This is a genomic window from Granulicoccus phenolivorans DSM 17626 = NBRC 107789 = JCM 15570, from assembly GCF_000423085.1.
Classification (GTDB): domain Bacteria; phylum Actinomycetota; class Actinomycetes; order Propionibacteriales; family Propionibacteriaceae; genus Granulicoccus; species Granulicoccus phenolivorans.
Window position 1 is genome coordinate 158,400 of sequence record NZ_KE383974.1, and the last position, 50,163, is coordinate 208,562.

A 50,163-nucleotide genomic window follows, 5' to 3' on the forward strand; every position below is an offset into this window, starting at 1 on the left:
CTGCAGGGCCCGCGGGGCGTACGCCGGCCCGCGCACTGCATGTCGGCCCGCGGACCGCAGCTCAACCCCGCGAACAGCACTTCGGCCCGCGAACAGCACTTCGGCCCGCGAACACGCACGAGGGCCCGGGGAGACGAACTCCCCGGGCCCCCGTTTGTGCTTCAGCAGATCAGACCGGCCCTCTCAGACCGGCCCTCTCGGACCGGCCCTCTCGGACCGGCCCTCTCAGACCGGGCCTCTCAGACCGGGCCTTGTCAGACCAGGCCCTCGAACAGGACGGTCGACAGGTAACGCTCGCCGAAGTCCGGCACGATGACCACGATGTTCTTGCCGGCATTCTCCGGACGGGCAGCCACCCGCGCGGCAGCCGAGATGGCGGCGCCACCGGACAGGCCGGCCAGGATGCCTTCCTCGACCGCGGCGCGCCGGGCGTACTCCTTGGCGGTGGCCAGGTCGGAGGTCACGATCTCGTTGATCCGATCGCGCTCCAGGATCGCCGGAACGAAGTTGGCGCCGATGCCCTGGATCTTGTGCGGGCCGGCGGTGCCCTGGCTCAGCACCGGGGACTCGGTCGGCTCGACCGCGATGATCTGGGCCTCGGGCTTGCGCTCGTTGAGGACCTGGGCGACCCCGGTGAGGGTGCCACCGGTACCGATCCCGGCGACGAAGATGTCGATGTTGCCGTCGAGGTCGTTCCAGATCTCCTCGGCGGTGGTGTCGTGGTGGATCTTCACATTGGCCGGGTTCTCGAACTGCCGGGCCAGGATCGCGCCCTCGGCCTGGGCCAGTTCCTCGGCCTTGGCGACCGCGCCCTTCATGCCGTCGGCACCGGGGGTGAGCACCAGTTCGGCACCGAAGGCCCGCAGCAGCGCCTTGCGCTCGTTGGACATGGTCTCCGGCATCGCCAGGACGACCTTGTAGCCGCGGGCGGCGCCGACCATGGCCAGCGCGATGCCGGTGTTGCCCGAGGTGCCCTCGACGATGGTGCCGCCCGGCTTCAGGTCGCCGGAGGCCTCGGCGGCGTCGATGATCGCCACGCCGATGCGGTCCTTGACCGAGTTGGCCGGGTTGTAGAACTCGAGCTTGGCGTACACATTCGCGTTGTCGCCGGCGATGCGGTTCAGCTTGACCAGCGGGGTGTTGCCCACTGCCTTGGTGATGTCCGAGAAGATCGTCATGTTATTCACCCTACCAATACATCCATAAGATTTACTACGGGACCGGGGTTGTGGGACGGCTGATGATGGTCCGGTTGGCCGGATTCAATACGCTGGGCACATGGCTTCGGTATTCACCCGCATCATCAACGGCGAGCTCCCCGGCCGATTCGTGTTCCGCAACGAACGCGTCGTGGCCTTCCTGTCGATCGGACCGATGAGCTACGGGCACACCCTAGTTGTGCCGATCGAGGAGGTGGACACCTGGGTCGACGCCGACCCGGAGCTGTGGCTCGAGCTCAGCCGGGTGGCGCAGCTGGTCGGTCGCGCCGTGTCCCGGGTCACCGGCGCCCCGCGGGTGGCCAACCTGATCGCCGGCTTCGAGGTGCCGCACCTGCACATCCACCTGTTCGGCGCCCAGGACATGACCGGCTTCCGGCTCAGCCCCGATGCGGTGATCGAGTTGAGCGACGACGAGATGGACCGTGCCTGCCGCGAACTCCGCGCCGCGCTGCGGGAGCTCGGCGAGACCGACACCGTTCCCGCCTGAGTGTCCGGCGACACCCCCCGACAGCGCCGCACCACCGGCGACGGCGACGACTTCAGCGAGGTTGCCCGGCAGGCCGGCCTCGGCCGCTGGATCGCCGCGCTTCCCCTGGAACTGAGCCGCACCCGCAGTACCGGACTGACCAACATCTTCCTGGGTCTGGGCTGCGGGGTGATCGTCGCGGTCCTGATCCTGATGCTGCTGATGACCGGCTCGGACTGGATCACCGGCCTGGTGGTGAGCCTGCTGCTGGTCATCTTCGCCGTCCTCACCGTCGGCCTGCTGATGGTCGGGATCACCCGACGCCGCCGCGCCGCCCGGATGCAGAACCAGGTCATCTACGAGTACGCCGACGGGTTGGTCCTGCCGCTCGGCGCCGGTTGGGTCGCGATGCCGTACGCCACCGCGCAGATCACCTTCGACCAGACCCCGGACTCCTCGGGCTTCTTCACCGACCCGATCCGGCCGCGCCCGAGCCACCTGCCCAATGAGGGCCGGGTCCGCCTGCCGGGAGGATCCGGCGAACAGGTCTGGGGCGCCCTGCTCGAGTTCAGCCCCGAGGTCGACGAACTGTTCCGCACTGCCGTCGTACGGGCGTACCGGGCCCAGCGTGATTCCGTGCTCGGCCGGATCATGCGGGATGAGGAGGTGACCTTCGGGTCGTTGACGGTCTCCACCGCCGGAGTCGGCCGCACGCTGGCCGCACCGATCGCCTGGAATCGGATCGCCGCGGTCTGGCTGGACCCCGATCGTTGCGCGCTCAAGCTGCTGCGCGCCGACGCCCCCCAGGAGATCGAGTTCGCCTACACCAGCGCGATCGCCAACCTCCCGTTGGCCCTCGAAGCGCTCAAACTCGCCGAAGACCTGGCCCGGAACCGTCCGGGCCCCAGCCCCCGGGAGATCCGATGACCGTCCCCGATCCCGCCGTCCGTGCCCTCGGCGAGCGCGCCGGCCTCGGCTACTGGCTGGCCGGCCATCCGCTGAGCGAGCCGGTCTCCGGACTGCGCAAACTCTTCGCCCCGCGCCGCCCCGAGCGGGTCGGCGACCAGGTGCACGTGTTCGGCGAGGGCCTGCTGCTGCCCGGCCGGACGCAGTGGCTGCCGGCCCCGTACGCCGTCGCCCAGTTCTGCCTCGACACCGAGCCCGATGTCCACGGCTTCTTCCCCGACCGCACCGCCGGCTCCGACCGCCACCCCGTCACAGTGGTGATCGGCGAGGACGACTGGGGTGAGGGCCGGGTGCTCCCCGCCCCGGCCGCGCGGGTCTTCCGGGAGGCCGTCCGCCGGGCGTACCAGGCACAGCGGGAGCCGACCCTGGACCGCCTGCGCGCCGGGCAGACGCTGGACTTCGAAGGCCTGGCGGTCTCCACCGCCGGGCTGACCAGTTACTGGGAGGACGAGTCGGTCGCCTGGTCCCGGATCGCCGGGTGGCGGCTGCAGCCCCAGCAGGGCAGCATCGAAGTCGCCGCGGATGGCAAGGACTACGAGTTCTGGGCCGGCGTCGCCGACGTGGCGAACCTCCCGCTGGCCCTTGAGGCGATGGCCGTCGCCCAGCAGATCGCCCGGAAGACCGACTCCACCGACCCCCGCTGACCCGCCGTCCGGGGAGGCGGGCAACAATGGCCCCTATGAGCGACCAGACACAGCGTGAACGGACACAGCGGATCGGTTTCGTCGGCGCCTCCGGGCTGATGGGCCACGGCATGGCCAAGAACCTGCGCGCGGCGGGATACCCGCTGGCGTACACGGTCAATCGACGCGAACCCGAGGGCCTGGCCGACGCCGGCGCGACCCTGGCGAACGATCACGCCGAACTGGGCCGCACCTGCGACGTCGTCTTCATCTGCGTGACCTCCGCCACCGACGTCGAGGAAGTCGTCACCGGTCCCCGCGGGCTGCTCAGTGAAGCCCGGGAGGGGCTGATCATCATCGACTCCTCGACCAGCGAACCGGGCCTGACCCAGCGGCTGGCCGCGGCCTGCGTCGAACGGGGTGCCCGCTTCGTCGACGCCCCGCTGACCCGGGGACCGGCCGAGGCCGAGGCCGGCACCCTGAACATCCTGGTCGGTGCCGATGACGACCTGTTCGCCGAACTGCAGCCGATGCTGCAGGTCTGTGCCGAACATGTCATCCACACCGGCCCGACCGGCTCGGGGCACACGATCAAACTGTTGAACAACTTCGTCATCCAGGCCCAGGCCACCGCCCTGGCCGAGGCCTTCGCGGTCGCCACCAAGGCCGATTCCGACCCGAAGACCCTGGTCGACGTGCTGTCGCTCGGGATGGCCAACAACGCCCTGCTCGCCATCATGGCCAAGACCCTCGACGGGGACTACGGCGGCATGGTGTTCGAGCTGGACAACGCTCGCAAGGACGTGCGCTACTACACCCGGCTGGCCGGCGACCTGGCACATCCGGTCACCGTCGGGGACGGGGTCCACGAATCCCTGGTGCTGGCCAGCGCGCTGGGGTACGGCAAGGAGTACGTTCCGTCGCTGGTCAAGGCGCAGGCACAGCTGGGAGGCAGCCGATAGGATCGCCGCATGTCTGAGCCAGTAGCTGCCACACACCGCGGGGTGGTGGTCATCGATTTCGGTGCCCAGTACGCCCAGTTGATCGCGCGGCGGGTCCGGGAAGCGAAGGTCTTCTCCGAGATCCTGCCGTCGACGGCGACCGTGGACCAGATCCTGGCGAAGCAGCCACTGGCGATCATCCTGTCCGGCGGTCCCGCCTCGGTGTACGCCGAGGGTGCCCCGCAGGTCGACCCGGCGCTGTTCGGCGCCGAGGTGCCCATGTTCGGGATCTGCTACGGCTTCCAGGCGATGGCGCAGGGCCTGGGCGGCCGGGTCGCCGCCACCGGACAGCGCGAGTACGGGCGTACGGTGGCCACCGTCAGTGAACCCGGCACCCTGCTGGAGTCCCTGCCCCACCAGCTGCGGGTCTGGATGAGTCATGGGGACGCCGTCACCGAACCGCCGACCGGCGCGCGTACCCTCGCCGCGACCGCCGGGGCCCCGGTGGCCGCCTTCGAGGACACTGGACGCCGGATCGCCGGCGTCCAGTGGCATCCGGAGGTGCTGCACTCCGAGCACGGCCAGCGGGTGCTGGAGAACTTCCTGTACCACATCGCCGGCATCGAACCCGACTGGACCCCGGCCTCCATCGTGGAGGAATCGGTGGCCGCGATCCGGGCGACCGTCGGCGACAAGCGGGTGCTGTGCGGGCTGTCCGGGGGCGTCGACTCCGCCGTCGCGGCCGCCCTGGTGCAGCGGGCGGTCGGCAGCCAGCTGACCTGTGTCTTCGTCGATCACGGGCTGCTCCGCAAGGGCGAGGCCGAGCAGGTCGAGCGCGACTTCGTCGCGGCCACCGGGGTCGACCTGCACGTGTCGAGCGTGGCCGACTACTTCCTGGACCATCTGGCCGGGGTGACCGATCCGGAGACCAAGCGCAAGACGATCGGCCGCGACTTCATCCGCACCTTCGAGGCGGCCGCCCGCGAGATCGCCGATGAGCAGGGCATCGACTTCCTGGTGCAGGGCACGCTGTACCCCGACGTGGTGGAGTCCGGCGGCGGCGAGGGCGCGGCCAACATCAAGTCACACCACAATGTCGGCGGCCTGCCCGATGACCTGCAGTTCACCCTGATCGAGCCGCTGCGCACCCTGTTCAAGGACGAGGTACGCGCGGTCGGGACGGAACTGGGCCTGCCGGAGGAGATGGTGTGGCGCCAGCCGTTCCCCGGCCCCGGGCTGGCGATCCGGATCATCGGCGAGGTCACCCGCGACCGGCTGGACCTGCTGCGGGAGGCCGACGCGATCGCCCGGGAGGAACTGACCCGCTCCGGGCTGGACCGCGACGTGTGGCAGTTTCCGGTGGTGCTGCTGGCCGATGTCCGCTCGGTCGGGGTGCAGGGCGACGGGCGTACCTATGGGCACCCGGTGGTGCTGCGCCCGGTCTCCAGCGAGGACGCGATGACCGCCGACTGGAGCCGGCTGCCGTACGAGCTGCTGGAAACGATTTCCACCCGGATCACCAACGAGGTACCGGAGGTGAACCGGGTGGTGCTCGATGTCACGTCGAAGCCGCCGGGCACCATCGAGTGGGAGTGACCCCACCCGACGGGGTCCCGGCGGTCGGCCGGTTCACCGCAGGTCGTCGCCGCGGTAGATGTCGTTCGGTCCGGAGTTCTGCTGGCCCTGCTCGCGCTTGGCCTTCTGGTCGTCGTACCAGGCCTTGCCCTGCTCGGCGGCCTGCTGGGCGATCACCTTGCCGGAATCGCTGGGCAGGAGCAGCCAGGCCAGGACGTACAGCACCGGGCCGACGCCGGTGCCGAGCACGATCACGGCGGTGACGATCCGGGTGATGGTCAGGTCCCAGCCATAGGTCTTGGCCAGGCCGGAGCAGACACCGCCGAGGATCTTGTCGGATTCACTGCGCTTGAGTTCGGTGGCGGGCATGTTGGGTTTCTCCTTCAATATGGATGGACGAGCTGGGATCAGGTCTTCTTGCGGGACAGCAGCAGACCGAGGATGCCGATCAGCACGAGGCTGAACGGCGCGGCCAGCTTGAGGACGATCGGGTCCAGGGGGCCACCGAACGCCATCCAGAGCACGCCGGAGGCCAACAACAGCATGAGAATGCCGGCGATCAGCGCGACCGGGTCGGTGCGGGTGGGACGCGGCGTGCCAGACATCACTGCACCTCCACCGAGCCGAACCCGACCCGGATGTCCAGGGTGAGCGTCGGCTTGCTCGGATCGAGGATCCGTTGGGTCGAGCCGGGGCCACTGACCTGGTCGCTGGTCTTCCCGAGGACGTCCACCCCGGCCAGATCGGTCTGCCAGGTCACCCGGACGTTGGCGTCGGCGGGCACCCGGATCACGGCCTTGCCGGTGTCCAGCTCGACCCGGTAAGTCCGATCCTCGGTGACCTGCAGTTCCCGCAGGTCGATGTCGTACTCACCCATCGAGGCCTGGGTCCGGTCGGGGAGTTCGGCGAGGGTGGAGTAGGTGAGCACGGTCGGTGCCGGGGGTGGGCCCGGGGGCGGGGCGGTGGCGCCGAAGACCGCCACGATCGCCAGGACCGCCGCGGTGGCGACCATCAGCGGCGGCCGGCCGAACCGGTACGCCACCACCAGCACCACCCCGAGCACTGCCAGCGCCGCCGCGGGGTAGGCGTACCAGGCCACCGGTATCGGCAGCAGCACCAACGTGGCGATGGCCAGCCCGATCCCGATCAGTGCGATCAGCCACAGCCGGCCGCTGCGGCGGCGTTTGCGCGGGGGCGGACCGGCCGCCGGCGGGTCGTAGATCCCGGCCGGGTCGGGCTGGGACAGATACGCCTGCATCGAGTACCCGGGGGCGGTGGCGTACTCGTCGGCGGCCCGCGGGGTGGCCGCCGGGTCGGCAGCCGCGGCGGCGGACCGGACCGGTCCGCCCTGCTGGTACTCCGCGATCCGCTGCTGCCAGGCCCGCGCCGCCTCGGTGAACGGTGTCGGCGGGCCGGCCAGCGGGTTGATCTCGGCGACCCGTGCGGTGTGCTGGGCGCGCTCCCGGGCCTTCTGCGGCCGGCGGATCCCGAAGTACCAGACTCCGAGGATCACCAGCGCCGGGACCAGGCCGAACGGCACCCACTGGCTCAGAATGCCACTGACGATCAGGCAACTGATCACCGCGATCGCGATCCAGGTCTGCCGGGACAGATCCTTCAACTGGGGCACGTAGCGTTCCACGGGTACGCCGTTGGGCCCCGGCGAGAGCAGCCAGCCCAGCGCGTACAGGACCAGGCCCACGCCGTTGCTGAGCGCGAGCACGACGAAGATGACGCGGACCACGGTGGGATCGAGCCGATAGCGGCGGGCGATGCCGGCACACAGACCGGAGACCACGCCGTGCTCGGCGGGCCGCTCGATCTGCTGCATCAACTCCATGTCTCCATCCTGCCCGCGGGCGCGGCCGGTTTCATCGGGGAGTACCCGGAATCTGCGCGCCGAAACCCCCCGGGGGATGCGCTCAGGGCACGTTCAGGGATCACCCGCTGGTCGCCGGCACGGGCGGGGGGAAGAATGGAAGGCACTATGGCAGATTCCACGACCACCAGCCCGCCCGCGGCCGACCCGGCGGGTGGACAGCCCGACTGGCCGCCGGCGAAGGCGTACCGGGTTGCCGAGGGCTCCTGGATCGGTGGCGTGTGCACCGGGCTGGCCAAACATCTGCACTGCTCGGTGCTGGTGCTGCGGATCGCGTTCGTGGTGCTGCTGCTGGCGTCCTTCCTGGGTGCGCTGGTGTACGCCGCGCTGTGGCTGCTGCTGCCGCCGGACACCTCGGCCACTGCGGAGAAGGCTCCCGGTCTGGAGTCGGCCTCGCGCAACAACATGCGGACCGAGGGCAGCGAACAGGCCCAGGGGCGCAAGCGGCACAAGATCGAATGGGGCCCGCTGCTGGCGGTGCTGCTGCTGGCCGCGGGCGTGGTCTGGCTGGTGCAGGCCTCCGGACGGGGTCTGGCCGGCCAGCTGTTCTGGCCGATCGCGTTCGCCGCGGTCGGGGTCGCGCTGGTCTGGCGTACCGCCGACAACCAGCACGGCGACACCAGTTGGAAGAAGGAGACCGGCGGTCGGGCCTGGCTGGCGCCGCTGGTGGCCCGGGGCCGGCTGCTGACGATCGCGCGAACCGCGCTCGGGCTGGGCCTGGTCGGCGCCTCGATCGGGCTGGTGATGGCGACCCAGTCCGGGCTGCGGGCGTTGCCGGAGATGCTGGTGATGAGTGCGCTGGCGATCGCCGGGGTGGGCCTGGTGATGGCGCCGTGGCTGTACCGCACCCAGCGCGACCTGCAGGTGACCCGGGAGCAGAAAGTACGCGCCGACGCCCGGGCCGATATGGCCGCCCACCTGCACGATTCGGTGCTGCAGACCCTGGCGATGATCCAGAAGCAGGCCGACGACCCCAAGGCGGTGGCCACCCTGGCCCGCAAGCAGGAGCGCGAGCTGCGGCTCTACCTGTACGGCGACCAGATCCGGGAGGCGACGGTGAAGGCGGCCCTGACCGCGGCCGCCGCCGAGGTGGAGGACGAGCGCGGCCTCCCGGTCGACGTGGTCTGCGTCGGCGACGCCGATCTGGATGAGTCCCTGGAGGCGATGATCCGCGCGGCCCGGGAGGCGATGACCAATGCGGCCAAGCATTCCGGGGCGCCCCGGATCGATGTGTACGCCGAGGTGACCGACGACCTGGTGGAGATCTTCGTACGGGATCGGGGCAAGGGCTTCGACATCGACGAGATCGGGGATGATCGAATGGGAGTCAAGGGCAGCATCATCGGCCGGATGGAACGGCACGGGGGCACCGCCCGGATCCGCTCGACCCCCGAGGACGGTACCGAAGTGAAACTGGAGATGACGCGATGACCGAGACCACATCCCACCCCGCGAGCCCGAACAAGCTGTTGCGGGTGGTCGTGGTCGACGACCACGAGATGTTCCGCACCGGGGTCAAGGCCGAGATCGGCCGCCACGTCCAGGTCGTCGGCGAGGGCGAGGACGTGGCCACCGCCGTCAAGGCCGTGCTCGCGCAGAACCCGGACGTCGTCCTGCTCGACGTCCACCTGCCCGGCGGGGGCGGCACCGAGGTGATCAAGCAGGTGCACGCCAAGAATCCCGAGCAGCGCTTCCTCGCCCTGTCGGTCTCCGACGCCGCGGAGGACGTGATCGGGGTGATCCGCGCCGGCGCCCGGGGGTATGTGACCAAGTCCATCTCCGGGGAGGAACTGGTCGCCGCGATCCGGCGGGTCGCCGACGGGGATGCGGTCTTCTCGCCGCGGCTGGCCGGATTCGTGCTGGACGCCTTTTCCGGCTCGATCGACATCTCCTCGGTCGATGAGGAACTGGACCGGCTGTCGAATCGGGAGCGCGAGGTGCTGCGGCTGATCGCCCGGGGGTACTCCTACAAGGAGATCGCCCGCGAGCTGTTCATCTCGATCAAGACCGTCGAGACGCATGTGTCCAGTGTGCTGCGCAAGCTCCAACTGTCGAACCGGCACCAGCTGACCCGGTGGGCGACCGATCGGCGTCTCATCTGACCCGTGCTTCGCTGTGGTCACAGCCGTGACGGGCGGTGATGAGTTTCTGATCACTTGCCCACAATTTACTCAGCATCAGTTTGGCGGGTCCGTTGCAAATCCGTTAGGTTCCTTGCGAGCGGGTGACCGCGATTCAGCGAACTGAGTGAGGTTGTGCAGGTGTCAGGGAACCCGTTCCGTCGGTCGCAGGCCCGCCGTGCCGCCGTCGCCACCCGCGTACCCACCGATCCCGAGCTGAGCATCAAGCGGCTGTGCGGGCAGAGTCTGGCCGCGGTCGCGATCTCCGCGCTGGGGATGGCCGTGGCCGTGTCGGTCGGGATGACCGCCGCCGCGGAGTCCGAGCGGCTCGCCGGCGATGCGCCGGCCACCTCCCAGGGCAATCCGGACATCACCCGGGCGAACCCGGCGCCGATGGCCCAGCAGGCCGAACGCAACCTGGCCGCGATCCAGCAGGCCGAGGTGCACCAGGGCGATCAGGCCGGTTCCCTGGACGTGTTCACCCGGCTGAGCCGGGACGACACCAGCCGCAATGTGCTGCGCGGCGAACTGGACAAGGCCGTCGCCGACCAGCAGGCGAAGCGCCGCACCGAGCAACTCACCCAGAGCAGCGACAAGGCCGCGCTGGAGTCTGGGACCGCGGTCCGCGACTCCCGCAACAAGGATCTGATGAACCGGACCGAGGCCACCCGGCGGGAGAACGAGCGCCTGGCGGAGGAGAAGCGCAAGACCGGCGAGGCCCAGAACCAGGGCGGCTCGAACATGCCGGCCGCCCAGCCCGGGGATGGGGCCGGGCTGCCGTCGGGTGGGGGAGCCGGCGGGGCCTCGGTTCCGATGCCGCAGGGGCGCTACTCCCTGGGCGCCCGCTGGGGTGCGGTCGGTTCGTGGTCGCGGTACCACACCGGGCAGGATCTGCCGGCGCCGGTGGGTACGCCGCTGCGGGCCGCGGCCGACGGCGTCGTGGTCACCTCCAACGGGGGCAGCTGGGCCGGCACCCACGTGGTGATCCGGCACGCCGACGGGTCGGCCACCCTGTACGCGCACATGTCCGGCGCGAGCGTACGCCCGGGGCAGACCGTCCGCGGCGGTGACATGATCGGGGCGGTCGGGATGACCGGGCGTACCTTCGGCCCGCACCTGCACTTCGAGCACTACCCCAACGCCGCGACCGTCGGGAACCCCTACACCACCGACGATCCGGCCGCCTGGCTGGCTCGCCAGGGCGTACGCCTCTGAGCGCTCGGCTCAGAGCTTTTCGACCGGGGCGAACTTCAGCATCAGCCGCTTGACCCCGGGGGAGCCGAAGTCGATATCGGCGGTCGCCTTGTCCCCGGCTCCCGCGGTGGCGATCACCGTGCCGAGTCCGAAGGTGCTGTGCACCACCCGATCCCCGGTGGTCAGCGACGGCGCGTTCTTGTTCACCTTCGGGGCGTTGAAGGTCCGTTTGCTGAGGCCGGAGAAGGTCTCCGAGCGGCCCGCGCTGCGTTCCCGGTCGGCCCACCGGCTGCTGGCCGAGGAGTTGCGCCACTGGGTCACCGCGCCGGCGGTGCGGCGCCAGTCCATCAGATGCTGCGGGATCTCCTCGAGGAAGCGGCTGGCCGGGTTGTACTGCGGCGCGCCCCACGCGGTCCGGACCACCGCCCGGGACAGGTAGAGCCGCTTGCGCGCCCGGGTGATCCCGACGTACGCCAGCCGGCGCTCTTCCTCGAGTTCGGTCTTGTTGCCCAGGGCCCGCAGGTGCGGGAAGACGCCGTCCTCCAGGCCGGTCAGGAAGACCGTGTCGAACTCCAGCCCCTTCGCGGTGTGCAGCGTCATCAGGGTGACCGTGCCTGCGGCCGGCTTGGCGTCGGCGTCCCCGTCGGCCTGGTCGGGGACCTGGTCGGAGTCGGCGACCAGCGCGATCCGTTCCAGGAACGCGGTCAGCGACGGATCCGGCTCCGGCGACCCGGCCACCAGCAGCGACTCCCCGCCCGGGATCTCGGCATCCTCCGGCGCCACCGCGGTCAGGTCGATCGCGGCCGCGGCCGCGACGAACTCCTCGGCCACCGAGACGAACTCGGCCAGGTTCTCCAGCCGGGTCTGGTCCTGCGGGTCGGTGGAGTTCTTCAGCTCGGCGACCAGCCCGGAGGCATCCAGGATGCTCGCGACGATCTCATCGGCCGGCTTGCCGTCGGCCACCATCTGGCGGTGCTCGTCCATCATCTGCACGAACGCCGCGATCTGCTTGGCCGAACGGGTGGCCAGCGGGGTCTCCTCGGCCCGGGCCAGGGCGGCGGAGAACGGGATCCGGTCGCGCTGGGCGAGCGCCTCGATGGTGGCCTCGGCCCGGTCCCCGATGCCGCGCTTGGGGGTGTTCAGGATCCGGCGTACCGACACGTCGTCGGCGGGGTTGGCGATCGCGCGCAGGTAGGCGATCGCGTCGCGGACCTCCTTGCGCTCGTAGAACCGGACGCCACCGACCACCCGATAGGGGAGCCCGACCCGGATGAAGACCTCTTCCAGGGCCCGGGACTGGGCGTTGGTGCGATAGAACACCGCGGTGTCGCCGAAGCCGGAGGTGCCGGCGTCGTTGAGCCGGTCGATCTCGCCGGCGATGAACTGGGCCTCGTCGTGCTCGGTGTCGGCGACGTAGCCGACGATCTTGTCGCCGTCCCCGGCATCGGACCACAGGTTCTTCTCCGGCCGGCCGGCGTTGTGTCCGATCACGGCGTTGGCCGCCGACAGCACGGTCTGGGTGGAGCGGTAGTTCTGTTCCAGTTTGATCGTGGTCGCGCCGGGGAAGTCCTGCTCGAAGTCGAGGATGTTGCGGATCGTGGCGCCGCGGAAGGCGTAGATGGACTGGTCGGAGTCGCCGACCACCATCAGTTCCGGCGGTTCCACCTCGTTCAGGTCGGTCTGCTCGGACTCGCCGCACAGCTCGCGGATCAGCACGTACTGGGCGTGGTTGGTGTCCTGGTACTCATCGACCAGCACGTGCCGGAACCGGCGCCGATACTGCTCGCGCACCTCGGGGAAGGCCTGCAGCAGATGCACCGTCAGCATGATCAGGTCGTCGAAGTCGACCGCGTTCGCCGCCTTGAGCCGCCGCTGATATTCCCCGTACGCCCGGGCGTACGCCTCATCGCCGTCCTCGGCGACCCGGGTGTGGGCGGACTCGTGGTCGACCAGATCGTTCTTGGCGTTGGAGACCCAGTTCATCACCCCGCGCACCGGGTACCGTTTCGGATCCAGCGACAGGTCGTTCAGCACCAGCTGCATCAGGCGTTTGGAGTCGGTGTCGTCGTAGATCGAGAACTGCCGGGCGTACCCGAACCGGTCGATCTCGGCCCGTAGGATCCGCACGCAGGCGGAGTGGAAGGTGGAGACCCACATCAGCCGCGCCCGGTTCCCGACGATGTCGGCGACCCGGCTGCGCATCTCGGCGGCCGCCTTGTTGGTGAAGGTGATCGCCAGGATCGAGCCGGGGTGCACCTTGCGTTCGGTGACCAGGTACGCGATCCGCCGGGTCAGCACCCGGGTCTTGCCCGAACCGGCGCCGGCCACCACCAGGACGGGCGACCCGGCGTGCACGACGGCCTCCCGCTGCGGCGGGTTCAGCCCGGCCAGCAGGTCGACCTTGGGTTGGCGGCGGGCGGGTTTGGCATTGGGGGCGGGTTCACTGGCATCCTGAGCCTGAGCGGCCCGGCCGAACTCGGGAAACAAGGGAGTGGCAGACATATCTGCTCCAGCCTAGATCCCCGCTCGGACATTTTCGGCGTCGACCGCGGCGCCGGAGAAACTCGCCCGCAGGAGGACCATGACCGGCACATCCGCTGAGGAACCCGAGCGCGCGTCCGCCGAGTCCGGCCCGGTCAGCCCGGCCGAGACCAACTACGAGCAACCCACCGTCTCGGCCAGCGACGTCGACATCCCGTTGGATGCCCTGATCCCGCTGGACCGCTACTCCAAGTGGCATCCGCAGCGGCCCCGGGTGGGCCCCGGCCGGGCGCTGAAGCTGTGGCTGCAGAACTCGATGAACTTCAACGGTCGTGCCTCGCGGACCGAGTACTGGTGGGTGATGGCGCTGCTGGCGGTGCTCTATCTGGTGATCCCGCTGGTGGTCGGCAACCTGGCCAACGCGGAGGCGATCCCGCAAATGGTCGGGGTGGCCGTGGTGATCGCCTGCTGGGGGATCCTGCCGCTGCTGCTGTCGGTGCCGACCCTGGCGCTGAGCTCACGGCGGCTGCACGACACCAACCGCTCGGCGTTCTGGAACTTCTTCTACCTGATCCCGGTCACCGGGGCGGTTGTCGTGGCGTACTGCTGCATCAAACCGTCCAACCCGTACGGGGTCCGCTTCGACCCCGTCCTGGGCAACCCGCCGGTCGAGTGATGGCGGTTTCGGTTCGGATCGATCCGTTGCCGGTCGCCCGGGTCCCCGAGCCCGAGGAGTGGGCACGCGGACCGATCGGCGCGTACGCGGCGTGCTATGTGATCACCGGGTTGTGGGGAATGGTCGGCGCGCCCTGGTTCGTCGCCATGGGCGATTTCGCGACCTTCGCGCTCCTGCTGCACGAAGCCTTCCTGCTGCTGTGGATCCCGCTGATCGCGATGCCGCTGCTGGCGCTGTGCGTCTACCCGCAGCGGCGGTGGTGGCGGATGCTGGCGTTCCAGGCGGTCGCGGGGCTGGTATTCGGGTTGGTGATGATTCTGTCGGTGTTCGGCAGGGCACCGGTGGTGGCGCTGTACGCCTGGTTGCTCTCGAGCGTCCCGGCGGCGGTGACGGCGATCCTGTTCGGGGGAATCGCGTACCTGCTGATCCGACCGGAGCGACCGCGCTCACCCTGGCTCACCGGCGGTCTGCTGGTCGGTTCGCTGCTGGTCACCGTCGTCATCCCCATCGCGGCCGATGTGCAGGCCTCGGGTTGGAACTGGGCCCCGAAGCTGGCCCTGCGTCCCTGACCCGGCGTCTCCCGGGCCATCGAGCGTCACCGTTGGCAATCCAGCTTCTGGGCGCCCCGAAGCTCAGTGACCAAGGTTGACGCTGGATGACCTCGGTGGCGCTGGGTGGCAGCGTGTCAGCGCTGACTGGCAGCGTGTTGTCGCTGGCCGGTAGTTCGGTCGTCCGGACGCCCGCTGGTCTGCGGGTGGGGCGGGGGTTTCGCGGGCCTTGTTCGGGTGTGCGGTGCTGCTTGGTGTGTGCGGGGCCTGCAGGGGCAGCCGGGCGTACGGGGGACCGCGGACTGCTCCGGGGGTCGCTGGTTGGTGCCCATGCCTCGCTGGGCCCTTGTCCGAGCAGCGCCAAGGCCCGGCACCTGCACGGTGCCGGGCCTCACCCGGTGACGTAGCGGGGTCAGCCTTCGCGGGCGTACGCCGGGGCGGGCTGCTCGGCCGCCTCCGACGCGGCCACCGCCCAATCCCGACCACCCGACTGCGTGCGCTCCCGCATCGCCGCCTCGTTCTCCAGCCAGCTGTGATCGTTGCCCTTCAGGAAGAAGATGTAGACCACCAGGGAGACCGCGATGACCGCGGTGACGTACCAGATGAACGCGGGCACCTGACCGGCTTCCCCGGCGGCCTGGTACAGCAGCGGCGCGGTGCCACCGAAGACCGAGTTGGACACCGCGTACCCCAGCCCCAGACCCAGCGCGCGGATGTGGGTCGGGAAGAGGTCGGCCTTGACCACCGCGTTGACCGAGGTGTAGCCGGTGAGGATGATGAAGCCGCCGACCAGGATCGCGAAGGCGAAGATCGGGTTGGTCTGCTGGGGGAGTGCGGTGAGCAGGAAGCCGGTGTACAGGACTCCGCCGACGCCGAAGAAGATGAGCAGGGTCCGCCGCCCGACAATGTCGGACAACCATCCGCCCAGCGGCTGCAGCAGCATCAGGACGATCAGCGCTGCCAGGTTGAGCAGGGTCCCGGTGATCACATCGCCGCCGGAGAATGCCTTCTTGACGATTCCCGGGCCGGTGACGGAGTAGGTGTAGAAGGCCAGGGTTCCGCCGGCGGTCACCAGGAAGCACAGCAGCAGCGGCTTCCACTGGTTCACCAGCAACTCGCGCATGGAACCCGTTCGGGTCGCGGTGCCGTTCTTGGCTGCCGCGATCGTCGAGGCGTCCAGGGTTTCGTCCATCGTGCGGCGCATCACCAGCACGGCCAGCGCGCCGAGGGCGCCGATGCCGAAGGCAACCCGCCAGCCCCACTGGGAGATGGCCTCGTGCGGCAGGGCGACCACCATGATCAACAGCGTCAGCTGGGCCAGGACATGACCGCCGACCAGGGTGACGTAGTGGAAGGAGGACAGGAAGCCCCGGCGTCCGGGGACGGCTGCCTCGGACATGTACGTCGCGCTGGTGCCGTACTCGCCACCGGTGGCGAAGCCCTGGACCAGGCGGGCGATGACCAGCAGGACGACTGCCCCGGTGCCGATCGTCCCGGCCGTCGGGGCCACCGCGATCAGCAGGGAGCAGGCCGCCATCACCGACACCGACACCGTCAGCGCCAACCGCCGTCCGTGCCGGTCCGCGAAGCGCCCGAAGAACCAGGAGCCCAGCGGGCGCATCAGGAAGGTCAGTGCAAAGATCGCCCAGACGTACACCGTGGAGTTGGCATCGTTCTTGTCGAAGAACTGGGACTCGAAGTACGTGGCGAACACGGAGTAGACGTAGACGTCGTACCACTCCACAAGGTTGCCCGCGGAGCCTTTCAGGGTGTTCGACACCGACCGTCGCAGGTTCGGTGCCGTCGCAGTCGTCGTTGACATTGACACAGTCCATTCGTTTCGGGTGAGCCGGCTCTTCGTTCGGTGAGCCGTTCAGGGACAGGACCATCCTCACGGCCGCGACGGTGCCCGAACCGGTTCCCTAACAGTCCCTTTACAAACACTTTCCCCACCGCCTGCCCGCTCGGCCGGGGGACGGCGCGGGGCATACTGGGCGCCATGCGAGTGCTGGTGGTCGAGGACGACCGTTCGGTCTCGGCTGCGTTGACCGCGGTCCTGACCCGGGTGGGCAACACCTGTACGGCGATCTCCCGGGGCGGGGAACTGGTGGCTCGGCACCGCGAGGCCGATGTGGTGCTGCTCGACCTCGGGCTGGAGGACATGGACGGGCTGGATGCCCTGCAACAGCTGCGCGAAGTCTCCGACATGCCGGTGCTGGTGGTCACGGCTCGCGGCGACGAGCGCTCCACGGTCGCGGCACTGCGCCTGGGGGCCGACGACTACCTGGTCAAACCGGTACGCCTGCACGAACTGCTCGCCCGGCTGACCGCGGTGACCCGGCGGTATCCCGGTTTCGCGTCCCCGGAGCGGCTCCAGCTGGGCGACCTGGTGATCGAGGTCGCCGCGCACCGGGTCACCTACGGCGAGACCGAGGTGAGCCTGACCCCCACCGAGTTCTCCCTGCTCCTCGGGTTCGCCAAGCACGTCGGCAGTGCGGTGAGTCGGCAGACCGTCGTCGAACACGTCTGGGGTCCGGGGTACGCGGCCAAGTCGCGGTCGTTCGATGTGCATCTGGCCCAACTGCGCCAGAAGCTGCCGATGCTCACCATCACCACGATCCGCGGCTTCGGCTTCCGTCTCGAGGAGCCCGGGTGAGGACCCGGGTCCTGCTGCCCCTGCTGATCTTCGGGCTGCTCACGATCTGCGCCATCCTGGTCCCGGCCGGCGGGTCGATCGCAGCCGGGCGTACCCAACAACTCGCCCTGCAACGGGCAAACTCGATGGACCAGATCGGGCAGCGCGCCCAGGCCGCGATCGCCGCCGGGGAACCGGCGGTGCTGCAGCGCTACCTGCAGCGGTTCTTCGACACCTACGGTGAGCGGGTGCTCGTGGTCGACAACCAGGGTGCGGTCCTTGCCTCGGTCGGCGGCCTCGCCCCCACCGACCACATCGCCGACCTGGTGCTGGGGGCAACGCGCGCGGTGCCCCAATGGTCGGTTCCGGCGGTCTACCCGTGGAGTGCCGACACCGTCCTGGTCGCCGAGCCCCTGCTGTCGGAGGGGAGCACGGTGCTCGGGGCGGTGGTGCTCGAGATCAACCAGACCGCGGCCAAGCGCGACATCATCGGTGGCTGGATCCTGGTGGGGCTCACCGGTGCCGGTCTGTTGGCGGTGCTGCTGCTCGCCTCGATCAGCTGGACCCGCTGGGTGCTGCGTCCGGTGCGCGCCCTGGACCGGGCCACCCAGGCCGTCGCCGAGCGCCGGGTCCCGGATCTGCAGGGCACGCCCGGGCCACCGGAACTGCGGCGGCTCGCCGATTCGTTCGTACGCATGGCCCGGGGGGTGGAGGACGCCCTCGAACAGCAGCGCGGGCTGGTCGCCGATGCCTCGCATCAGTTGCGCAACCCGCTGGCCGCGCTGCGCTATCGGGTGGACGGGCTCCGGGTGGGCCTCGACACCGGCCACGACCCGACCGGGACCGATCTGGATGCGATGGACCACGACCTCGATCGCCTGGAGCGGACCGTGGAGCGGCTGCTGGTGCTGGCCGATGCCGAACATCGCGCGACCGAGATCGCCGCGGAGGCAGCGGGACCGGGAGCCGACGCCGACGTCGGCTGCGTGGTGTCCGCGGACGCGCTGGCGGCCCCGCACCGCCGCGCGCTGCACGAGGCCGGGATCGAGCTGGTGACCTCCGGGGCGGAGATCCGCGTCGCCGGTTCCTGCGGCGACATCGAGGAGATCGTCGAGATCCTGCTGGACAACGCCCGCAAGTACGCCGGGTCCGGGGCGACGGTCTGGGTCGGCCTCGACCGGGCGGGCGACGTGGCGACGCTCGAGATCGCCGACTCCGGAACCGGGCTCACCGACGAGGAACTCGCCCGGGTCGGCACCCGGTTCTGGCGCGCGTCGCGGCACACCACGCTGCCCGGGACCGGCCTCGGGTATGCCATCATCACCCAACTGGCCCGCGCGAATCACGCCGAGGTCGAGGTCGGCCGGGCCGACCAGGGTGGACTGCGCACCCGGATCCGGCTGGGGGCGCGATGAGCATCTCCCGGCGCGGCATCCTGCTCGGCCTGGCCGCGCTTCCGCTGATCGGCTGTACGCAGTCGGCCCAACCGGAGCCGCTGCGGCTGGCGGCCGGGGAGGCCGGTGGTCCCTACCTGGAGTTCGGGACGCTACTGAGCGCGGCGCTGCGGGCGCACGGCGGCGCCCAGCTGCAGGCCCTGCCCAGTGACGGCAGCATCCACAATCTGCGGCTGCTCGAGGCCGGATCGGTCGAGCTCGCCCTGGCGCAGGCCGACGCCGCCAGCGACCTCGGGCGCGGCGCGGTGGCGATCGGGCGGGTGTACCAGAACTATCTGCAGTGCGTCGTCCGCGCCGACAGCGGGCTGCGCCGGCTCGCGGAGCTGGCCGGGCGTCGGGTGTCGGTCGGGGCACCCGAGTCCGGTGGCGCGCTCACCACCCGCCGCATCCTCGAGGCCGCCGGGCTCACGACCGGTCCGCAGGCACCGACGCTCAGCGAGCGGGGACTGGCCGGCGGCGCGGCGGCGCTGGCCGCCGGCGACGTCGACGCCTTCTTCTGGGCCGGGGGTGTGCCGACCGCGCGGATCGCCGACCTGGCGGCCACCGGTACGCCGGTCGCGCTGCTCGACCTGGGCACCACCTTCGCTGCCCTCAACGCCGCCCATCCTGACCGCTATCTGGCCACCGAGGTACCCGCCGGGGCGTACGGCTCCCGCGCGCCGGTGCCGACCATCGGCGTACCGAACCTGTTGCTGGCCCGACCCGATCTGCCCGACCCGGTCGCCCGGACGCTGGTCGACGTACTCATCGACGATGCCGAAGCGCTGGTCCCCGCCGGATCGGCAGGCCTGCAATACCTCTCCCGGGCCGGGCTGATCGACACCGCGCCGGTCCCGCTGCATCCGGCCGCGCTGCAGCGCTACCGCGAGCGGTACGGGTGATCCGTCGCCCAGCGTTTGCAAAATCGTTGAAATTCCGTTGTTACGCACGGGTCACCACTTGTCTACGATGGTCCCATGGGTTTTTGGGAATGGATTATGTTCATCATCCTCGGAATCGTCGCCGGGGCTATCGCACAGCTCGTCATGAAGGGGAAGCAGGGCACCAGCAGCTGGATCCTCAATATCGTCCTCGGCGTGATCGGAGCCCTGCTCGGCACCGTCCTGGGCAACATCATCTTCCACGGCGGGAAGGTCTCCCTGCAGGGGGCCAACCTGTTCAACATCGGAACCTGGGTGATGGCGATCATCGGTTGCATCATCGTCTTCCTGATCAAGGGACTGATCACCCGCAACCGCACCTGACCCCCGACCGCCCCGAAACGAACAACCACGAAACGAAACGACCGAGGCCGCAGCACCGTGGGTGCTGCGGCCTCGATCGTTCACCGGAAGCTGTGTGAGATCTGCTCAGAGGCGTACGCCCTGTCGCGCCATCCACGAGACCGGATCGTCGGTGGTGTAGGGGTTGCCGACGTCCGAGGCGTTGGGGTAGTGCTCGAAGTGCAGGTGCGGGCCGAAGGTACGCCCGGTCATCCCGACCGCGCCGATCGACTCGCCACCCTTGACGACCTGTCCGGGCCGCACGGTCATCGCGGACATGTGCGCGTACAGCGTGGCCGACCCGTCGGCGTGCCGAATCACCACGTGGGTGCCGGCCCAGCTGCCACCGTTGGAGGTGACCACGACGCCGTCGGCAGCCGCCACCAGCGGCGTACCCACCGGAGCGGGGAGGTCCTGGCCGGTGTGGTAGCGCGACCACGAGCCGACCGCACCCCAGCGAGCGCCCAGGGTGTAGGCGCCGCGGGCGATCGGGGAGGTGGCGCCACCGGAGCCACTGGCGGCCGGGGCCGGCGCAGCCTGACCGCCGGCGGCCTGATCGGCACCCGCCTGGGTGCTGCCGGTCTGCGCGGCCTGGTTGCCACCGCTCTGCTGGGCGGCGTTGACGTTGGTCTGGGAGGTGTCGGTGCTCCCGGCCGGCTGCTGCTGCTTGGCCGCCTGCTGCGGCATGTTGGAGCCGCCCTGGTTCTGCTGGGCCTGCTGCGCGGCGCGCTGGGCCTCTTCGGCCTTGCGCTTCTCCTCCTCCAGGCGCAGCTGCTCGCGCTTGGCGCCCTCGGACTTGATCACCAGGTCGCGGGAACGGGTGTCCCGGACGGCGGTGCCGGACTCCAGGGCAGCCTTGTCGCTGGTCTGGGTCAGCTGCTCGGTGCGCTCCTTGGCCTGCTGGTTCGCCACGGCCTTGTCCAGCTCGCCGCGGACGGCGTTGCGGCTGGTGTCATTGCCCTGGCGGTTGAACACGTCGAGGGAGCCGCCCTCGTCGGTGCCGTTGGCCTTCTTGGTGGCCTGCTCGACCGCGGCCTGCTCCCGGGCGGCCGCAGCCGCTGCCGGGGCCGGGTTCGCCCGGCTGATGTCGGGGTTCCCCTGTCCGGCGACCGGAGCATCGGTGGAGATCTGTGCCGACTGCGCGGAGGCGGTCATCCCGACCGACACTGCAACGCCCATGCCGAGGGCAGACACGGCCACCGCGGCCAGCCCCTGCCCGATCATCCGCTTGATGCTCAGGTCTCCATCCTGATGCGCGCGGGGCGCCTTCGCCGCGCGGCGGGCCTGAGACCTCTTGAAAGGATTCCCTGACACCTGCTCTACCTCTTCCAGTTCCGGTTGTGCGGGGATCACCGCACTTCAGGAAACATAACGGATTGATAACCGCCAGCCAAACTGAATCGTGAAGTAATTTTTCTCAGGTTCACTCAGGGCGCCGTCAACACTGGGGGCAGCCCACTGCGGTAGTGACGATTGTCACAAACAGCGGTCCGCAGGGAGGAACGGCGCAAAACGGCACAGTGGGTACCCCCGGATTGCGGCTAGGCTCCCATCCGTACACCACGTCGACCTTAAAAGGGAAGACGTGGCTGACAAGCGTGTCCGGGCTCGAAGTCCCGGGGGCGAGAGCCAAAGGGGCGCAGACGCCCCGCACAGAACAAGGATGGAGCCGTCGTGGATCTCTACGAATACCAGGCGCGCGACCTTTTCGAGTCGCACGGTGTGCCGGTCCTGCGGGGCATCACTGCCACCACCGCCGCCGAAGCCCGCCAGGCCGCCGAAGACCTCGGTACCCCGGTCGTCGTCGTGAAGGCCCAGGTGAAGACCGGTGGCCGGGGCAAGGCGGGTGGCGTCAAGGTCGCCAAGAGCGCCGAGGAAGCCGAAGCCCGGGCCAACGACATTCTCGGGATGGACATCAAGGGCCACACCGTGCGCACCGTGATGATCGCCGAGGGTGCCGACATCGCCGAGGAGTACTACTTCTCGCTGCTGCTGGACCGCGCCAACCGCTCCTACCTGGCGATGTGCTCGAAGGAGGGCGGGGTCGAGATCGAGACCCTGGCCGAGGAGCGTCCCGAGGCGCTGGCCCGCGTCGAGGTGGACCCGCTGGTCGGGATCGATCAGGCCAAGGCCGACGAGATCGTGGCCGCCGCCGGCTTCGACGCCGAGGACCAGCCGAAGATCGCCGCCGTGCTGATCAAGCTGTGGGACGTGTACGCCGGCGAGGACGCCACCCTGGTCGAGGTGAACCCGCTGATCAAGACCGGCGCCGGTGACATCGTCGCCCTCGACGGCAAGGTCACCCTGGACGACAACGCCGAGTTCCGCCACCCCGACCACGTCGCCCTGCACGACGACCAGTCCACCGACCCGCTGGAGGTCAAGGCCAAGTCGCTGGGTCTGCAGTACGTCAAGCTGGACGGCAACGTCGGCATCATCGGTAACGGCGCCGGCCTGGTCATGTCCACCCTCGACGTCGTCGCGTACGCCGGCGAGGAGTTCCCGGGCTCGCCGAAGCCGGCCAACTTCCTCGACATCGGTGGCGGCGCCTCGGCCGAGGTGATGTCCAACGGGCTGTCGATCATCTTCTCCGACCCCGCCGTGCAGAGCGTGTTCGTCAACGTCTTCGGTGGCATCACCGCCTGTGACGCGGTCGCCAACGGGATCATCCAGGCGTTCGAACTGCTCGGCGCCCAGGGTGCCACGCACAAGCCGGTCGTGGTCCGCCTCGACGGCAACAACGCCGAACTCGGGCGCAAGATGCTCGATGAGGCCGCTCTGCCCAACCTGGAGCGGGTCGACACCATGGACGATGCGGCCCGCCGGGTTGCCGAGCTGGCCAGCCGGGCCAACTGAGAGGACGAGAACAATGGCTATTTTCCTGAATTCTGATTCCAAGGTCATCGTCCAGGGCATGACCGGCTCCGAGGGCATGAAGCACACCCAGCGCATGCTCACCTCGGGCACCAACATCGTCGGTGGCGTGAACCCGCGCAAGGCCGGCACCGAGGTCGAGTTCGCCGGCGGGGTCAAGGTTCCCGTCTTCGGCACCGTCAAGGAGGCCATCGCGGCCGCCGACGCGGACGTGTCGGTCATCTTCGTTCCGGCGAAGTTCACCAAGGACGCCGTCGTCGAGGCCGTCGAGGCCGAGATCCCGCTGGCGATCTGCATCACCGAGGGCGTCGCGGTCAAGGACACCGCGGAGTTCTACACCCTGGCCAAGGGATCCAAGACCCGGCTGATCGGCCCGAACTGCCCCGGCGTCATCTCCCCGGAGCAGTCCAACGCCGGGATCATCCCCGCCGACATCGCCCCGAAGAAGGGCCGGATCGGGCTGGTGTCCAAGTCGGGCACCCTGACCTACCAGATGATGTACGAGCTGCGCGACTTCGGTTTCTCCACCGCGGTCGGCATCGGCGGTGACCCGGTCATCGGGACCACTCACATCGACTGCCTGCAGGCATTCCAGGACGACCCCGAGACCGACGCCATCGTGATGATCGGTGAGATCGGCGGCGACGCCGAGGAGCGGGCCGCGGACTACATCAAGGCCAATGTCACCAAGCCGGTCGTCGGCTATGTGGCCGGCTTTACCGCCCCGGAGGGCAAGACCATGGGTCACGCCGGGGCGATCGTCTCCGGTTCGGCCGGGACCGCCGCCGCCAAGCAGAAGGCGCTGGAGGCCGCCGGGGTCAAGGTCGGCAAGACCCCGTCCGGTGCCGCGGCCCTGGTGCGCGAGATCATGGAGGGCCTCACGGCCTGAGCGGGTACGCCCCGGCGTACCCCCGCAACACAGAACCCCGGGTCCGGCATCATGCCGGGCCCGGGGTTCGTTGTGTCCGGTCCGCGATCGCGGTCAGCGCGACTGGGTGGCGCGCTGCCCGGCCCGGGTCGCGGTGGCGTTCCAGGCCTGATCGGTGAAGTCCAGCTTGTCGGCGTTGTTCAGCAGGTAGACCAGCTTCTTGTCCGCCACGACCACCGCGACGCGGTAGCGGGCCTGCTGACCGCCCTCCAGCTTCTGGGTGACCGTGGAGGTGAAGCCCTTCACGGTGACGCCGCTGACCTGGGTCTCGAAGGGCGCCGGGGTGGTCGCCTGACCGGTCAGGGTGCTCTGCTGGCACCGGCTCAGCCCCTGGGAGATCCGGTCGGACAGACCAGTGGCATCGCCATTGGAGCCGAAGGTCAGCAGCACTTCATCGGCCCCGAACCCGGTCGGCGCGGCGGGATCGTCGCGCAGCAGGTAGGTCCGCTGGCCCTTGTCGGTGGTGCCCGACACGGTCCCCAGGTCGACCCCCTCACAGCCGGTGCCGGAACGGATGTTCAGGTCCTTGGTGACCGGGGTCGCGTTCCACGAACCCACCCCGTCGCTGAGCCGCGGCAGGTCGTTGGGAACCATGAAGCCGGGCGCATCGCCGGCCGGCGGCGGCACGGTCTCGGCGCTGGCCAGGGCCGAACCGGCGCACAGGCCGCCGACCGAACCGCACTGGCTGTTCACGACCTCGCCGATGGCATTGGTCAGCTGGGGCCGGTTCATCGGCTCCTTGAGCCGGTGGGCGTCGAAGATGTTCACCGTCCGGCCGGTCCGCACGATGATGATCGTGTGGTACTGCGGGGTCTGCTCCCGCAGCATCAGCCGTACGCCGACCGCCTGATCACCCAGGTCGTGGAAGCCCAGGCCCGACTCGATGTAGTACGGGGTGCCGGTGCAGGCACCGATCTCGGCGCTGCGGAAGTTGAACACCTTCTGGGCGTCCTCGACGGTGGCGAAGGTATCGGCGCGATGCAGCAACGCGGACTTGTCGTCGCCGGAGGCAGTCAGCGTCCGCAGGTAGGTGATCTGCGGGCCGGGCTGGCCCGAGGGCTGCGGCGCCACACAGGGGGCGCTGGCCGACTTGTCGGTGATCCCGGTATCGGTCCCGGTCACCGACCAGTCCCGGGTGGAATCGACCGTCTTCGCCTGGGCCTGGCTGAGCAGCATCTCCTGGGTCAGCGGCGGCCCGGGCTCGGAGTTGGTGGCGCTGCTGGGCGACTGGTTCGCGGTCTGCGCGGACTTGCCCAGGGTCCACACGCCGAAGCTGGCGACCAGGGCCACGATGATGATTCCGGCGGCGATCGAGACCCCGACCGCGACCATGTTGCGCTTGGAGCGCTTCTTCTTCGGCTTCTCCGCGGTGGTGGGGTCGGCGTCCGCGCTGGCGCCCCGGGCGGCGGCACCGGCCGGCAGAACCTTGGTGCTCTCGGTATCCTCGTTCTCGACGTCGACCGGCGTCTGCGGCCCCTGCGACGACCGGGACTCCTCGCGCTTGGCCCGCAGCCGCTTGAACGGATTGCGTTCCTTCTGCTCCGGCTCGGCGACCCGACGGCCCTGCGGCTCCTCGGGGGCCTGCTGTTCCGGCTCCGGCTTCGGCGCGAACGGATTGACCGGACGCTCTGCCTCGTTCTCCTCGCGGCGCGGCGGCACCGGGGCATCCACCACCGGCTCGGCGCGTACGCTCAGCGCGCGCGGCGCGGTCGGGCGACCGGATTCGGGAGTCGGGGTCTGCGGCGGGGTCTGTTGCGGAGCCTGCGGCGGGGTTTGTTGTGGAGCCTGCGGCTGGGTCTGTTGTGGAGCCTGCGGCTGGGTCTGTTGCGCAGCCTGCGGCGGGGGAGGGGCCATCGCGGGCCCCGGGCCGGCATCGGTGACCACGGGATTGATCGAGGTCTCATCCATCGACCCGTCCGAGGCGAATCCGCGACCACGCCGCGGCGCACCGGAGTCGGTGGCACCGGCGTCCGTGTCGGAATCGTTAGCCGCGAAACCGGCGGCGCGACGCCCTGGTGGCGTAGGCTCCACTCCGCGCTCCTGCTCCGGTCCTGCCGGTTCGTCGACCGGGCCGGCGGCGCGGCGCGGCCGGTAGGCGGACGCGTCCTCGTCGTTGCTCATATGTCACTCCTTCCCGAAGTGGGCACCCATCCCACTGGTGTCCCACTGGTCACGGGCGCTTCGACTTTACCCGAGAACCGAGTGTCCCTGCGAGTCTGCACGGTTCGCTTCCGGCACAATCGAGCGCAATGGCGAGCTTGAATCCCTCTTCTCGGCGTGATTCCCGGGTCCGACTCGAGATCCACGGCACCGATGACCCTGACGCCCTCGACACCACTGTCGAGGACGAGCCCACGCTACCGTGGTGGGCCTCCTCCGCGCTGGCCGGTGTCGGCGCCGCACTGTTCGGCTGGGTCCTGCTGACCGGCCTGGCCCTGATCGGGTGGGGTGCCGCAGCCGGGTCCCTCGGCGGCGCGGTGCGCGGCGGCACCCAGATCTGGCTGCTCGCCCAGGGCGGGGGCCTGTTCCTGGACCAGACCAGTTGGACGCTGCCCCCACTCGCCCTGACCCTGCTGCTCGGGGTCGGCCTGGCGCTGCTGACCGCCTGGGTCGCCCGCGCCGAGGCCGCGGCTGCCCGGGCGGAGGACCCGGATGCCGATATCGGCCGGCTGGTCCGCAACGTGGCCGGGCTCACCTGGTTGTCGTATGTGACCGTCGTCACGGTGGTCGCCACGATCGTCGGGCCGCCCAGCCAGGGGGCCCGGACGCTGGTCGGGTCAGCCCTGCTGGGGGCGGTCGCGACCTACCTCGGGGCGCTGCGCGGGGCCCGGCACGACCCACGCGGCTCGTGGCCGGACTGGCTGCGACCGGTCCCGCGGGCCGCGGCGTACGCCTCGGCGGTGCTGCTCGCCGGTGGGGCGGCGCTCTGGGTCTTCTGGCTGATCCGCGGTTTCGGGCAGGTCTCCGCCCTCAACGGGGATCTGGAACTGGGGATCTGGCCGGCGATCCTGGTGCTCGGGGCCGAACTTGCCTACCTGCCCAATCTGCTGCTGTGGGGGGTGGCGTACGTGTCCGGGGCCGGGTTCCGGATCGGCACCGACACGGTTGTCGCGGTGACCGGCAGCAATCTCGGGGCGCTCCCGGCGATCCCGGTCCTCGGCGCCCTGCCGAACGGGACGGCCGGTTGGCCGAACCTGGGCTGGTTCGCGATCCCGGTGCTGGCCGGGGTGGTGGCCGCGGTCTGGTTGATGCGCAGCCAGCCGTGGCTGCGGGCCGAGACCGCCGCACTCAGCTGCGGGGCGGCCGGACTGCTCGCCGGGCTGGTCGTGCTCCTCGCCTGCGCCCTGGCCACCGGGGACCTGGGCACCGGCCGGCTGGCCGGGGTGGGCGCCCGGATTCCTCAGGTCGCGATGATCCTGCCGCCCCTGCTCGGCCTGACCGCGGCCCTGGTCGGACTGGTCTGGGGCGTGCTGCGTGCCCGCCGCGCGGCGGACGGCCTGCCCGTGCTGGAGTCGGGCCGCTAGAGTCAACGCGTGGCCTTTCGACTGGTGGTGCTGATCTCGGGATCGGGCACGTTGCTGCAAGCCCTGCTCGACGCCACCGCCGACGGGACCGTGCCCGCGCAGGTGGTCGCGGTCGGCAGCGACCGTGCCGACGCGTACGGCCTGCAACGCGCGCAGCGCTGCGAAGTGCCCACCTTCGTCCATCCCTTCGTCAAGGGCGGCGACCGGGCCGCCTGGGACGCCGAACTGACCGCCCTGGTGGCTGCCCATGAGCCGGATCTGGTGGTCAGTGCCGGCTTCATGAAACTGGTCGGACCCACCTTCCTGGACCGCTTCGGCGGCCGGATGATCAATACCCATCCCGCGCTGCTGCCGAGTTTTCCCGGGATGCACGGCGCCCGGGACGCCCTGGCGTACGGGGTGAAGGTGACCGGGGCAACGGTCTTCCAGGTGGACGCCGGGGTCGACACCGGCAAGATCCTCGCCCAGGCGCCGGTCGAGGTCCACGAGGGCGACACCGTGGAGACCCTGCACGAGCGCATCAAAGTTGTGGAACGGGCCCTGCTGCTGCAGACCGTCACCGAGTTGGCCCGCAACCGGACCCCCGAACCGAAAGAGGAGCGTCATGAGTGAAACCCCCGAGCAGACCCGCAAGCCGATCCGGCGGGCGCTGGTCTCGGTGTACGACAAGGCCCGGCTGGCCGAACTCGGCACCGCGTTGGGAGCGGCCGGGGTCCAGATCGTCTCCACCGGCTCCACCGCCCGCAACCTGGCCGAGGCCGGCGTGGCGGTGACCCCGGTCGAGGAGCTCACCGGCTTCCCCGAATGCCTCGACGGGCGGGTGAAGACGCTGCATCCCAAGGTGCATGCCGGGATCCTGGCCGACCTGCGGCTGGAGACCCACCGGGCCCAGCTCGCCGACCTCGGGATCGAACCGTTCGACCTGGTCGTGGTCAACCTGTACCCCTTCGCCGAGACCGTGGCCTCCGGCGCCACCGAGGACGAGTGCGTCGAGCAGATCGACATCGGCGGCCCCACGATGGTGCGCGCCGCGGCGAAGAACCATCCCTCGGTGGCGATCGTGACCTCCCCGGACCAGTACGACGCTCTGCTGGAGGCGGTCGGCGCCGGCGGCACCACGCTCGAGCAGCGCAAGCAGTTGGCGGCCGCCGCGTTCAGGCACACCGCTGACTACGACATCGCGGTGGCCTCCTGGATGGGCAGCGTGCTCACCGATTCCTCCGCCGGGGACGGCTTCCCGTCCTGGATCGCCGGCTCCTGGAACAAGGTCGGGACGCTGCGCTACGGCGAGAACTCCCACCAGCCCGCCGCCCTGTACGCCGACCCGGCCGGCCCCGAGGGGATCACCCAGGCCGTGCAGCACCACGGTAAGGCGATGAGCTACAACAACTACACCGATGGCGACGCCGCCTACCGGGCCGCCTACGACTTCATCCAGCCGTGCGTGGCGATCATCAAGCATGCCAACCCCTGCGGGATCGCGACCGGGATCGACATCGCCGACGCCCATCGCAAGGCGCACGCCTGTGACCCGGTCAGCGCGTTCGGTGGGGTGATCGCGACCAATCGCCCGGTCACCGTCGAAATGGCCGAGCAGGTCAAGGACATTTTCACCGAGGTGCTGATCGCGCCCGGCTACGCGGACGGCGCGCTGGAGGTGCTGCAGGCCAAGAAGAACATCCGGCTGCTCACCGCCCCGGCGTACGTCCATCGCGCGCGCAACCTGCACCCGATCTCCGGGGGCGCGCTGCTCCAGGCCCCGGACCGGATCGACGCCGCCGGCGACGACCCGGCGAGCTGGACCCTGGCCTCCGGGACCGCGGCCGATCCGCAGACGATGGCCGACCTGCTGTTCGCCTGGCGGGCGGTTCGTGCGGTCAAGTCGAACGCGATCCTGCTGGCCAGTGACGGCGCCTCGGTCGGGGTCGGCATGGGACAGGTGAACCGGGTCGACTCCTGCCGGCTCGCCGTCGAGCGTTCCGACGGCCGGGCCGACGGTGCGGTGGCCGCCTCGGATGCGTTCTTCCCGTTCTCCGACGGCCCGCAGATCCTGATCGACGCCGGGGTGAAGGCGATCGTTCAGCCGGGCGGCTCGATCCGGGACGAGGAGACCATCAAGGCCTGCCAGGACGCCGGGGTCACCATGTACTTCACCGGTACCCGGCACTTCTTCCACTGATTCCCGCGAGGACCGAGGAGACACTGTGACGGCACAGAAACTGGACGGCAAGGCCTGCGCGGCGACCATCAAGGACGAACTGCGCGCCCGGGTGGCCGACCTGCGGGAGCAGGGCATCGTGCCCGGACTGGGCACCATCCTGGTCGGGGACGACCCGGGCAGTCAGATCTACGTCAACGGCAAGCACCGCGACTGCGCCCAGGTCGGGATCGAATCGATCCGGATCGATCTGCCCGCCGACGCCACCGAGGAGCAACTGGCCGAGGCGATCGACGGGCTCAACCAGAACCCGGCATGCACCGGCTACATCGTCCAGTTGCCGCTGCCCAAGCATCTGGACGAACAGCGGGCGCTCACCATGATCGACCCGGACAAGGACGCCGACGGGCTGCATCCGACCAGCCTGGGCAAGTTGGTGCTGGGCATCCCCGGCCCGCTGCCGTGCACCCCGCGCGGGATCGTGGAACTGCTGCGGCGCAGCGGCATCACCATCGCCGGCGCGGAGGTCTGTGTCGTCGGGCGCGGCATCACCGTGGGTCGCCCGCTCGGGCTGCTGCTGACCCGACGCAGTGAGAACGCCACGGTCACCCTGTGCCACACCGGCACCCGGAACCTGGCCGAGCACACCCGGGGCGCCGACATCGTCGTGGCGGCGGCCGGGGTGCCGGGGATGATCACCGCGGACATGATCAAGCCGGGCGCGGCCCTGGTCGACGTGGGGATCACCCGCAACGCCGAGGGCAAGCAGGTCGGCGACTTCGACGAAGGGGTCTGGGAGGTTGCCGACTGGGTGACCCCGAATCCCGGCGGGGTGGGCCCGATGACCCGGGCCATGTTGCTGCAGAACGTCGTGGATCGCGCGGCCGTCCTGGCGGGTTGATGGCCGAGCCGACCGAACCGGCCGAGCCGACCGAACCGACCGAACCGCCGGGACGCCGATCCGAGAGTCCCTGGGCCCTGCTCGGGGTCCTGGCGGTGGTCGTCTTCGGGCTGGTGCTGGTTCAGGTGAATCACTGGCGCTGGGGCAGCGGCCTGGTCGGGGCGGCCCTGGTGCTCGGTGGGATGCTGCGGCTGGTGCTGCCGGCGCGCTGGGCCGGGCTGTTGAAGGTACGCAGCCGGGCGGTCGACGTGTCGATCATGATCGCGCTGGGCATCGGGATCGGCCTGCTGGCGATCTCGGTCCCGGCGCTGCGCCCGCGCTGACCGGGCGCGGGCTCAGCGGATGATGGCCATCAGCAGGAACAACGCCCACAGTGCGGTCAGCGCACCGCCCACGGCCATCCCGGCGATCGCCATGCCCCGGCCGGTGTACCGGTCGGGATGCTCGTTGACCTGGCGGTAGCCGGCGATGCCGAAGCCGAGCGCGAACGGGGCGGTGATGCCACAGAACACGGTTGCGATCGACATCACCACCGCGGTGATCGCCAACGGCGAGTTGGCCCGGGTCGGCGCCGGCTGGTAGACCACCGGCTGATAGCTCATCGGCGGCGGCGCGGACTGCTCGGAGTAGTAACCCGCGGAGTAGTTCGCATTGGCGTCGTAGCTGGGGAAGTAGCTGGCCGTCGGGGTCGGATCGGCCGGCTCGGTCGGGGCGGGGTTCGGTGCGGCGGGCTCGGCCGGCGGCGTACCCCAGGGATCGCCGGCGGGGCTCGGCCAGGCGTCGGCCCCGGCGGGAGTGACACCGTCGGCGTTGGTCGAGAACCGGTTCGGACCGTCGCTCGGGTAGTTCTGACTCATCTGAGATCCTTCCTCGGCTCGCGAGCGGAGTGCGCACCCCTGGGGCGTGCCGACCAGCTTATCGGTTCGGCCAAATGCGCCCGCCCGGCCGACCCCGGCGCCGACCGGTTCGGACCCGGGTGGCAGAGTCGGTTGCGTCATCCCGACACGCACCACCAGACCCCCGCAAGGAGACGACCATGGCCCGTCCTGTCCACTTCGAAATCCAGGCCGACGATGTCGAGCGCGCCAAGAACTTCTACGCCGAAGTGTTCGGCTGGGCCTTCGAGGACTACTCCGGCACCACCGGATCCCCGTACTTCGGCGTCCTCACCGGCAACGACAACGAGCCCGGCATCAACGGCGGTCTGCTGCAGCGCCCGGCCGCCGCGCCCGGTCGCGAGCAGGGCACCAACGCCGCGGTGCTGACGATGCAGGTGGCGGACTACGACGCCACCCTCGAAGCGATCCTGGCCCACGGCGGCGAGGTCGCGATGCCGAAGTTCGCGCTGAAGGGGATGGCCTGGCAGGGCTACTTCATCGACACCGAGGGCAACACCTTCGGGATCCACCAGCCCGACGAGAACGCGGCCTGAACCCGGTCGGGGTGGGCCCCCGCGCATCGCGAGGGTCCACCCACCGCCGGGCAGGCCGGCGACCTAGGACTGCAGGACCGGTGCCGGCAGGGGCCGCCGTGCCTTCCCCCGGCGCTCGGCCGGGGCCCGCCGCACCGCCAGAAAGACGCCGGCAACCAGACACCACAGCAGGAAGAAAAAGAAGGTGAAGTAGAGCGGGGCCAAAATCCCGCACACCCCGGCCACGGTGGCAAACAGTTTGAACCACAGCGGCAGGCCGGTCCGCCAGCACAACACGGCGATGATGCCGATGAACAGGCCGGGAGCGCAGCCGCCGAGCAGGCCGGCAATCTCGCCGATGGTATGGCCGATCGGCAGGGGGATGCCCGCAGTGATCTCGGGCCCGCCCTCGGCCGTGGCGACCGCCACCCCCGCGCCGAGGAACCAACCGGTGGTCCCGGTGGCCAGCGCGGCCAGGGCCAGCCCCCAGACCACGTCGCCCAGGTCGGCGAACTCGTCGCGGATGCCGCGTCCGAACAGCATCAGTCCCAGCAGACCGGCGATGCCGAGGTACGCTGCGAGGAACAGGCGCCATTGGTTTCCCTGGGCCAGATAGTCGGTCACGACATCGGGACGGTAGGAACCGCCCGGCACCGGAGCCAGGATCGCGGTGAGGACAGTGAGGACGGCGAAGGCGGCCAGGCCGATGCCCGCCGTTCGTGATCGAGTCATGCTTGATTGAGTCATGCTGGTGATCCCTTCGGGTGTGGACCGGCCGGGGTGGCCGATAGGTCCACGCTAGGAATCCGGGCGCCCGGGATCGTCCGCCCTGCGGGCCCCGCCGGTCGTCGCCGGGACGAGGACGGTGTCCTCCCGAAGGAGGAAGTCGCCGGCGGGCGGAGGGGCTAGCGTGGGAACATGTCACGGCGAAGCTGGGCATTCGACATCGCGGTCGCACTGCTGGCCCTCATCGCGGGGCAGGCCGAGGTGTGGGCGGGGATCGGGGTCACCCATCGGCAGGGACCGGCCTGGGTACAGGCGCTCACCTACGGCCTGGCTGCCCTGGCGCTGGTGTTCCGCCGCCGGGCACCGCTGGAAGTACTGACCTTCATCGTGGTGGTCTACGGGGTCTCCTGGGCGCTGGTCGGTTCGCCGGAGGGCAACGGGGTCGGCATGATGCCCGGGATCGCCGGGTACAGCGTTGCCCGATGGGAGAAGCGGCGGCCGGCCTGGTACGGGCTGGTGCTGTTGGCGGTGTTCGTGGCCTGCTGGATCGGCTTCGACCCGCTGATGACCACCTGGACCCTGCGGGCGGAATCGCTGTTCTGGGGATTGCAGCCGATGGTGGCCTGGTTGCTGGGGGCGCTGGTCCGGTCCCGGCTGCAGGTCGTCGAACAGCGCAAGCTGTCGCGGGCCGAGGCTGCGGCGCGCGCGGTCTCGCAGGAGCGGAACCGGGTCGCGCGGGAACTCCACGATGTGATCGGTCACCATGTCAGCCTGATGACCCTGCAGGCCACCGCGGTACGCCGGCGCCTGCACGACGACCAACAGGTCGAGATCGAGGCGCTGCTGATCGTCGAGCAGGCCGGCCGCGAGGCACTCGGCGAGATGCGGCGGATGGTGGCCGTCCTGCGCGATGAGGACCACGTCGCCGAATTCGCCCCCGCACCCGGCCTGACGGACCTGCCGGACCTGGTGGCCCGCTTCGAGGCAGCCGGCCTGCCGGTGCGGCTCACCGTCCGCGGCACCCCCACCCAGCTGGGGCAGACCTTCGACATGACCGCCTACCGGATCATTCAGGAGGGGCTCACCAACGTGCTGCGCCATGCGCAGGCCCCCAGCTGTGCCGAGGTGTTGATCGACTACCACGACCACGACCTCGAACTCGTCGTCCGCGACGACGGACAGGGCACCACCGAGGGTGCCGCCCCCGGCCACGGACTGATCGGCATGCGCGAGCGGGTTGCGGTCTACGGTGGGCACCTGACCGCCGGGGCCGTCGCCGGAGGCGGCTTCGAACTGCGGGCGACGCTGCCGCTGGTGACGCCATGACCATCTCGGTGCTGGTGGTCGACGACCAGATGCTGGTCCGCCGCGGGTTCCGGCTGTTGCTGGAGATCGAACCCGATCTCGAGATCGTGGGGGAGGCCGGCGATGGCATCGAGGCGGTGGCCCGGGTCAAGGAATTGCGCCCCGACGTGGTGCTGATGGACGTCCGAATGCCGCGGATGGACGGCGTCGAGGCCACCCGTCGCATCACTGCCCTGCCGCACTGCACCACCCGGGTGATCATGCTGACCACCTTCGACCTCGACGACTACGTCCACGACGCCCTGCGGGCCGGCGCGAGCGGGTTCCTGCTCAAGGACGTGGACCCGTCGATCCTGGTCACCGGCATCCGGTCGGTGTACGCCGGGGACGCTCTGCTGGCCCCCCGCATCACCTCGCGGCTGATCACCGCCTATCTGGCGCAGCGCCCGAGCGTGGACCGGGCCGCCCGGGAACAGGTGGCCCGATTGACCGGGCGCGAGCGGGAGACCCTCGACCTGATCGTCCGAGGGCTGTCGAACGCGGAGATCGCCGCCACGCTGTTCGTGGCCGAGACCACGGTCAAGACGCACGTGGCCCGCTTGCTGGCCAAGCTCGGCCTGCGGGACCGGGTCCATGCGGTGATCTACGCCTACGACCACGGTCTGGTCCGCCCGCCCACCGACCCGGGACAACCGGAAGCGGCCGGCCGATGAACCGGCCGGCCGCTGCAGCGGATGCTGGGGGAGGGTCAGATCAACCCGGCGGCCTTCACGGCCTCGCGCTCGCTGATGAGTTCCTCGGCCGAGGCGTCGATCTTGCCGCGGGAGAACTCATCGATCGCCAGGCCCTCGACGATGGTCCAGTCCCCGTCCTTGGCGGTCACCGGGAAGGAGTAGACGATCCCCTCGGGAACCCCGTACGCGCCCGGCGAGACCAGGGCCATCGAGGTCCAGTCGTCGGCGTTGGTGCCCAGGAACAGATCGTGCATGTGCTCCAGGGTGGCGTTCGCGGCCGAGGCGGCCGAGGAGGCGCCGCGGGCGGCGATGATCGCGCCACCGCGCTTGGCCACGGTCGGGATGAAGGTCTCCCGGACCCAGGCGGTGTCGTTGACGACCTCGAGGGCGGGCTTGCCGGCGACCAGGCAGTGCGACAGGTCCGGGTACTGGGTGTCGGAGTGGTTGCCCCACACGGTCAGTCGGGTGATGTCGGTGACCGGCGCTCCGGTCTTCTTCGCCAGCTGCGCCTTGGCCCGGTTGTGGTCGAGCCGGGTCAGCGCGGTGAACCGCTCGGTGGGAATGTCGGGGGCGCTGACCGAGGCGATCAGCGCGTTGGTGTTGGCCGGGTTGCCGGTGACCAGGACGCGCACGTCGTCGGCGGCATGATCGTTGAGGGCCTTGCCCTGGGGGCCGAAGATGCCGCCGTTCTCGCGCAGCAGGTCGGCGCGGTCCATGCCCTTGCCGCGCGGCTTGGCGCCGACCAGGAAGGCGGCGTTGACGCCGTCGAAGACCTGATTCGGATCATCGCCGATGACCACCGAATCCAGCAACGGCAGGGCGCAGTCATCGAGTTCCATGACGGTGCCCTCCAACGCCTGCAGGGCGGGGGTGATCTCCAGCAGCCGCAGTTGGACCGGACGGTCCGGACCGAACACTTCGCCCGCGGCGATCCGGAACAACAGGCTGTAGCCGATGTTTCCGGCAGCGCCGGTCACGGCAACCTTGATGGGGGTCTGGCTCACTGTGTCTCCTCGGTCTCGGCGGCCACGGTTGTGGCTTGTACCCCGGCCGGCCGCTTCGTTGCGCCGACCTGTTCGAAACGCTATCAGCGCCGGATCCGAGGGCTCCGGGTGCACCCCCGGGCTGCGCTGGTCGTAGGATTTTCTCAGGCGGCCACTGTCTCGACGAGCATCGTTGACCAGCAGCGGCAAACCGGGTCGGGGGAATACGGGGACGCTGATGGCGCTGACTGATGCAGGGACGCAGGATAATGCCGGGACGCAGGAGCGATCGTGGTCGGCGATCACCGAGTCCGGGTTGCGGTGGATGTTCGTCGTCCCGCCCCTGGTGGCGCTGATCGCCTTCGGAGAAACCGGGCTGCGGGAGAGCGCCGAGCTGCCGCTGTGGGCCCAGCTCGCCCATGCCGGTCTCGCGCTGACCACCTGCGCGGTGCTGGTGCTGGTGCTGCTGCATCGGGAGTCGACCCGGGTGAACACGGTCGTCGCGGTGCTCAGCCTGGCCCTGGTGCTGATCTACGGGTTGGCCCAACCGGCGTACCCGGTGACCTGGTGGCCCTCGCACATGATCAGTTCGATCGAGGCGTTCCTGCTGGGATTCTCCGACCGGCGGGTGCGCTGGCGGATCGGTGCCCCGACGATGGCCGGGTTCCTGGTGGCCCGGTTGTTCGCGTACGCCGGGACGCCCGCCTCGATGGTCAGCGGGATCATCGGGGGGGTCTCCGAGATCGCCCTGGCGCTGACCGTCGTCCTGGGCTTCGACGCGGTCCGGGCGATCGGTCGGACCACCCAGACCGCCCTGGACGAGCAGTCCGAGGCGTACGCCCGGGAGGCGCACTCCCACGCGGTCGCCCACCAGACCAAGGAAGTCGAACGGTTCCTGCACGATGAGGTGATCCACTCGGTCCGTGCGGTGGCCTCGCAGCGGCTGGTCAACGAGCCCGAGCAGTTGCGGAGCCTGGCCGCGCTGACCCGGGAACGGCTGGCGCAACAGGGTGAACACACCGACTCCGGCGACCTGGAGGCCCGGTTGGCGGCGGTGTCGGGGCAGGTCGGGATCCGGATCAGTGTGGTCGGGGAGGTGAGCGGCCTGCCCGACGATGTCGCCGAGGCGGTCGCCCTGGCCGCGGCCGAGGCGGTCCGCAATGCCGATCGACACTCCGGCGCGGAGTCGGTCCGGGTGACGATCACCGCGAAGGGTGCCGGGGTGCGGGTGTCGGTCGCCGACTCCGGGCACGGGTTCGACACCGACCGGGCGGTGTGGGGTGGCCTGCAGCACTCGATCGTGGAACGGATGGAGGGGGTCGGGGGAACGGCCACGATCCGCTCCGGGCCGCGTGGTACCACCGTCGAGATCGCCTGGCAGCCCCCGGGCAGCGAGACCGCACCGGCGCAGCGGATGTGGCTGGACCTGCGGGCCGCCTCGGCCCGGGTGGCGCTGCCGATGCTGCTGGGCAGCGTGGTCACCGCGACGGTGACCCTGCCGATGGTGCCGCGCCCTCTGCTGGTGGTCGGGGCGGCGCTGCTGTCGTTCGGCTACGGAATATTGATGGTGCTGATCGCCTCGCGGCGGGCCCTGCCGGCGCTGTACGCCTGGCTGGTCCCGGTGGTGGCCCTGGTCACCCTCATCGGCAACGCCTGGGCGCTGCCGGACGGGCTGCGGGACTCGGCGTACTTCTGGTCGGCCAGCATCGTGGTGGCGCTGCTGGTGATCCCCACCGTGTCGCAGTTTCCGCTGTGGGCGTCCTGGCTGATGCTGGTGGTGGTCACCGCCGAGATCATCGTGGTGCTGATCGCCCGCTTCGGGGTGCTGTTCGCCTTCCAGAACTACGTCGGCTCGATGATCGCGCCCAGCCTGTTGGTGGCGATCGTGGTGGTTCGAATGGTGGTGAATCAGCTGGGCCGACGTACCGTGCAGGCGCTGGCCGAAACCGCCCGCTCCGATGCCCGCGCCCACGAGCTGAAGGTGCGCGCGGAGCTGATGTCGCAACGCCTGAGCCGGGTCAATCGCGACGTCGGCCCCTTCCTGGAGCGGGTCGCCACCGGCGCGGCCGACCTGCGTGACCCCGAGGTGATCGCCGAGGCCCGGATGCACGAGGCGGACCTGCGCGACGAGATCCGCTTCGGCGGCGGCTCGGCGGCCCTGCGCGAGGCGGTACGCCGGTTGCGCGCGGCCGGGTGGCGGGTGGACCTGCGGCTGTCCCCGGAGGATGTCACCCGCACCGGGGCCGACCTGGTGCGACTGCTCGGCCTGGTCGCCCAGGTGCACGCCGGGACGATGGTGGTCACCGCCATGCCGACCCCGGTGGCGGTGCTGCCCGAACCGACCCCCGAACAACTCGCCGACGTGGTCGAACTGCCCGAGGTGGCCACCGACGTCTCCGACGCCTTCTGCCGGGTGGAACTGGGCCGGCCGGTGCTGGCGGCGACCGCCAGTGCCCGCGGCCGGCACACCCGGTGAACTGCGGGCCCACAAACTACTGTCCCCAGGAAATCGGACTGCAGCCGGCGAGCGGACAGGTCATGATGAGGGAGATGGAGACCACTGACATGACACAGCAAGTTGAGGCACCGATCCGGCTGGCCGCCGTGGATGATCATGCGATCGTGGTCCGCGGGGTCGAGTCGCTCGCCGAACAGCACCCCGACCAACTGACCCTGGTGGCGCAGGCGCACACCGCCCGCGAACTCATCGCCGCGGTCGCCGATCAGCAGGTCGATGTGGCGCTGCTGGACCTCTACCTCAATGACGGCTCCGAGGCGCCGGACACGATCCGGACGCTCACCGCGCTGGGGATCAAGTGTCTGATGTACACCTCCGAGGTACGCCCGATGCCGATCCGCAACGCCATCCGGGCCGGGGCCTCCGGGGTCGCGCTGAAGTCCGACCCCGATGAGAGCCTGCTCGAGGCGATCCAGCAGGTCGCCTCGGGGGAGTTCGCCGTTTCCAGCGATCTGGCGTACGTGCTGGCCACCGATGAGACCCTGGCGGCCCACCTGGCGCCGCGGGAACTCCAGGCGCTGCAGTTGTACGCCGCCGGCGTACCCAAGAAGGCGATCGGGCGCCGGATGAACCCGCCGGTGGAGGAGTCGACGGTGATCACCTACTTCTCCCGGATCGCCAAGCGGTACGCCGACCTCGACCGGGCGGTCGGGAACGCCTTCGGCGCGGTCCGCGAGGCGCACCGCGACGGCTACCTGGACCTGCCCGGCTGATCCCGGCTCAGCGGAAGATCACCGTCCGGGCCCCGTCCAGCAGCACCCGGTCCTCGGCGAACAGCTTCACCGCCGCGGTCAGCGTCTGGGACTCCGCGTCCTGGCCGATCGCCCGCAGGTCGGTGGCGGACTTGGTGTGATCCACCCGCACGACGTTCTGCTCGATGATCGGTCCCTCATCGAGGTCGGAGGTCACGAAGTGAGCGGTCGCGCCGATCAGCTTCACCCCCCGCTCGTAGGCCTGGCGGTACGGATTCGCGCCCTTGAAGCCCGGCAGGAAGGAGTGGTGGATATTGATCGCCCGGCCGTGCAGGAACTCGCACAGCTGCGGGGACAGGATCTGCATGTAGCGGGCCAGCACCACCAACTCGATGTCGTACTCCTCGACCGCCTCCATGATCCGGCGCTCGAAGGCCGCCTTCGTCTCCGGCAGCACCGCGTGGTGCTCCAGCGGCACCCCGTAGAACTGGGCCAGATCGGTCAGATCCGGGTGGTTCGCCAGCACCAGCGGCACCTCGATCGGCAGCCAGCCCGAGCGCTGCCGGAACAGCAGGTCGTTGAGGCAGTGCGCGGCCTTGGAGGCCAGGATCAGCGTCCGCTTCGGCCGACCGAGGTGATCCAGGTTCCAGGTCGCGCCCAGGTCCTCGGCCACCGGACCGAGGGTGGATTCGAGTTCGGCACGTGAGGCCGCCGAATCCACCTGGATCCGCATGAAGAAGTGGCCCTCGGAGTTGGAGAACTGCTGCAATTCGGCGATGTTGCCGCGGGCGGCCACCACGGCCGCGGAGACCGCGTGCACGATGCCGGGCCGGTCGGGACAGGTGAGCGTGAGCACCCAGTGCTGGGCGCTCGGCGAATCGGAAGTCACCCCGGCAGCCTAGGCCACCGGCGTCCGCCCTCAGGCGGTAATCGCCACCTGGGCCGCCTGGATGCCGGTTTCGTCGGTGAACACGACGGTGACATTCTCCCGGGGCACGTCGAAGGCGACGATGCCGGTGGCGGTCTCCCCGGTGTTCAGCTTCCTGGTGGCCAGCACCGGCTCGTTGCCGTCGACCCCCATGGTCGGCTGGTACTCGGTGCCGTCCCCGCCGCGCAGCTTCACATACAGCGGGTTGACCGTGAGGGTTCCCTCGGTCGCGGTCCAGGCCAGGTCCAGCACGAGGTAGCTGCCGTGCTCGGGCGGCAGGGCCTTGCTGCCCTGCCCCTGGGTCCGCCAGGTGTAGGTCTCCAGCTGGATCCGACCGGCCCCGGTGGCTCCCTTGACGTCGACCGTCGGCCCCTCCACCGGGGTCACCTGTTCCGGGGTCGGTGAGCTGCTCGGGGTCGGGGTCTCCAGCAGCGGCGTCGGGGTCGGCGCCGCCTCGCTGGGCAGGCCCGTCGGTGCGCCGGCGACGGTGACCCCGGTGGCGCACCCGCTCAGCGCGAGTACGCCGACCAGCGTCAGAACCGAACCGGTGCTACGCAGGGCCGACAGGGTGGTACGCAGGGCATGACGGGCAGACACGCCCTCCATGGAACCACCCCGGGGGCGATCACAGCGTCGCGGCGCGCCCCATCTGGACGACCTTCCAGCCGGCCTCGACCCAGCGCGGCCGGTCCAGTTTGAGCCGGCCGTCGATGATCAGCGGGTTCTTCACCAGCGACACGTACTCGGCCGGGTCGAGCTGGCGGAACAGCGTCCACTCGGTCAGGTGCAGCACCAGTTCGGCGTCGGTGAGCGCCTCGGCGATCGACTCGGCCTGGACGATGTCGCCGTGCCGGACCCGGGCCTGCGGGTCGTACACGCACACCTGGGCCCCCTTCGCGGCGAGCGCATCGGCCACATCGAGGGCCGGGGAGTTGCGGGTGTCGTCGGTGCCCGGCTTGAACGCCGCACCCAGGATCGCGATCCGCTTCCCGGTCACCTCGCCGCCCAACTGCTCCACCGCCAGGTCGACCACCTCCTGGCGCTGGCCGAGGTTGATCGCCTCCACCGATTCGATCAGGTCGCTGAGCACGTCCACGCCGAGTTCGTCGGCGCGGCTGGCCAGCGCCCGGATGTCCTTGGGCAGACAGCCGCCGCCGAACCCGAGGCCGGCGTTCAGGAACTCCCGCCCGATCCGCTTGTCGTGGCCGATCGCGTCGGCGAGTACGGTGACGTCCCCGCCGGCGGACTGGCACATCTGCGCCATCGCATTGATGAAGGAGATCTTGGTCGCCAGGAACGCATTCGCGGCGACCTTGACCAGTTCGGCGGTGGCCAGATCGCATTCGACCACCGGCGTCTGCTCCGACAGCGGGATCGCGTACACCCGGCGCATCAGCCGCAGCGTCTGCGGGGACTGCACACCGAACACGATCCGGTCCGGATGCAGGGTGTCCTCGACCGCATGCGCCTCGCGCAGGAACTCCGGATTCCACATCACCTGGGCGTCGGGGCCGATCGGGGCGATCTCGTTGAGCCGCTCCTGGATCCGCATCGCGGTCCCGACCGGAACCGTCGACTTGCCCGCGATCACCGTCGGCTTGCCGGTCAGCAGTGGAGCCAGCGTGTCGATCGCGGAGAACACCTGGGACAGATCCGCCGCTCCGGTGGCCGACTGCGGCGTACCGACACACAGGAAGTGCACATCGGCCCAGTCGGCGATCTCGGCGTAGTCGGTGGTGAAGCGCAGCCGACCACTGGCGGTATGCCGTTCCAGCAGCGGCTCCAGGCCGTCCTCGTAAATGGTCGAGCGACCCGCGTTCAGGGTCGCGACCCGCTGCGGGTCGATGTCGACACCGATCACGTTGTGGCCGAACTCGGCCATTCCGGCGGCATGGGCGGCACCGAGATAGTTGGTACCGATCACAGAGATGTTCAGAGGCACTCGTGGATAATCGCACATCGCGGATGAACGCCGGGTGAACACAACCTCTGGGCGGCACCGCGAGGGTTGGGACCCGGACACCCCGGGCGTCTACATTGGACCGGTGCATGCCGCTACGGAGGGTCATAGACATCGCGGGGTCCCCCGATGCTGACCGACATTCTGCTGATCGCCCTGTTCATCCTGATCGGCGGTGTCTTCGCCAGCGCTGAGATGGCCCTGGTTTCCCTGCGCGACAGCCAGATCAAGCAGTTGGCCACCCGTGGCAAGCGCGGGGCCACGGTGGCCCGGCTGGCCCAGGATCCCAACACCTTCCTCTCCGCGGTCCAGATCGGCGTGACGGTCTCGGGGTTCTTGTCGGCGTCCTTCGGTGGCGCGACGATCGCCGGCGCCCTGTCCGGGCAACTGATCGCCTGGGGCGTCCCGACCGGGCTGGCCGATGTCGGATCGCTGGTGCTGGTGACGGTGATCATCTCCTATTTCTCCATCGTGTTCAGCGAGTTGACCGCGAAACGGCTGGCGATGCAGCGCGCCGAGTCGTTCGCGATGGCGCTGGCCCCGCTGGTGAACGCGATCGCGGTCGGGCTGCGCCCGGTGATCTGGTTCCTCAGCGCCTCCACCGACCTGGTCGTCCGGCTATTGGGCGGGGACCCGAAGGCGGCCCGCGACGAGGTGACCCCGGAGGAACTGCGCGCGATGGTGACCAGCGCCGACTCGATCTCGGTGGCCGAACGGCGGATCGTCGACGACGTGTTCGATGCCGCCCAGCAATCCCTGCGCGAGGTGATGGTCCCGCGGACCGAGGTCGACTTCCTGCCCGCCGAAATGCCGCTGTACAAGGCCGTCCGCGAGATCCGGGACGCGCCGCACTCGCGCTACCCGGTGACCCGCGACTCCGCCGACGACCTCGCCGGTTTCGTGCACATCCGGGATCTGCTGCAGCCGGGGGTGGCCGGCACCGCGATCCCGGTGATCGAGCTGGCCCGGCCGCTGCTGTTCCTGCCCGAGACGATGAAGGTGCTCTCCGCGCTCTCGGAGATGCAGCGGGCCTCCACCCACCTGGCGATCGTCCGCGACGAGTACGGCGGCACCGCCGGGATCGTCACCGTGGAGGATCTGGTGGAGGAACTGGTCGGGGAGATCACCGACGAGTACGACGAGGTCCAGCCGAGCGGCCCGGCGCAGGCCCACCGCAAGGAACTGGACGGCCTGACCTCGCTGGAGGACTTCGAGGATCTCACCGGCTATCTGCTGCCCGAGGGCCCCTACGACACCCTGGCCGGCTTCTTCATGGCCCAGGAGGGACGCCTGCCCGCGGTCGGCGACGAACTGACCGTCGACCTGGCGGCGGCCACCGACGGGCAGCCCGAGGGCCGCTTCGACCTGCGGGTGCTCGAGCTGGACGGTCGCCGGGCGGCCCGCTTCCTGATGCAGCGGACCTCCACCGACGCCGACCGGTCGGACTGACCAGCCCGGAAAATCGGCGGCCGGGACGGCGGGCGCAGTGGCACAATGCGGGTCATGCCTGATCAGCCAACCCCCGCCCCGACCGCGCTGCCGCGCGTCCTGTCCCTGGTCCAGCCGACCGCAGATTCGCTGCACCTGGGCAACTATCTGGGCGCGCTGCGTCAGTTCGTCGACCTGCAGCACAGTGTCGACGGGTTCTTCGGCGTCGCCGATCTGCACGCCCTGAACGAACTCCCCGAGCCGGCCGTGCTGCGCGAGCGGACCCGGCGTACGGCGGCCCAGATGATCGCGGCGGGGCTGGATCCGGAGAAGTCGACCATCTTCGTCCAGTCGCACATTCCGGCGCACACCCAGCTGACCTGGGTGCTGGACTGCTACACCGGCTTCGGCCAGGCCTCCCGGATGACCCAGTTCAAGGACAAGTCCGCCAAGCGCGGCTTCGATTCGACCAACCTGGGCCTGTTCACCTATCCGGTGCTGATGGCCGCCGACATCCTGATCTACAAGGCGACCCGGGTCCCGGTGGGGGAGGATCAGCGGCAGCATCTGGAACTCACCCGCGACCTGGCCGAGCGCTTCAACGCCCGCTTCGGGGAGACCTTCCCGGTCCCCGAACCGCACATCCTGGCCTCGGTCGGCAAGATCCAGGACCTGCAGAATCCCGAGGCGAAGATGTCGAAGTCGGCGACCTCGCCGGCCGGGGTGGTCGAACTGCTGGAGGATCCGAAGAAGAACGCCAAGAAGTTCAAGTCCGCGGTCACCGACTCCGGCACCGAGATCCGCTTCGATGAGGAGAACAAGCCGGGGGTGTCCAACCTGTTGCGGATCCTGGCCGCCTTCACCGGACGCAGCATCCCCGAGCTGGAGGCCGAGTTCGCCGGCAAGATGTACGGACATCTGAAGGTGGCCGTCGCCGATGCGGTGAACGACACCCTCGCCCCGATCCGCGAACGGGCCCTGGCGCTGCTGGCCGAAGGGACCGAATTGGACCGGATTCTGGCCGAGGGAGCCGAGAAGGCCGAGGCCGTCGCGCAGGCCACGGTGCGCGAGGTTTACGATCGGGTTGGCCTGCTGGCCCGCTGACGTCTCACGCCAGGAGGTCCCCCGACCGATGTCGACCCGAGCCGAGGATCCCGACGGTTCCCGTCTGCTGACCACCGATGAGGTGGGTCCGCTACTGGCGGCGGCGGTCACCCATGCCGGGGGACGGCTGGTGAGCTGGCAACTCGACCACGTCGACCAGAATCCGAATCAGTCCACGACCGCGACCTATTCGGCGGTCGTCGACTGGCCCTTCGGGCGGCGCGACGAACTGCTCGGAGTCAGTGCCCGGGCCTCGGGTCGGGCGCCCACCGATGAGCGGGCCCGGATCTTTGCCGACGGGGACCGGGAGGCCGCGGTCTGGCTCTATCCGCGGGATCCGGACCTGCCCGGCCTGGCGCGGGCGGCGTACCCGGAGGACATGGCGGTGCTGCTCTCGGAGATCATGGGCATCCCGATCCCCAGCGACTGCGTCCGCCTGGACATGATCGGCTACCGGCCGCGGCGCCGGGCGGTGCTGCGGGCCACGGTCGCGATGACCCACCACGGGCGGCCGGTCCACCGGGTCTTCTACGTCAAGGTGCTGCGCGAACACCTGTTCCACGATGTCCGGATCCGCCACGAGATGCTGCTCGCGGCCGGGGTGCCCGCACCGGTGGTGGCCGCGGCGACCCCGGACTGTCTGCTGGTCCTGGATGCCCTGCCCGGTACGCCGTTGGCCCGCGCGATCTTCGACCCGCGTCCGCCCTGCACCGCCGAACAGCTGATCGGGGTGCTCGATGCGATGCCGCCGGCGGTGACCCAGCTGCCGCGCCGGGCCCCGTGGGCGGACTCGGTGCAGCACTATGCCGAGATGGTGATCCAGGCGATGCCAGCCCTGGAGGGCCGGCTGCGCCGGCTGGCCGACGAGATCGAGGCCGGGCTGCGGCCCATCCCGCCGGGCAACGAGCCCACCCACGGCGACTTCCACGAGGGTCAGATCCACGTCGCGCACGGTTCGGTCTGCGGCCTGCTCGACATCGACACCATCGGCCCCGGCAGCCGGGCCGACGACCTGGCCTGCCTGATCGCGCATCTGTCCACGGTGCAGCGGATGAACGCCGAACAGGCCGCCCGGGTGCGTCACCTGCTGGCGACCTGGGTCCCGGTCTTCGACGAGCGGGTCAATCCGGGGGAACTGCGGCTGCGCGCCGCAGCGGTGGTGATCAGCCTGGCCACCGGACCCTACCGGGGGCAGGAACCGAACTGGATGGCCGAGACCGTCGGGATCGTCAACGCCGCCGAGACCCTCGTCGGCCAGGTGCGCTGAGCAGCGCCACACCGACGGCCAGGGTGCCCACCGCGCCGACCAGCGCCGGCAGCCCGGCCTCGGCCCCGGTGTCGGCCAGCCCCGTGCCCTGGTACGCAGAGGCGCCCGGGCCCTTGTTGTCGGCGACCGGGACCAGCGCGGGTTCACTCGGGGCGGGTTCGTTCGGGGTGGGCTCCGGCGCGGCGGTCGGGGTCGGTTCCGCCGGAAGGGTCGGGGTGGTTCGTACCGCAGTGGGCGTCTTGGAGGCGGTCGGCTGCGCGGTCCGGCTCGGGCGCGGGGACGCCGTGTTGCTGGGCCGGGCCGTGCTGCTCGGTCGCGGGGATGCGGTGCTACTGGGCGTCGGGGACGCAGTGCTGCTCGGCCGCGGGGACGCCGTGCTACTGGGCGTGGTCTTCGGGGCGGTCGGGGTCGGCTGCGTCGTGGTGGCGGCACCGGCGATGTTCTTGCTGGTCACCCTGCTCCCGACCGCCCACAGGTCCACCCCCTCGGCGACCTTCAGCTTGGTCTGCGGCTGGTAGTACGCCTTGCCGGTGGAGCACTGCACGACGTTCCAGTGCAGATGCGGCCCGGTGGTCTTCGCCCCGGTGTTGCCCGACAGCGCCACCTTCTGGCCGCGCTGGACGGCGTCGCCCTTTTTGACCTGGAACTGGTTCAGATGCAGGTACTGCGTGCAGAAGTCATCGGCCCCCGGATGCTTGATCAGCAGCATGTTCCCGCCGCCGGCGTTCCAGCCCGCGTCGACCACGGTGCCGGCCGCCGACGCCCGGAGCTGGGTGTTGCTCGGCGTACCGAAGTCGATCGCGTTGAAGTTCCAGATGTCGTTGTGGCTGTAGGTCCCGTTGCCGCCCTGGGTGATCGCGTACCCCTCGCCGGCACTCCACGGCAGGTACAGCGTCGGGGGAGCGGCGTACGCCTGCTGCAGACCGACCCCGGCGGTCACCATCGTCGCGGCGAGAGCGGCGCCGACAATGATGCGGCGGGTGCGCTGGTGCATGGGGGTCCTCCCGGTCGGGTACCCCGACCCTAGGAGGACCCGGACCCGCCCCGCGCGCCCGCCGCCGTGGAAGTTTCCTTCCGCTCAGGCGATGACCACACTCGCCTCGGCGGTGTTCACCCGGAAGGCGAGGGACTCCTGCAGATAGAGCCGGACGGTGCTGTCGTCGTGCGACAGATAGCCGATCGAGACGTCCTGGCCCAGGTGCAGTTCGAAGTCACCGCCGCGCTCGGTGAGCAGGACCGCCCCGGACAGCGCCGGCGCCCACACGATCCGCCCGCCCTGCAGGATCCGCTCGACATGGGTGCCGATCGGGTACCCGTGGTCGGTGGTCTCCAGCGCCTTGGTGTACAGCTCGCTGCCCAGGACCAGCGCATAGTCGCCGGAGACGCCGACGCTGCGCAGCTGGGTGATCGCCCGGGCCACGACCCCGGGCAGGTCGACCACGTCGGCCGGCAGCGCGAGCTGCGGGTTCGAGCTCTCCGGGATGATCCCGGGCATCCGGATCTGCTCGGCGCCGCCGAACACCGCCCGGTCCTCGGCGTGGGCGAGCAGGGTCGCGGCGTCCTTGACCGGCTGCCAGTCCGAATCCTGGGAGCCGCGGGCCACGTCGTCGATCGCCTCCCGGGTGACGGTGAAGGGGACCCGGAGTTCGGCGACCGGCAGCACCTGCCGGACCCTGGTCTCCACCCCCTCGGCCAGCGCCGGCACCGCGGCGACGTGCCCGGTGTCCAGGGCGGAGAAGGCGAAGCCGGCCGGACCGGCCACATCGACCACGGTGCGTGCGGTGGAGTTGCGGGTGAAGGTACGCCGGGCCTCGTCCTCGATCGCGGTCCAGGCGGCGTCGTTGATCGGGGCCAGCGAACGGTACAGGTTGTTCACAATGTTTCCTTTCGATGCGCGGTGCGGGTCACTGCTTCAGGCTGCCGATGCCCAGCGAGCCGTCGGCGGGGGTCTCGGCGCCCGGCCGTGGCGGCTGGTTGCCGAGGAAGTCAAGGCTGGGGACGAAGAAGAGGCTGCCGGTGTGCGCGGTGGAGAAGTCCAGCACCCGGTCGTGGTTGCCCTCGGGAACGCCGAGGAACATCCGCTCCAGCATCGTTTCGGTGATCGACACGTCGGCGGCGTACCCGATGAAGTAGGTACCCCACTCCTGGGTGCCGATCGTGCCGAAGGAGCGGTTGTCGCGCAGAATGTCGCGTTCGTTGCCGTTGGCGTCCTCGATCGTGTTCAGCGCGACGTGGGAGTTGCTGGGCTTGTCCGCATCGGCGAACTCGAGGTCCTCCAGTTTGGTCCGCCCGATCGCGGCCTCCTGCTCGGCCACGCTCAATCGGCCCCAGGCGTCGAGATCGTGCAGGTACTTCTGGACGATCACGTACGAGCCGCCGGCGAACGGGTCGTCCGCGGGCAGGAACACCGCCGCGGCGGCGTCGGCGCCCTCCGGGTTGGCGGTGCCGTCGACGAAGCCGAGCAGATCCCGCTCGTCCAGGTAGCGGAACCCGTGCACCTCATCGATCACGTCCGCGTGCCCGCGCAGGGTGTCCCCGATCAGCTTGGCCAGGCTGAAGCACTGGTCCTGCTGGGAGCTGCGCAGGTGGAAAAACAGGTCCCCGGGGGTCGAGACCGCGGTGTGCGTGGCGCCGCGGACCTCCCGGAACGGATGCAGCTGCTCCGGCTTCGGGCCCGCGTACAGCCGGTCCCACAGCTGCGAACCGATCCCCACCACGGTGGCCAGATCCTGGTTCGGCGATCGGAAGGAGACGCTGCGGGTCAGATCCGGCAGGCCGGCCAGAAAGTCCCGAATGGCATCTTCGGCTCCCGGACGCACCGTGAATACCAGAAAGTACGCCGAGGCTCCCGCGGTCCCGGTCGGCTGCTGCAGCGGCATGGGCAAACTCCTCATCAACTCATTACCCTCGCGAACGATCTCCCGCTCACCCTATGCCGGGCGCTGCTCGCCGATTCGGCCGGGCGCACCGGAGGTGGTTGACTTCGCCCAGACCGTCCCGAAGGAGCCCCATGCCGCCTCGCCACACCCGCCCGCTCGCCGCCGTGCTGGCGGGGCTGGGACTGCTGCTGCTGGCCGGCGGGCTGCCCGCGTACGCCGCCCCGACCCCGACTCCGGCTCCGACCCGGACCGCGGCCCCGACCGGGAGCGCCGGCCCGGACGAGCAGGAACTGGCGAAGGCGCTGCAGCGCGATCTGGGGATGTCGGTCGAACAGTTCCGGCAGCAGGCGGCGACCAGCGAGCAGGCGGCGACCCTGGCCACCAAGCTGGAGCAGCAGCCGGAGTACTACGGCGTCAGCGTCCACGACGGCCGGATCACCGTGCGCGGGCGCGGGGCCGCCGTCGAGCAGGCGGCCGCCGCGGCCGGAGCCCGGGTGAGCGATCCCGGGCCGCAGGCGGTCAAGCCGGCCGAGCTGGCGACCAAGTTCCGGCAGGAGGTCGGCTCCGACGTCCGGTACGCGGTGAAGACGACCACCGACCAGGTGGTGCTGCAGGTCGCCGAACCCGATCGGTCCACCGGCGGCAAGACACCCGCGCAGTTCGCGGCCGAGCAGGGCGTACCGGTGGAGCGGTTGACGGTGGTCACACCGCACACCGACCTGCGCGGCGGGGAGCGCTACACCGCCTCGAACCTGGCCTGCTCCTGGGGATTCGCCCTGGTCACCGCGCAGGCCGACCCGGCCCTGCTGAGCGCCGGGCACTGCGCCAACTACGGGATGGGCAACATCGCCCGGACGCCGAGCGGCGCCATCATCGGCACCCTGGACTGGTACCAGTTCGGCGACCGGGCCGACCTGTCGGTGTACGCCACCCTGCAGCCCGGGATGACTCCGGTCGCCGAGGTGACCGGGTACGCCAATGCGGCCACCGCGATCAACGACTGGTTCGAACCGCCGGTCGGGACGCCGGTGTGTGCGGCCGGTGCGACGACCGGGGCGCTCACCTGCGGCACGGTCACCGACATCACCGACTTCATGGTCCACTGGAATGACGACAACACCGACCACCTGGTCACCGGCTTCGGCTACGACCGGATCAGCCGACCGGGCGACTCCGGTGGCGCGGTCTTTGCCGGCAACCGGGCGGTGGGCGTGGTCAGTGGCGGGGCGGACACCAAAACGTACGCGTCCTCGCTGAAGGCGGCGATGGATCGTGGCTACAAGATGATGCTGCCGCAGCCGCAGATCCGCTCCTACGACGCCGGCAGCGGGCAGGTCCGGGGGAGCGTACCCACCGGTTCCGGGCTGCCGGCCAACACCCGCGTGAGGGTCACCATGGGGTCGCGGTCGGCGACCGTGCCGGTCGACGGGTCCGGCAACTTCTCCTTCACCTCCCTGGGCGCCGACCAGCAGCGGCTGCAGACCGTGAGCGACACCGGCGCCTCGGTGCAGCAGGCCTGGTCCCGCGATCTGGGCAATCCGACCGGGGACCAGGTCTGCGGGCTGAGCCAGGGCGGCTGCGTGCGCACCTACCAGGGCGGGACGCTGGCCTGGTCGTCGGCGACCGGCTGGCATGTGACCCGCAATGCGATCGGGGCGAAATGGGCCGCGGTGGGGCGCGAGGGCGGCCGGCTGGGCTACCCGACCACCGATGAGATCTGTGGGCTGACCGGCGGCGGCTGCTACCAGCTGTTCACCGGCGGGGCAGTGCTGTGGTCCCCGGCCACCGGAACCCACACCAGCT

At 70.1% G+C, this 50,163-nt stretch carries 47 protein-coding genes; 30 read left to right on the top strand and 17 right to left on the bottom strand.

Features of this window, described 5'->3' with window-relative positions; all coding sequences use genetic code 11:
* Positions 1-254: 254 nt before the first annotated feature.
* The gene (gene cysK, locus G531_RS0118065; protein WP_026928296.1) at positions 255-1,178 is read right to left on the bottom strand and encodes a cysteine synthase A; all 924 of its coding nucleotides are present in this window, start codon (positions 1,176-1,178) and stop codon (positions 255-257) included.
* Positions 1,179-1,278: 100 nt separating this feature from the next.
* Here cysK and G531_RS0118070 point away from each other — a divergent pair, with 100 nt between their 5' ends.
* From G531_RS0118070 to guaA, 5 genes are read left to right on the top strand one after another with little or no spacing between them, the layout of a single operon-like run.
* Positions 1,279-1,707 (top strand): HIT family protein, encoded by a 429-nt coding sequence (locus G531_RS0118070; RefSeq protein ID WP_026928297.1) that lies wholly within the window; start codon positions 1,279-1,281, stop codon positions 1,705-1,707.
* A complete protein-coding gene (locus tag G531_RS0118075) occupies positions 1,708-2,613 on the top strand; it encodes a hypothetical protein (protein WP_026928298.1) in 906 nt (301 codons plus the stop codon).
* On the top strand, positions 2,610-3,296 hold the full coding sequence (locus G531_RS24915) for a hypothetical protein (RefSeq protein ID WP_026928299.1): 687 nt from the start codon (positions 2,610-2,612) through the stop codon (positions 3,294-3,296). Before G531_RS0118075 ends, G531_RS24915 begins: the two co-directional genes overlap by 4 nt.
* A gap of 35 nt (positions 3,297-3,331) precedes the next feature.
* A complete protein-coding gene (locus G531_RS0118085) occupies positions 3,332-4,237 on the top strand; it encodes an NAD(P)-dependent oxidoreductase (RefSeq protein ID WP_026928300.1) in 906 nt (301 codons plus the stop codon).
* A gap of 9 nt (positions 4,238-4,246) precedes the next feature.
* Positions 4,247-5,812: a glutamine-hydrolyzing GMP synthase gene (gene guaA / locus G531_RS0118090; protein ID WP_026928301.1), complete on the top strand. Its 1,566-nt coding sequence runs from the start codon at positions 4,247-4,249 to the stop codon at positions 5,810-5,812.
* A gap of 33 nt (positions 5,813-5,845) precedes the next feature.
* Here the strand turns inward: guaA and G531_RS24920 are convergent, their stop codons facing one another.
* The 3 genes from G531_RS24920 to G531_RS0118105 are packed head-to-tail and all read right to left on the bottom strand — an operon-like array spanning position 5,846 to position 7,631.
* Complete coding sequence (locus tag G531_RS24920) at positions 5,846-6,160, bottom strand: PspC domain-containing protein (protein WP_051215688.1); 315 nt, start codon at positions 6,158-6,160, stop codon at positions 5,846-5,848.
* 38 nt (positions 6,161-6,198) lie between these two features.
* Positions 6,199-6,396, bottom strand: a complete 198-nt coding sequence (locus tag G531_RS0118100) for a hypothetical protein (protein WP_026928302.1) — start codon at positions 6,394-6,396, stop codon at positions 6,199-6,201.
* Positions 6,396-7,631, bottom strand: coding sequence for a PspC domain-containing protein (locus G531_RS0118105; protein WP_026928303.1), 1,236 nt, complete (start codon positions 7,629-7,631; stop codon positions 6,396-6,398). Before G531_RS0118105 ends, G531_RS0118100 begins: the two co-directional genes overlap by 1 nt.
* Before the next feature lie 147 nt (positions 7,632-7,778).
* Here G531_RS0118105 and G531_RS0118110 point away from each other — a divergent pair, with 147 nt between their 5' ends.
* The 3 genes from G531_RS0118110 to G531_RS24925 all read left to right on the top strand — a co-directional run bounded on the left by G531_RS0118110 (position 7,779) and on the right by G531_RS24925 (position 11,005).
* A complete protein-coding gene (locus G531_RS0118110) occupies positions 7,779-9,101 on the top strand; it encodes an ATP-binding protein (protein WP_051215689.1) in 1,323 nt (440 codons plus the stop codon).
* Entirely contained in the window at positions 9,098-9,772 is a 675-nt protein-coding gene (locus G531_RS0118115; RefSeq protein WP_026928305.1) for a response regulator, read from the top strand. The genes G531_RS0118110 and G531_RS0118115 overlap by 4 nt, the downstream gene beginning before the upstream one ends.
* 159 nt (positions 9,773-9,931) lie before the next feature.
* Positions 9,932-11,005, top strand: a complete 1,074-nt coding sequence (locus G531_RS24925; protein ID WP_145978604.1) for a M23 family metallopeptidase — start codon at positions 9,932-9,934, stop codon at positions 11,003-11,005.
* A gap of 9 nt (positions 11,006-11,014) precedes the next feature.
* Here the strand turns inward: G531_RS24925 and pcrA are convergent, their stop codons facing one another.
* Positions 11,015-13,486: a DNA helicase PcrA gene (pcrA, locus tag G531_RS0118125; protein ID WP_026928307.1), complete on the bottom strand. Its 2,472-nt coding sequence runs from the start codon at positions 13,484-13,486 to the stop codon at positions 11,015-11,017.
* Between the two features lie 79 nt (positions 13,487-13,565).
* Between pcrA and G531_RS0118130 the strand changes: the two genes are divergently transcribed.
* Both G531_RS0118130 and G531_RS0118135 read left to right on the top strand, forming a co-directional pair.
* On the top strand, positions 13,566-14,141 hold the full coding sequence (locus G531_RS0118130; RefSeq protein WP_026928308.1) for a DUF805 domain-containing protein: 576 nt from the start codon (positions 13,566-13,568) through the stop codon (positions 14,139-14,141).
* Positions 14,141-14,710, top strand: coding sequence for a hypothetical protein (locus tag G531_RS0118135; protein ID WP_026928309.1), 570 nt, complete (start codon positions 14,141-14,143; stop codon positions 14,708-14,710). Before G531_RS0118130 ends, G531_RS0118135 begins: the two co-directional genes overlap by 1 nt.
* Before the next feature lie 391 nt (positions 14,711-15,101).
* Here G531_RS0118135 and G531_RS23855 read toward each other — a convergent pair whose 3' ends face one another.
* On the bottom strand, positions 15,102-16,511 hold the full coding sequence (locus G531_RS23855) for an MFS transporter (protein WP_051215690.1): 1,410 nt from the start codon (positions 16,509-16,511) through the stop codon (positions 15,102-15,104).
* Positions 16,512-16,688: 177 nt separating this feature from the next.
* Here G531_RS23855 and G531_RS0118145 point away from each other — a divergent pair, with 177 nt between their 5' ends.
* The 4 genes from G531_RS0118145 (at position 16,689) to G531_RS0118160 (ending at position 20,022) form a co-directional block, all read left to right on the top strand.
* Complete coding sequence (locus tag G531_RS0118145) at positions 16,689-17,345, top strand: response regulator transcription factor (RefSeq protein ID WP_026928310.1); 657 nt, start codon at positions 16,689-16,691, stop codon at positions 17,343-17,345.
* Positions 17,342-18,739 (top strand): sensor histidine kinase, encoded by a 1,398-nt coding sequence (locus G531_RS0118150; protein WP_026928311.1) that lies wholly within the window; start codon positions 17,342-17,344, stop codon positions 18,737-18,739. The genes G531_RS0118145 and G531_RS0118150 overlap by 4 nt, the downstream gene beginning before the upstream one ends.
* A complete protein-coding gene (locus G531_RS0118155; protein ID WP_035759666.1) occupies positions 18,736-19,659 on the top strand; it encodes a TAXI family TRAP transporter solute-binding subunit in 924 nt (307 codons plus the stop codon). Before G531_RS0118150 ends, G531_RS0118155 begins: the two co-directional genes overlap by 4 nt.
* Positions 19,660-19,734: 75 nt before the next feature.
* Entirely contained in the window at positions 19,735-20,022 is a 288-nt protein-coding gene (locus G531_RS0118160) for a GlsB/YeaQ/YmgE family stress response membrane protein (RefSeq protein WP_026928313.1), read from the top strand.
* A gap of 105 nt (positions 20,023-20,127) precedes the next feature.
* On the opposite strand, the gene G531_RS24930 is transcribed toward G531_RS0118160, so the two are convergent.
* Positions 20,128-21,354: a M23 family metallopeptidase gene (locus G531_RS24930; protein WP_145978605.1), complete on the bottom strand. Its 1,227-nt coding sequence runs from the start codon at positions 21,352-21,354 to the stop codon at positions 20,128-20,130.
* A 360-nt stretch (positions 21,355-21,714) separates the two neighbouring features.
* On the opposite strand from G531_RS24930, the gene sucC reads away from it, so the two are divergent.
* Entirely contained in the window at positions 21,715-22,896 is a 1,182-nt protein-coding gene (gene sucC / locus G531_RS0118170) for an ADP-forming succinate--CoA ligase subunit beta (protein ID WP_026928314.1), read from the top strand.
* A 13-nt stretch (positions 22,897-22,909) separates the two neighbouring features.
* Positions 22,910-23,803: a succinate--CoA ligase subunit alpha gene (sucD, locus tag G531_RS0118175; protein ID WP_026928315.1), complete on the top strand. Its 894-nt coding sequence runs from the start codon at positions 22,910-22,912 to the stop codon at positions 23,801-23,803.
* Between the two features lie 93 nt (positions 23,804-23,896).
* Here the strand turns inward: sucD and G531_RS0118180 are convergent, their stop codons facing one another.
* Entirely contained in the window at positions 23,897-25,963 is a 2,067-nt protein-coding gene (locus G531_RS0118180; protein WP_026928316.1) for a hypothetical protein, read from the bottom strand.
* Positions 25,964-26,091: 128 nt separating this feature from the next.
* Here G531_RS0118180 and G531_RS25870 point away from each other — a divergent pair, with 128 nt between their 5' ends.
* From G531_RS25870 to G531_RS23870, 5 genes are read left to right on the top strand one after another with little or no spacing between them, the layout of a single operon-like run.
* Positions 26,092-27,366, top strand: coding sequence for a cell division protein PerM (locus tag G531_RS25870; RefSeq protein ID WP_026928317.1), 1,275 nt, complete (start codon positions 26,092-26,094; stop codon positions 27,364-27,366).
* A 9-nt stretch (positions 27,367-27,375) separates the two neighbouring features.
* Positions 27,376-27,978 carry a phosphoribosylglycinamide formyltransferase gene (gene purN, locus G531_RS23865; protein ID WP_035759669.1) on the top strand — a complete coding sequence of 201 codons (603 nt, stop codon included), beginning with the start codon at positions 27,376-27,378 and terminating at the stop codon, positions 27,976-27,978.
* Entirely contained in the window at positions 27,971-29,545 is a 1,575-nt protein-coding gene (gene purH, locus G531_RS0118195; RefSeq protein ID WP_026928318.1) for a bifunctional phosphoribosylaminoimidazolecarboxamide formyltransferase/IMP cyclohydrolase, read from the top strand. Before purN ends, purH begins: the two co-directional genes overlap by 8 nt.
* A 25-nt stretch (positions 29,546-29,570) precedes the next feature.
* Positions 29,571-30,425, top strand: coding sequence for a bifunctional methylenetetrahydrofolate dehydrogenase/methenyltetrahydrofolate cyclohydrolase (locus G531_RS0118200; RefSeq protein WP_026928319.1), 855 nt, complete (start codon positions 29,571-29,573; stop codon positions 30,423-30,425).
* On the top strand, positions 30,425-30,748 hold the full coding sequence (locus tag G531_RS23870) for a DUF3017 domain-containing protein (protein ID WP_081684250.1): 324 nt from the start codon (positions 30,425-30,427) through the stop codon (positions 30,746-30,748). Before G531_RS0118200 ends, G531_RS23870 begins: the two co-directional genes overlap by 1 nt.
* A gap of 12 nt (positions 30,749-30,760) precedes the next feature.
* On the opposite strand, the gene G531_RS0118210 is transcribed toward G531_RS23870, so the two are convergent.
* Entirely contained in the window at positions 30,761-31,282 is a 522-nt protein-coding gene (locus tag G531_RS0118210) for a DUF4190 domain-containing protein (protein ID WP_026928320.1), read from the bottom strand.
* Between the two features lie 179 nt (positions 31,283-31,461).
* Between G531_RS0118210 and G531_RS0118215 the strand changes: the two genes are divergently transcribed.
* A complete protein-coding gene (locus G531_RS0118215) occupies positions 31,462-31,857 on the top strand; it encodes a VOC family protein (RefSeq protein ID WP_026928321.1) in 396 nt (131 codons plus the stop codon).
* Positions 31,858-31,920: 63 nt separating this feature from the next.
* Here G531_RS0118215 and G531_RS0118220 read toward each other — a convergent pair whose 3' ends face one another.
* Complete coding sequence (locus tag G531_RS0118220) at positions 31,921-32,568, bottom strand: hypothetical protein (RefSeq protein ID WP_026928322.1); 648 nt, start codon at positions 32,566-32,568, stop codon at positions 31,921-31,923.
* A gap of 186 nt (positions 32,569-32,754) precedes the next feature.
* On the opposite strand from G531_RS0118220, the gene G531_RS24935 reads away from it, so the two are divergent.
* A complete protein-coding gene (locus tag G531_RS24935; RefSeq protein WP_051215693.1) occupies positions 32,755-33,888 on the top strand; it encodes a sensor histidine kinase in 1,134 nt (377 codons plus the stop codon).
* Positions 33,885-34,580, top strand: coding sequence for a response regulator (locus tag G531_RS0118230; protein WP_026928323.1), 696 nt, complete (start codon positions 33,885-33,887; stop codon positions 34,578-34,580). Before G531_RS24935 ends, G531_RS0118230 begins: the two co-directional genes overlap by 4 nt.
* A 35-nt stretch (positions 34,581-34,615) precedes the next feature.
* Here the strand turns inward: G531_RS0118230 and G531_RS0118235 are convergent, their stop codons facing one another.
* Positions 34,616-35,605 (bottom strand): malate dehydrogenase, encoded by a 990-nt coding sequence (locus tag G531_RS0118235; RefSeq protein WP_026928324.1) that lies wholly within the window; start codon positions 35,603-35,605, stop codon positions 34,616-34,618.
* Between the two features lie 217 nt (positions 35,606-35,822).
* Between G531_RS0118235 and G531_RS24940 the strand changes: the two genes are divergently transcribed.
* Both G531_RS24940 and G531_RS23885 read left to right on the top strand, forming a co-directional pair.
* Positions 35,823-38,060, top strand: a complete 2,238-nt coding sequence (locus G531_RS24940; protein WP_026928325.1) for a sensor histidine kinase — start codon at positions 35,823-35,825, stop codon at positions 38,058-38,060.
* A gap of 89 nt (positions 38,061-38,149) precedes the next feature.
* Entirely contained in the window at positions 38,150-38,815 is a 666-nt protein-coding gene (locus G531_RS23885) for a response regulator (protein ID WP_162143195.1), read from the top strand.
* Between the two features lie 7 nt (positions 38,816-38,822).
* Here the strand turns inward: G531_RS23885 and purU are convergent, their stop codons facing one another.
* Genes purU through G531_RS0118260 form a run of 3 tightly spaced genes read right to left on the bottom strand, consistent with a single transcriptional unit; the run spans position 38,823 to position 41,664 of the window.
* Complete coding sequence (gene purU, locus G531_RS0118250) at positions 38,823-39,683, bottom strand: formyltetrahydrofolate deformylase (RefSeq protein WP_026928326.1); 861 nt, start codon at positions 39,681-39,683, stop codon at positions 38,823-38,825.
* Positions 39,684-39,713: 30 nt separating this feature from the next.
* Entirely contained in the window at positions 39,714-40,319 is a 606-nt protein-coding gene (locus tag G531_RS0118255; RefSeq protein WP_026928327.1) for a DUF4352 domain-containing protein, read from the bottom strand.
* Positions 40,320-40,347: 28 nt separating this feature from the next.
* Positions 40,348-41,664 (bottom strand): UDP-glucose dehydrogenase family protein, encoded by a 1,317-nt coding sequence (locus G531_RS0118260; protein WP_026928328.1) that lies wholly within the window; start codon positions 41,662-41,664, stop codon positions 40,348-40,350.
* 147 nt (positions 41,665-41,811) lie between these two features.
* On the opposite strand from G531_RS0118260, the gene G531_RS23890 reads away from it, so the two are divergent.
* Genes G531_RS23890 through G531_RS0118275 form a run of 3 tightly spaced genes read left to right on the top strand, consistent with a single transcriptional unit; the run spans position 41,812 to position 45,481 of the window.
* Positions 41,812-43,131 (top strand): hemolysin family protein, encoded by a 1,320-nt coding sequence (locus tag G531_RS23890; protein ID WP_051215695.1) that lies wholly within the window; start codon positions 41,812-41,814, stop codon positions 43,129-43,131.
* A gap of 54 nt (positions 43,132-43,185) precedes the next feature.
* Positions 43,186-44,214 (top strand): tryptophan--tRNA ligase, encoded by a 1,029-nt coding sequence (trpS, locus tag G531_RS0118270; protein ID WP_026928329.1) that lies wholly within the window; start codon positions 43,186-43,188, stop codon positions 44,212-44,214.
* A gap of 28 nt (positions 44,215-44,242) precedes the next feature.
* The gene (locus G531_RS0118275) at positions 44,243-45,481 is read left to right on the top strand and encodes a phosphotransferase (RefSeq protein WP_026928330.1); all 1,239 of its coding nucleotides are present in this window, start codon (positions 44,243-44,245) and stop codon (positions 45,479-45,481) included.
* Here G531_RS0118275 and G531_RS24945 read toward each other — a convergent pair.
* From G531_RS24945 to G531_RS0118290, 3 genes are all read right to left on the bottom strand, one after another.
* The gene (locus tag G531_RS24945) at positions 45,444-46,475 is read right to left on the bottom strand and encodes a M23 family metallopeptidase (protein WP_051215696.1); all 1,032 of its coding nucleotides are present in this window, start codon (positions 46,473-46,475) and stop codon (positions 45,444-45,446) included. The two genes, G531_RS0118275 and G531_RS24945, sit on opposite strands and share 38 nt — an antisense overlap.
* Positions 46,476-46,559: 84 nt before the next feature.
* Positions 46,560-47,357: a family 1 encapsulin nanocompartment shell protein gene (locus G531_RS0118285; protein ID WP_026928331.1), complete on the bottom strand. Its 798-nt coding sequence runs from the start codon at positions 47,355-47,357 to the stop codon at positions 46,560-46,562.
* A gap of 28 nt (positions 47,358-47,385) precedes the next feature.
* Complete coding sequence (locus tag G531_RS0118290) at positions 47,386-48,360, bottom strand: Dyp-type peroxidase (RefSeq protein ID WP_051215697.1); 975 nt, start codon at positions 48,358-48,360, stop codon at positions 47,386-47,388.
* 131 nt (positions 48,361-48,491) lie between these two features.
* Between G531_RS0118290 and G531_RS0118295 the strand changes: the two genes are divergently transcribed.
* On the top strand, positions 48,492-50,163 hold a 1,672-nt coding region (locus G531_RS0118295; protein ID WP_026928333.1), incomplete at its 3' end, for a trypsin-like serine protease.

What these genes read in the sequence shown, in the direction of transcription:
- G531_RS0118085 (WP_026928300.1), top strand. Translation starts at nt 3,332, where the DNA reads ATGAGCGACCAGACACAGCGTGAACGGACACAGCGGATCGGTTTCGTC.
- cysK (WP_026928296.1), bottom strand. Translation starts at nt 1,178, where the DNA reads ATGACGATCTTCTCGGACATCACCAAGGCAGTGGGCAACACCCCGCTG.
- guaA (WP_026928301.1), top strand. Translation starts at nt 4,247, where the DNA reads ATGTCTGAGCCAGTAGCTGCCACACACCGCGGGGTGGTGGTCATCGAT.
- G531_RS0118275 (WP_026928330.1), top strand. Translation starts at nt 44,243, where the DNA reads ATGTCGACCCGAGCCGAGGATCCCGACGGTTCCCGTCTGCTGACCACC.
- G531_RS0118290 (WP_051215697.1), bottom strand. Translation starts at nt 48,360, where the DNA reads ATGCCGCTGCAGCAGCCGACCGGGACCGCGGGAGCCTCGGCGTACTTT.
- G531_RS23870 (WP_081684250.1), top strand. Translation starts at nt 30,425, where the DNA reads ATGGCCGAGCCGACCGAACCGGCCGAGCCGACCGAACCGACCGAACCG.
- G531_RS0118135 (WP_026928309.1), top strand. Translation starts at nt 14,141, where the DNA reads ATGGCGGTTTCGGTTCGGATCGATCCGTTGCCGGTCGCCCGGGTCCCC.
- G531_RS0118115 (WP_026928305.1), top strand. Translation starts at nt 9,098, where the DNA reads ATGACCGAGACCACATCCCACCCCGCGAGCCCGAACAAGCTGTTGCGG.
- G531_RS24945 (WP_051215696.1), bottom strand. Translation starts at nt 46,475, where the DNA reads ATGCACCAGCGCACCCGCCGCATCATTGTCGGCGCCGCTCTCGCCGCG.
- G531_RS0118210 (WP_026928320.1), bottom strand. Translation starts at nt 31,282, where the DNA reads ATGAGTCAGAACTACCCGAGCGACGGTCCGAACCGGTTCTCGACCAAC.
- G531_RS24940 (WP_026928325.1), top strand. Translation starts at nt 35,823, where the DNA reads ATGGCGCTGACTGATGCAGGGACGCAGGATAATGCCGGGACGCAGGAG.
- pcrA (WP_026928307.1), bottom strand. Translation starts at nt 13,486, where the DNA reads ATGTCTGCCACTCCCTTGTTTCCCGAGTTCGGCCGGGCCGCTCAGGCT.
- G531_RS24915 (WP_026928299.1), top strand. Translation starts at nt 2,610, where the DNA reads ATGACCGTCCCCGATCCCGCCGTCCGTGCCCTCGGCGAGCGCGCCGGC.
- G531_RS23885 (WP_162143195.1), top strand. Translation starts at nt 38,150, where the DNA reads ATGACACAGCAAGTTGAGGCACCGATCCGGCTGGCCGCCGTGGATGAT.
- G531_RS0118105 (WP_026928303.1), bottom strand. Translation starts at nt 7,631, where the DNA reads ATGGAGTTGATGCAGCAGATCGAGCGGCCCGCCGAGCACGGCGTGGTC.
- G531_RS0118160 (WP_026928313.1), top strand. Translation starts at nt 19,735, where the DNA reads ATGGGTTTTTGGGAATGGATTATGTTCATCATCCTCGGAATCGTCGCC.
- G531_RS0118100 (WP_026928302.1), bottom strand. Translation starts at nt 6,396, where the DNA reads ATGTCTGGCACGCCGCGTCCCACCCGCACCGACCCGGTCGCGCTGATC.
- G531_RS0118180 (WP_026928316.1), bottom strand. Translation starts at nt 25,963, where the DNA reads ATGAGCAACGACGAGGACGCGTCCGCCTACCGGCCGCGCCGCGCCGCC.
- G531_RS0118220 (WP_026928322.1), bottom strand. Translation starts at nt 32,568, where the DNA reads ATGACTCGATCACGAACGGCGGGCATCGGCCTGGCCGCCTTCGCCGTC.
- sucD (WP_026928315.1), top strand. Translation starts at nt 22,910, where the DNA reads ATGGCTATTTTCCTGAATTCTGATTCCAAGGTCATCGTCCAGGGCATG.
- G531_RS24920 (WP_051215688.1), bottom strand. Translation starts at nt 6,160, where the DNA reads ATGCCCGCCACCGAACTCAAGCGCAGTGAATCCGACAAGATCCTCGGC.
- purH (WP_026928318.1), top strand. Translation starts at nt 27,971, where the DNA reads ATGAGTGAAACCCCCGAGCAGACCCGCAAGCCGATCCGGCGGGCGCTG.
- G531_RS0118110 (WP_051215689.1), top strand. Translation starts at nt 7,779, where the DNA reads ATGGCAGATTCCACGACCACCAGCCCGCCCGCGGCCGACCCGGCGGGT.
- G531_RS0118215 (WP_026928321.1), top strand. Translation starts at nt 31,462, where the DNA reads ATGGCCCGTCCTGTCCACTTCGAAATCCAGGCCGACGATGTCGAGCGC.
- G531_RS23890 (WP_051215695.1), top strand. Translation starts at nt 41,812, where the DNA reads ATGCTGACCGACATTCTGCTGATCGCCCTGTTCATCCTGATCGGCGGT.
- G531_RS0118230 (WP_026928323.1), top strand. Translation starts at nt 33,885, where the DNA reads ATGACCATCTCGGTGCTGGTGGTCGACGACCAGATGCTGGTCCGCCGC.
- trpS (WP_026928329.1), top strand. Translation starts at nt 43,186, where the DNA reads ATGCCTGATCAGCCAACCCCCGCCCCGACCGCGCTGCCGCGCGTCCTG.
- G531_RS0118130 (WP_026928308.1), top strand. Translation starts at nt 13,566, where the DNA reads ATGACCGGCACATCCGCTGAGGAACCCGAGCGCGCGTCCGCCGAGTCC.
- G531_RS0118145 (WP_026928310.1), top strand. Translation starts at nt 16,689, where the DNA reads ATGCGAGTGCTGGTGGTCGAGGACGACCGTTCGGTCTCGGCTGCGTTG.
- G531_RS25870 (WP_026928317.1), top strand. Translation starts at nt 26,092, where the DNA reads ATGGCGAGCTTGAATCCCTCTTCTCGGCGTGATTCCCGGGTCCGACTC.
- G531_RS0118155 (WP_035759666.1), top strand. Translation starts at nt 18,736, where the DNA reads ATGAGCATCTCCCGGCGCGGCATCCTGCTCGGCCTGGCCGCGCTTCCG.
- G531_RS23855 (WP_051215690.1), bottom strand. Translation starts at nt 16,511, where the DNA reads ATGTCAACGACGACTGCGACGGCACCGAACCTGCGACGGTCGGTGTCG.
- G531_RS24935 (WP_051215693.1), top strand. Translation starts at nt 32,755, where the DNA reads ATGTCACGGCGAAGCTGGGCATTCGACATCGCGGTCGCACTGCTGGCC.
- G531_RS0118070 (WP_026928297.1), top strand. Translation starts at nt 1,279, where the DNA reads ATGGCTTCGGTATTCACCCGCATCATCAACGGCGAGCTCCCCGGCCGA.